The sequence below is a fragment of the Micromonospora coerulea genome, assembly GCF_016598485.1.
Taxonomy (GTDB): domain Bacteria; phylum Actinomycetota; class Actinomycetes; order Mycobacteriales; family Micromonosporaceae; genus Micromonospora; species Micromonospora coerulea.
Genome location: NZ_JAEMUW010000032.1, coordinates 1 through 52,716, shown reverse-complemented (window position 1 = coordinate 52,716; position 52,716 = coordinate 1). Strand labels below are relative to the sequence as shown.

Annotated in this window: 44 protein-coding genes, 1 tRNA gene and 2 pseudogenes; 28 read left to right on the top strand and 19 right to left on the bottom strand. The window is 70.5% G+C overall.

Annotated features, from left to right (window positions below):
• Both I8N68_RS28455 and I8N68_RS28450 read left to right on the top strand, forming a co-directional pair.
• Positions 1–285: pseudogene (locus I8N68_RS28455) on the top strand (hypothetical protein); the annotation flags it as partial.
• A gap of 4 nt (positions 286–289) precedes the next feature.
• Positions 290–760, top strand: a complete 471-nt coding sequence (locus tag I8N68_RS28450) for an NUDIX hydrolase (RefSeq protein ID WP_200215628.1) — start codon at positions 290–292, stop codon at positions 758–760.
• Here the strand turns inward: I8N68_RS28450 and I8N68_RS28445 are convergent.
• Positions 748–1,314, bottom strand: a complete 567-nt coding sequence (locus I8N68_RS28445; protein WP_200215626.1) for an HD domain-containing protein — start codon at positions 1,312–1,314, stop codon at positions 748–750. The two genes, I8N68_RS28450 and I8N68_RS28445, sit on opposite strands and share 13 nt — an antisense overlap.
• Before the next feature lie 209 nt (positions 1,315–1,523).
• On the opposite strand from I8N68_RS28445, the gene I8N68_RS28440 reads away from it, so the two are divergent.
• Complete coding sequence (locus tag I8N68_RS28440; protein ID WP_200215624.1) at positions 1,524–2,000, top strand: hypothetical protein; 477 nt, start codon at positions 1,524–1,526, stop codon at positions 1,998–2,000.
• Between the two features lie 536 nt (positions 2,001–2,536).
• Here I8N68_RS28440 and I8N68_RS28435 read toward each other — a convergent pair.
• The 3 genes from I8N68_RS28435 to I8N68_RS28425 all read right to left on the bottom strand — a co-directional run bounded on the left by I8N68_RS28435 (position 2,537) and on the right by I8N68_RS28425 (position 11,055).
• Positions 2,537–3,664, bottom strand: coding sequence for a hypothetical protein (locus I8N68_RS28435; protein ID WP_200215623.1), 1,128 nt, complete (start codon positions 3,662–3,664; stop codon positions 2,537–2,539).
• Positions 3,665–5,268: 1,604 nt separating this feature from the next.
• Positions 5,269–8,154: an HsdM family class I SAM-dependent methyltransferase gene (locus I8N68_RS28430; protein WP_200215621.1), complete on the bottom strand. Its 2,886-nt coding sequence runs from the start codon at positions 8,152–8,154 to the stop codon at positions 5,269–5,271.
• A gap of 390 nt (positions 8,155–8,544) precedes the next feature.
• A complete protein-coding gene (locus I8N68_RS28425) occupies positions 8,545–11,055 on the bottom strand; it encodes a DEAD/DEAH box helicase (RefSeq protein WP_200215620.1) in 2,511 nt (836 codons plus the stop codon).
• A 628-nt stretch (positions 11,056–11,683) separates the two neighbouring features.
• Here I8N68_RS28425 and I8N68_RS28420 point away from each other — a divergent pair.
• Together I8N68_RS28420 and I8N68_RS28415 are read left to right on the top strand one after the other, a co-directional pair.
• The gene (locus I8N68_RS28420; RefSeq protein ID WP_200215619.1) at positions 11,684–12,664 is read left to right on the top strand and encodes a pentapeptide repeat-containing protein; all 981 of its coding nucleotides are present in this window, start codon (positions 11,684–11,686) and stop codon (positions 12,662–12,664) included.
• 646 nt (positions 12,665–13,310) lie between these two features.
• On the top strand, positions 13,311–14,153 hold the full coding sequence (locus I8N68_RS28415; protein WP_200215617.1) for an alpha/beta fold hydrolase: 843 nt from the start codon (positions 13,311–13,313) through the stop codon (positions 14,151–14,153).
• Between the two features lie 165 nt (positions 14,154–14,318).
• Here the strand turns inward: I8N68_RS28415 and I8N68_RS28410 are convergent, their stop codons facing one another.
• Complete coding sequence (locus tag I8N68_RS28410; protein WP_200215616.1) at positions 14,319–14,675, bottom strand: transcriptional regulator; 357 nt, start codon at positions 14,673–14,675, stop codon at positions 14,319–14,321.
• The gene (locus I8N68_RS28405) at positions 14,672–15,370 is read right to left on the bottom strand and encodes a hypothetical protein (RefSeq protein ID WP_200215615.1); all 699 of its coding nucleotides are present in this window, start codon (positions 15,368–15,370) and stop codon (positions 14,672–14,674) included. The genes I8N68_RS28410 and I8N68_RS28405 overlap by 4 nt, the downstream gene beginning before the upstream one ends.
• Before the next feature lie 186 nt (positions 15,371–15,556).
• On the opposite strand from I8N68_RS28405, the gene I8N68_RS28400 reads away from it, so the two are divergent.
• Positions 15,557–15,901, top strand: a complete 345-nt coding sequence (locus I8N68_RS28400) for a VOC family protein (RefSeq protein WP_200215614.1) — start codon at positions 15,557–15,559, stop codon at positions 15,899–15,901.
• A 306-nt stretch (positions 15,902–16,207) separates the two neighbouring features.
• Here the strand turns inward: I8N68_RS28400 and I8N68_RS28395 are convergent, their stop codons facing one another.
• The 4 genes from I8N68_RS28395 to I8N68_RS28380 form a co-directional block, all read right to left on the bottom strand.
• Positions 16,208–17,290 (bottom strand): acyltransferase family protein, encoded by a 1,083-nt coding sequence (locus I8N68_RS28395; protein ID WP_200215613.1) that lies wholly within the window; start codon positions 17,288–17,290, stop codon positions 16,208–16,210.
• Between the two features lie 109 nt (positions 17,291–17,399).
• Positions 17,400–17,777, bottom strand: coding sequence for a VOC family protein (locus I8N68_RS28390; RefSeq protein WP_200215612.1), 378 nt, complete (start codon positions 17,775–17,777; stop codon positions 17,400–17,402).
• Between the two features lie 32 nt (positions 17,778–17,809).
• Positions 17,810–18,820, bottom strand: a complete 1,011-nt coding sequence (locus tag I8N68_RS28385) for a hypothetical protein (RefSeq protein WP_200215611.1) — start codon at positions 18,818–18,820, stop codon at positions 17,810–17,812.
• A 305-nt stretch (positions 18,821–19,125) separates the two neighbouring features.
• Positions 19,126–20,013: a S1 family peptidase gene (locus I8N68_RS28380; protein ID WP_307813010.1), complete on the bottom strand. Its 888-nt coding sequence runs from the start codon at positions 20,011–20,013 to the stop codon at positions 19,126–19,128.
• A 409-nt stretch (positions 20,014–20,422) separates the two neighbouring features.
• Between I8N68_RS28380 and ssd the strand changes: the two genes are divergently transcribed.
• The 7 genes and pseudogenes from ssd to I8N68_RS28345 all read left to right on the top strand — a co-directional run bounded on the left by ssd (position 20,423) and on the right by I8N68_RS28345 (position 26,011).
• Entirely contained in the window at positions 20,423–21,526 is a 1,104-nt protein-coding gene (gene ssd, locus I8N68_RS28375; RefSeq protein WP_200215609.1) for a septum site-determining protein Ssd, read from the top strand.
• Positions 21,523–22,734 (top strand): TadA family conjugal transfer-associated ATPase, encoded by a 1,212-nt coding sequence (locus I8N68_RS28370; RefSeq protein WP_200215607.1) that lies wholly within the window; start codon positions 21,523–21,525, stop codon positions 22,732–22,734. Before ssd ends, I8N68_RS28370 begins: the two co-directional genes overlap by 4 nt.
• 1,040 nt (positions 22,735–23,774) lie before the next feature.
• Positions 23,775–24,101 (top strand): annotated as a pseudogene (locus I8N68_RS28365) (type II secretion system F family protein); the annotation flags it as partial.
• Positions 24,101–24,844 carry a type II secretion system F family protein gene (locus I8N68_RS28360; RefSeq protein ID WP_200215599.1) on the top strand — a complete coding sequence of 248 codons (744 nt, stop codon included), beginning with the start codon at positions 24,101–24,103 and terminating at the stop codon, positions 24,842–24,844. The pseudogene I8N68_RS28365 and the gene I8N68_RS28360, both read left to right, overlap by 1 nt.
• Before the next feature lie 20 nt (positions 24,845–24,864).
• Positions 24,865–25,032, top strand: coding sequence for a DUF4244 domain-containing protein (locus I8N68_RS28355; protein ID WP_081883916.1), 168 nt, complete (start codon positions 24,865–24,867; stop codon positions 25,030–25,032).
• A complete protein-coding gene (locus I8N68_RS28350) occupies positions 25,029–25,430 on the top strand; it encodes a TadE family type IV pilus minor pilin (RefSeq protein WP_200215592.1) in 402 nt (133 codons plus the stop codon). The genes I8N68_RS28355 and I8N68_RS28350 overlap by 4 nt, the downstream gene beginning before the upstream one ends.
• Positions 25,431–25,624: 194 nt before the next feature.
• Positions 25,625–26,011: an Rv3654c family TadE-like protein gene (locus tag I8N68_RS28345; RefSeq protein ID WP_307813009.1), complete on the top strand. Its 387-nt coding sequence runs from the start codon at positions 25,625–25,627 to the stop codon at positions 26,009–26,011.
• A 204-nt stretch (positions 26,012–26,215) separates the two neighbouring features.
• On the opposite strand, the gene I8N68_RS28340 is transcribed toward I8N68_RS28345, so the two are convergent.
• From I8N68_RS28340 to sftH, 3 genes are all read right to left on the bottom strand, one after another.
• Positions 26,216–26,794 (bottom strand): LURP-one-related family protein, encoded by a 579-nt coding sequence (locus I8N68_RS28340; protein WP_200215590.1) that lies wholly within the window; start codon positions 26,792–26,794, stop codon positions 26,216–26,218.
• An 87-nt stretch (positions 26,795–26,881) separates the two neighbouring features.
• Positions 26,882–27,013, bottom strand: a complete 132-nt coding sequence (locus tag I8N68_RS33750; RefSeq protein WP_267909687.1) for a hypothetical protein — start codon at positions 27,011–27,013, stop codon at positions 26,882–26,884.
• A complete protein-coding gene (gene sftH / locus I8N68_RS28335; protein WP_307813008.1) occupies positions 27,006–29,525 on the bottom strand; it encodes a DEAD/DEAH box helicase in 2,520 nt (839 codons plus the stop codon). Before sftH ends, I8N68_RS33750 begins: the two co-directional genes overlap by 8 nt.
• 132 nt (positions 29,526–29,657) lie before the next feature.
• On the opposite strand from sftH, the gene I8N68_RS28330 reads away from it, so the two are divergent.
• The 7 genes from I8N68_RS28330 (at position 29,658) to I8N68_RS28300 (ending at position 38,642) form a co-directional block, all read left to right on the top strand.
• Complete coding sequence (locus I8N68_RS28330; RefSeq protein ID WP_200215588.1) at positions 29,658–30,014, top strand: STAS domain-containing protein; 357 nt, start codon at positions 29,658–29,660, stop codon at positions 30,012–30,014.
• Positions 30,014–30,448: an ATP-binding protein gene (locus tag I8N68_RS28325; protein WP_200215586.1), complete on the top strand. Its 435-nt coding sequence runs from the start codon at positions 30,014–30,016 to the stop codon at positions 30,446–30,448. The genes I8N68_RS28330 and I8N68_RS28325 overlap by 1 nt, the downstream gene beginning before the upstream one ends.
• A gap of 320 nt (positions 30,449–30,768) precedes the next feature.
• Entirely contained in the window at positions 30,769–33,123 is a 2,355-nt protein-coding gene (locus I8N68_RS28320) for a sodium-translocating pyrophosphatase (protein ID WP_200215584.1), read from the top strand.
• A 119-nt stretch (positions 33,124–33,242) separates the two neighbouring features.
• Positions 33,243–33,782, top strand: coding sequence for a hypothetical protein (locus I8N68_RS28315; protein WP_200215582.1), 540 nt, complete (start codon positions 33,243–33,245; stop codon positions 33,780–33,782).
• A complete protein-coding gene (locus I8N68_RS28310) occupies positions 33,773–34,390 on the top strand; it encodes a hypothetical protein (protein WP_200215580.1) in 618 nt (205 codons plus the stop codon). The genes I8N68_RS28315 and I8N68_RS28310 overlap by 10 nt, the downstream gene beginning before the upstream one ends.
• Before the next feature lie 353 nt (positions 34,391–34,743).
• A complete protein-coding gene (gene topA / locus I8N68_RS28305) occupies positions 34,744–37,557 on the top strand; it encodes a type I DNA topoisomerase (RefSeq protein ID WP_200215634.1) in 2,814 nt (937 codons plus the stop codon).
• 119 nt (positions 37,558–37,676) lie between these two features.
• Positions 37,677–38,642, top strand: a complete 966-nt coding sequence (locus I8N68_RS28300) for a PDDEXK family nuclease (RefSeq protein ID WP_234040754.1) — start codon at positions 37,677–37,679, stop codon at positions 38,640–38,642.
• A 69-nt stretch (positions 38,643–38,711) separates the two neighbouring features.
• On the opposite strand, the gene I8N68_RS28295 is transcribed toward I8N68_RS28300, so the two are convergent.
• Positions 38,712–40,019: a D-arabinono-1,4-lactone oxidase gene (locus I8N68_RS28295; protein WP_200215578.1), complete on the bottom strand. Its 1,308-nt coding sequence runs from the start codon at positions 40,017–40,019 to the stop codon at positions 38,712–38,714.
• A 222-nt stretch (positions 40,020–40,241) separates the two neighbouring features.
• Here I8N68_RS28295 and I8N68_RS28290 point away from each other — a divergent pair, with 222 nt between their 5' ends.
• Entirely contained in the window at positions 40,242–40,814 is a 573-nt protein-coding gene (locus I8N68_RS28290) for a TetR/AcrR family transcriptional regulator (RefSeq protein ID WP_200215630.1), read from the top strand.
• A 232-nt stretch (positions 40,815–41,046) separates the two neighbouring features.
• Here I8N68_RS28290 and I8N68_RS28285 read toward each other — a convergent pair whose 3' ends face one another.
• A complete protein-coding gene (locus I8N68_RS28285) occupies positions 41,047–42,255 on the bottom strand; it encodes an amino acid deaminase/aldolase (protein WP_200215569.1) in 1,209 nt (402 codons plus the stop codon).
• Between the two features lie 218 nt (positions 42,256–42,473).
• Between I8N68_RS28285 and tmk the strand changes: the two genes are divergently transcribed.
• The 6 genes from tmk to I8N68_RS28255 all read left to right on the top strand — a co-directional run bounded on the left by tmk (position 42,474) and on the right by I8N68_RS28255 (position 48,463).
• Entirely contained in the window at positions 42,474–44,627 is a 2,154-nt protein-coding gene (gene tmk, locus I8N68_RS28280) for a dTMP kinase (RefSeq protein WP_307813007.1), read from the top strand.
• Entirely contained in the window at positions 44,627–45,892 is a 1,266-nt protein-coding gene (locus I8N68_RS28275) for a DNA polymerase III subunit delta' (protein ID WP_200215565.1), read from the top strand. Before tmk ends, I8N68_RS28275 begins: the two co-directional genes overlap by 1 nt.
• A 118-nt stretch (positions 45,893–46,010) precedes the next feature.
• Positions 46,011–46,340 carry a YbaB/EbfC family nucleoid-associated protein gene (locus I8N68_RS28270; RefSeq protein ID WP_200215563.1) on the top strand — a complete coding sequence of 110 codons (330 nt, stop codon included), beginning with the start codon at positions 46,011–46,013 and terminating at the stop codon, positions 46,338–46,340.
• A 1-nt stretch (position 46,341) separates the two neighbouring features.
• Positions 46,342–46,647, top strand: a complete 306-nt coding sequence (locus I8N68_RS28265) for a type VII secretion target (protein ID WP_200215561.1) — start codon at positions 46,342–46,344, stop codon at positions 46,645–46,647.
• Positions 46,647–47,318 carry a hypothetical protein gene (locus tag I8N68_RS28260; protein ID WP_200215558.1) on the top strand — a complete coding sequence of 224 codons (672 nt, stop codon included), beginning with the start codon at positions 46,647–46,649 and terminating at the stop codon, positions 47,316–47,318. Before I8N68_RS28265 ends, I8N68_RS28260 begins: the two co-directional genes overlap by 1 nt.
• A 305-nt stretch (positions 47,319–47,623) precedes the next feature.
• The gene (locus I8N68_RS28255) at positions 47,624–48,463 is read left to right on the top strand and encodes a PSP1 domain-containing protein (RefSeq protein WP_200215556.1); all 840 of its coding nucleotides are present in this window, start codon (positions 47,624–47,626) and stop codon (positions 48,461–48,463) included.
• 29 nt (positions 48,464–48,492) lie between these two features.
• On the opposite strand, the gene I8N68_RS28250 is transcribed toward I8N68_RS28255, so the two are convergent.
• Positions 48,493–50,229 carry a metallophosphoesterase family protein gene (locus I8N68_RS28250; protein WP_200215554.1) on the bottom strand — a complete coding sequence of 579 codons (1,737 nt, stop codon included), beginning with the start codon at positions 50,227–50,229 and terminating at the stop codon, positions 48,493–48,495.
• Between the two features lie 134 nt (positions 50,230–50,363).
• On the opposite strand from I8N68_RS28250, the gene I8N68_RS28245 reads away from it, so the two are divergent.
• Positions 50,364–50,437, top strand: a tRNA-Thr gene (locus I8N68_RS28245).
• A 17-nt stretch (positions 50,438–50,454) separates the two neighbouring features.
• On the opposite strand, the gene I8N68_RS28240 is transcribed toward I8N68_RS28245, so the two are convergent.
• The 3 genes from I8N68_RS28240 to I8N68_RS28230 form a co-directional block, all read right to left on the bottom strand.
• Complete coding sequence (locus I8N68_RS28240; RefSeq protein WP_200215551.1) at positions 50,455–51,273, bottom strand: tyrosine-type recombinase/integrase; 819 nt, start codon at positions 51,271–51,273, stop codon at positions 50,455–50,457.
• A gap of 318 nt (positions 51,274–51,591) precedes the next feature.
• The gene (locus I8N68_RS28235; protein ID WP_200215548.1) at positions 51,592–51,777 is read right to left on the bottom strand and encodes a helix-turn-helix transcriptional regulator; all 186 of its coding nucleotides are present in this window, start codon (positions 51,775–51,777) and stop codon (positions 51,592–51,594) included.
• The coding region (locus tag I8N68_RS28230; RefSeq protein WP_372433877.1) for a replication initiator at positions 51,774–52,716 on the bottom strand (943 nt) is incomplete at its 5' end. The genes I8N68_RS28230 and I8N68_RS28235, both read right to left, overlap by 4 nt.

Below are 52,716 nucleotides of genomic sequence, written 5' to 3'. Positions count from 1 at the left end.
GTCATGGCAGCGAAGATCCGTCAGGTGCAGCAGTACTACAACCGGCTTGAGGGAGTGCCCGGAGTCCAGGTCCGGTACCACGAGACGACGCTCTACAACTCGATCTACCGCTTTGACGACGAGATGCTGGTCAACATGCACGTACTCGGCTTTCCGGCGCCGCACGCACCCGTGATGCATCTCCGCCGGCTCTCCGGTGGCGACCTGTTCGGCACCTACGCCGACAGCTTCGACCGGGTCCTGTCAGCCTCCTGGCCCCGTCACCGAGACGAGGTGGCAGCCTAGGCCCATGGCGAGGACTGAGCACTACCACGACCCAGACGCGCCGAAAGCCAACAGCATCGTCGTCGCTGTCTCCGTGTTCGTGAGGGACGAGAGCGGTCGGGTTCTGCTCATTGAGCGCAGCGACAACGGACTCTGGTCGCTGCCCAGCGGCGGGCAGGAGATCGGAGAGGCCGTGGCGCAGACGGCCGTCAGGGAGACACGGGAGGAAACCGGGATCACCGTCGAGGTGACTGGGATCGTGGGGATCTACTCCGATCCTCGCCACGTCATCGCGTACTCGGACGGCGAGGTGCGTCAGCAGTTCTCCCTGTGCTTCCGTGCAGTACCGGTCGACGGGGTGCCGACCCCGAGCAAGGAGTCAACCGCTGTCCGCTGGGTGGAGCGCGACGAACTGGGCGAGTACGACATCCACCCGTCGACCCTGTTGCGCATCATGCACGGGTACGAAGAGCGCAGCGAGCCCTACATCGGCTGAGGCACACTTCCCGCGAACCGGGTCTGCGTACGGCGCACCGCGGCGACCATCTCCGGCCCCGCCCGGATGATGAAGCGCGTGACGAGATGATCCGGGCCGTAGCGGGACCGGATCTCCGCCAGCCGCTCCAACACCTCGAAGTCCTGACCGTCGGGTCCGGTCGTCATGTCCGAGAAGCACAGGGCATCGGCGACCGCCGACTCTTCTCGGGGGAACTCGGCGACCAGGATGTCATGCAGCCCGCGTTCTTGCGCTTCCAGCCAGGCGCACGAGTGGTGGGCGACTAGGCCGGCAATCCGGTCGTCGAACCGTTCCCGCCGCAGCCACCTCCCTCCGTCGAGGGAGTGGAAGCCCGTATCGACGAGGTCAGGGCTGTAACCCACGTCGTGCAGCCACGCGGAGGCCACCAACACGTCTCGATCCTCCGGCTCGACCGCCTCGCTGACTGCATGGGCCTTCGCTGCTACCGCCCGGACGTGGCTCCAACGACGGGGCAGCGGAGCTTCCAGCTTGTGGCGCGCGATCTCCCGGGCGACATCGACGAGGGTGGCCATGCCTGTCAGCCTACGGAGCGCTCCGGCTCCCCACCATCCCGCCAGCAGGCGAGCAGCACTAGCAGGTGGCCCTCGGCTGCCCGCACTAGGTGAGATATCCGCCAGGGGCATATGTTGCGTCTATGGGACCAGGGGAGGTACCAGCGCTGCCGGGTCACCGGGCAACGGCAAGCAACGCATTGGTTCGCTCGCAGCGCCATTGGCCGTGGATGGCGCTCTCGCTCGTGGCCGTGCTGTGTACCGGGGTCGTGGCCGTGCCGGTGTCGTGGGCTGTCCGTCGGCAGGTCGAGGCAGATCGAGGTGAGGCGTCGCCGGACGCGGCGGTGAACGTATACGTGCTCCAGATGAGCAGCGGAGAGGAGATCGGCCTATCGCGGGTGCTGGCGGGCAGGCGTCATGACGAGCTGCTGCGGCAGTGGCGCCAGTACCGCGGCGAGATGGGACGGGGAAACGTTCCGTCGAAGCTTGAGGTAGTTGGACTGATCGACGTCGAGGACCAGGGCGACGACCGCGCGACGGTGACCGCCGAGGTCCACGCGATCTGGTGGAACGAAAAGGTCAACCTCAGCGGCGACGCCCACCCGTGGCGGTTCCAGGCACGGCGCGACGCCGGCGGCTGGCGGGTGTGGGCAGTCGACCTGCCGCTGTGGTGCGGTGTGCACGTACGGGCGGACACCTGCCGTTGACGACTCCCGGCCTGGCTAGCGGATCCGCCGGCGGCTTGCCTCCTCCCGGACAGCCTCCGTGAGATCCCGCCAGGTGCCGGCCGAGGTCTTCATCATCCGATCGACCATCGAGCGGGCGGACGCCTCATCCGGGAAGTCATACGAGACCTCCTGCCCCCCATCACCACCGAGGCGGCCACGAACCCGCCAGAGCTGGCCGTCGGAGACCAACCAGAGGTCGCGCCGGGCCATGCGACCCCAAGCGCCGTTCCACCAACGCCCTCGTACCTTCACCCAGAGCAGCCTACTCGAACACACGTACGAGCCAGGCGGCTGCTGGCGATATCCGGTCTCCGACGTGCATACCAGACGAGTCTTCGGGGCCGTGTGACACGTCCGGCTAGACCATCTTCCGGTAAGGGAAGACGCTCGGGGCATCGAGCGGCCGCTTTGCCGTAGGTGGAGGCGCTGATCCGAGAGCTGCGCAAAATGCACCGTCGCTGGGCTGCCGCTCGCCTTGCTCTTCGCGCTCGTCCCCGCGACTGCCCCGGCCGAAATCACGGATCAAGCCGCATCGGCTCCTGATCCGACACTGGCTGATTTGGAGGCGACGGAGGTTCTCGAGTCATGGCCGTCAGCCGTCTCCACACGCGGGCGGTAGCACCGAGATGGTGCAGTGTTTGGGCGGCGTACCCGACGATGCTGATACCGATGCCGACGGACGCTGCGCCGACTAGGGCACTAACGTCGGGTATGAGGGCGACACCGAGGGCGATCATCGCGATTCCGAGGCCCATGGCGGCTGTGCTGGCCAGGGTGGTGTCGTCAATTACGAGGGCAGCGCCGAGGCTGATGATCCCAATCCCCATGGCGATGAACGATGCGCCCACCGCCGTGCTCGTGTGTATGAAGACGACGCCGAGGACGGCGATCGGAACGCCACTCACCAGGAGCCCTGCACGCATCAAGGTGACCCTGCCGCGGAAAGAGGCGGTTCCGAGGCCGATGATCGCAATTCCCATCACCACGAACATCGCACCGAACAGGAAATCGCTATGGTGCAGGAGGGCGCCGGTGAGGCCGATAATCCCCGCTCCAAAGCCGGCGCCGATGAGCGCTACGCCTGCCAGCCTGGTGCGGCGCGGGCCGGCGACAACCATGACGACGAGCCCAACCCCTATAGCGACGTATGCTGCGCCGATCGGAGTTGCGCGTAGACCGGCGAGGCCGAACGCAATGCCGAAAATCCCACAGCTGATCGCCGCGATAGAGACCACGAGGCCAACCGCCCGCTCCAGCGTGGCCGCAAGTCCTGCTCCCGTCAGCAGAAGCAGGGCGGCAAGGATGGTCGCTGGGCCTGACCAACCGGGTGCCAGAGCGGCGATTGCGGCGATCAGGGCAAGACTGAGCAGGACTGGGATCGCAGCGCGGGACAAGGGAGCGCGGCGGGGGAGACGGCGAAGCCAGCCGATCATTGCGATCAGCCCAGCAGCGAGCGCGATTACCGCGACGCCTCGGAAACCGATCGAGGTGCTCAACAGGTTGAAGAACATGCTGCCGGCAGCGGTTCCCATCAAGAAGCCGGACGCTTGCCGGTACGGATCCCGGCGGCCGCCCTCGTCCTGTCGCAGCTCGTCCGCGGCTCCAGGCATTGCCGCGCCTGCCGCCGTCCCTTGCTGACTCATCTACCCATCGTGGACACTCTTGTCACGGTCGGCCATTGTCCAACCGGGTGGGCGTGACTAGCTCGCTGGCCTGATCCGTTTCACGCACGAACCCGCTTGCGTCAGATGTCGCGCCGGCTGCCGGCAAAGTCGTTCAAACTTTCTGTACGTCTTCAAGGCGGCCCGCAACGGGCCGCACGCGCCGCCGCCTGGGCGCGCGCCGGCCGCTGCCGCTGTCGCTCTGCGGCCGTCACGCCTGATGCCCGCGGCTGGCGCGGAGAGCGGAGAGCCCGGTGGGCCGCCGCAGAACGGCAGACCGTTGACCGGTGGTGTGGTGGGCCGGCAGCCGGCCGGAACGCGGCGGCCGTCGTACCGCCACGCCGTAGCGCGAGTCACTGCCGGCCGTGGTGGGGATGCGGCGCGGAGGATGCGGGGCCGCCCCTCCAGCGTCAAGGGTGCTTCGCATCGCTGCGCGACGGCCCTGCGGGCCGCCCTTGACCCCGGAGCCTCTGCGACCCCTCGGGCCGGCTAAAGCCGGCAGGCGGGGGCCTGCCCGGGTAACACGCGCCGCATCCCCACCACGGCCTCATCGCCAAACCGCGGCCAGCCGTCCGTTAAAACAGGGTGTCCTGCTCCTGTACTCGATGCTCAACACAGTGGCCGCCTCCGGTGGCTACCGTGCATTGCCGAGTGCCAGGACCGATAAGGGCTCTACATTGCAACGCAGGATCATGCACGTGGCAAAGAAGCGACTCGTTCGCCGCGCCATTGGGGCACCGAGAGCCGGACCTTGTATCTGCAGTGCATCGCCCCCACCTACTTGCCATACAAGAGGTTTACCAGGGTCACCTCACCTACACAACGCCGACGCTCCCTAAAGGTTCGCTTGACACAGGACCGCTTGGCGCCAGCTCTTCTACTCGCCGATTTGGCCTATGGCACGATGGACGGATCTCTGGAAGGGTTAAGAACCTCGCCGCAAGTCGACCATATGGTGGATCAGACGTATTGCTGGGTCGTGGTGACTGTAATGGACAAGCAGCTTAGGGTGCTGACTCTCCTGCGGTACCAACAACTCAATCGGTAGGCGGTTCAATTCAGTACCTAGAGCTGAGTTCACCCAGTCGACCACCGTCGAGGGTTCGCCCGCTAGTAAGTACCCAATCATGACACCTGGGACGCCGACTTCTCCGTACCGTCCATCGAGGAAGCGAGCCATGCCCTTCGAAACGTACAGCCGAGCAAGCTTCCTGCTTCCCCCGAGTAGTTTCGCTTCTAGGCGAATGTGGGTTGCGCCAACTCGAAGTGTTAGGTCGGGCCGAGGTGAGCGAGTGGGATCCGCAGTCCCAGCGAGCATCTCGGGTGACGGTTGAGCGGCATCGTAGGAGATTGAGACCTGAGCGTACTTGCCTTTCTCCGTCGTCAAGACCATTCGACAGCAGGCGAACAACCGAACCGTACAGGAGAGTTCGTGGTCGTTATACCTGGAAAACGACTCAGCCTCCCACAACGCTAGGGCTCCGACCATCAAATCTGAGAGAAGCGCCTCGGCGCGCCCAGCGAACCGGCGAGCCAGCCAAAGAGAAGCCCGGCCCTCAATTTTCGGAACGAGATCACTGAGCAAGTCATGCCCCAAAGGCTACGGCAGAGAAAACTCTGTCAGCATCATCGAGCGCTGCATTAAAGGACCAGCGGTCAGCATCTCTTGTCTTAATGACGTAGACCGAATCGCCGTCAACGAATAGACCTGCTGGTTGTGCGACCACGGCAGTCGTGCGGGCGGCCGGCGATAGCCTTCGCGAAAAGTTTTCCCAGTCCACCGGTGCCGCTTCTACAATCTCCCCGCCATTGGCAGAAGGTGAGAAGTTGATCGCAACCAGGAGATAGGATCCTTCGCCCGCATGGCTTGTGCTGATGCCAAGGTCAGGAAGACTTAGTGCCAGCTGGTCTTCAAGGGTGCTGCAGTAAAGGCCAATCCCATCTGCGTCGACCAGCGACCCGCCTCGCCCACTTCGCCTAAACCTCTCCACTCCACCTGCTACTCCTTGGCGAACCCTCTGCCGCTCCGACTCATCCAACTTGTATGCATCGAAGACCAAATCGTCCAACTCTGGCATCATAGATTCAAGATCGGCTCCGCTGTCCAGGAGGCGCTCCAGCCTATACGCTTCGTCTGAGCCGGGAATCGCAATCGGCATTTCTCGAAGCTCGCTTGTCTCAACCGAATCCCTCTCGACACCCCAGGAAGAGCTGGTCATGAAATGCCAGTATTGGCCGAGAGAGGAAACCATCGTAGCTGCAACTGCGCGAAGTAGAGGTGCATCTGCGGCCTTGCCGGAGATGCCGGTAATCCCGCTTGGGTATACAGCATCCCGGGCATAGAAGGCGGCGGAGAGACGTCCTCCAGGGAGCGTTCGAGGAATTAGCACCAGCGGGCCCTTATAGCGGTCTGCCGTGCGGGGGCGGTGCAGCGTTGGACGTTGGAACGTGCTGCTCGGCGCTGGGTGCAACCGTAGGGCTTGCACCGACCGAGCCTCGATTAGGTCGAACCCGTGAAGGTGAGTCGCGTCGGCCTGGGAGAGACGGGGAGCATCCTTGTACCCTTGGCCAATGACCCATTCGTGTTCTTCGGCCAAGTCTCCTAGGGAAGGAAAGGACGACCTTAGGTGATCAATGAGCTCCAAGTCTCTCACAGATCCCCATAATAGAACCTTCCAGATGTCCGGACGGCCTATTGCTTCCCTGGCGCTAACAGTTCGCACCTCCTCTGGCGTTATGACGAGAGCGTCGACGGCCGCACTGAGGGGTCGAACGTGGGGGGCAACGTGCAGAATGGATCGGCGCTGCCGATCAATCGATGCAGCGCCAGTTTGAGAAAGTGGGCGCTCGGCGATAGCGATGACGGTCGGAGCTATGGCATGCGCGAAGATGCTCCTACGAAGCGCCGAAAGGTCGATAATAGTTCGGAAGTCGAGTTCCTGAAAGATGGCTGCGCGAAACGCCACGTTGGGGCGGCTCCGATTATGAAGCATTCCCTTCGCGGGCATTACGAGACCAAGACGGCCGCCGGGCTTCAGCATGTCGGCAGCAAGCCACATAAACGCTTGGGCCGACTGGTTATCCCCGACAGGCAGCTCCCTCTCATGCAGGTAACGCCGAGCCGCCGGAGTGAGGCTGCTGCTCCACGGAGGATTGCTAACTACTACATCGAAACTTTCGTGTGATAAAGCATGGCCGGCGAACGCGTCAGAGACGAGGATATTGCGGCCAATGAGCTGCGGAAGGACCGCCGTTTCCCAGATTGTAGGCGGGTCGATCTCCTCTAAAAGACTGAGATAGAGGCCGAAGACAGTCACACGTGCTGCTGCGTCATTAATGTCGATGCCGAAAATCCGCTGTTGCAGCAGCTCTTTGAGGTCTTGATACGTGAGTTCTTGGCCAGAGCTCACCCGCCGATATACCAAGCGCCGATAGGCTTCGGTAATGAAAGCGCCGCTTCCACATGCCAAGTCGATTACGCGCGGCTCGCTGTCGCTTTCGTGTGGGATAACTTCGTCCAAGACCACATCCACGAGGAACCGTGGCGTGTAGTGAGTGGCTTCCGTCGCCCGCCTAGTCTCCAAGAGTTGTTCGTAGACACTACTAACCAGATCGGCCGGAACAATAGAGAAGTCGTAGGGCCACAGCGAGCCTTGACCAGTGAGCAGGTCGTCTCCACGTAGCAGAGACGCGACCGCCCGAAGGTCGGCGTTCTCCAAGTTGCTGATCGCGTTCGGCATCACGCCAAAAACGTCACCATTGAAACGCTGAGCAAGCCCCTCGAAGAGCTGCAGCGCCGTGGCCGTGCCCTCCTCCAGTGCGGTCTGCAAATCTCGGACGCCGACTAGCTCCAGCAAATGGCGGGCGTCAAGGACTCCGCGATCCTCAAGGTATCTAGACGTCAGGCATCCGCCAATTAGGGCGTCTATGGCTGCACTTCTGGCCGGTGAGCCTTGACCTCGCTGCTGGCGGAGATGTCGAAGATTGCGAAGCAAGCCCTGCTCGACGCGACGAGTGTCGCGATAAGATCGCAGGTTGTCACGAGCGAAGTCGCCAGCTTCGACTTGCTTCCGCGCAAAAGCGTGCAGAACGCTGCGCGCCCTTGTCCCGGAGGCTGCTTCGGCAAGCGGTGCCGAGAAGGGGTTCCCGGGATCCTGCGGATTGGATACGGCGTTGTACACCTCGACTGAGTTGCCGGATGAGGAGGCAATCAGGAGTGGGACCCTGCCGTAGTTCCAAAGGCGTTTGCGCAGATCCCTGAGGTCGTTAGAGGAGTCAGCAGCGGCGAACCCTACCAGCGGAACGCCGTCATAGAAGAAGGCCGCGTCGAGTTTGACCTTCTCATGCAAGTCTCGCCAGATGTAGCCGCGCGCACCTGGCGTGACGTTGTCAGCGCTAACGAGCCCTTCGGACTGAGCGTAGCCGAGTTCCTCCAGGACGTAGCTGACCCCTTCCGGAAGAACGGTGCTCACCCCGCTAGGCTAGTAGGTTTTGGCCGGGAGATCACGGACGATCTTAGGGCGTGTCGGCTTGACATGACAGCCTAGGGCCGGCGTGTGCATCCAGGCAAAATATCGGCGGTGTGCAACAGCCCGGAGCCTGCAAGCGAGGTGGCAGGCAGCGAGGCAGCGAGAGAAGGCAGCGTGAGCCTTGATGCGGGTTGGATGCGAACGTCAGCGCACGGTTCCGGGCACCTGCTCGTCGACACGGTCCGACACCGGCCGGCAGTAGCCAATAGCTTGAGACCGCATCCCCCCGGCGGAGGTCGTGACGGGTGGATGAGGTTGCCGTGCTGCGCAGGCATCGGACGGGCGTTATTGCCCAGGCCGGCCGACCAAAGCTCCCGACCTCCGTACGTCAGTTCAGGTCCGCGCGGGCTCGGCGTAGGTCTGGAACAGGTTGCCGGCGTCGAGCCTATGATGGGCGAGCTGCTTCCCGACCGCTTGCTCGTCGCCCCAGCGGCCCTGGCCGTCGGCGAGGGCGACTGCATACGCCACGACCGCGAGCTTGAGGGTCTCCAGCTTTGCCGGGGTGACGACCCTCATGGTCGGTACCGGCGTGCCACGCTCGTCGCAGTCGCGGCTGGGGTGGAGCATGACCGGCAACGGGGTGACCTGGGGGTGCTGCTCCTTGTCCCAGCGGACGCTGCCGCCGAGTTGGTCGAGGTCCTTTTTGGCGATGGTTGTGGTGGTGCACCCTGTCTTCAGCTCGATCACTGCGTGTCGGTCGGTGCTTAGGGCCCATAGGTTGTCCGGTCCGTTGCCGTACAACTTCTCCGGCCGAGAACTCGTGAACCCGAGGTGGCGGCCTAGCTGTTCCCATGCGGCTTCGGCATCGTCGGTGCGCTCCTCGTCCCACTGGATTTCGTCGAGTAGGGCCCGCACGCCTAGCACGAGCGAGATTCCGTCGGTGTATTCCTCGGCCAGGAACCCCGCCGCCGCGCGTGCCTGGACGGCGGCAGCCTTGAGCTGGGCCGGCGGGACACCCGCAGCGGGGTGCAGCACGAAGGGGTTCTCCAACACTGCCGCAGCAAGGAGCTGCTGTGCGGCAACCGGGTCGGTGAGGTGCAGGTAGGCGGCCTTCTGCTCCTTGAGCCAACCGCGCGTTGCCGGGTCCTCCAGGCTGTTGATCGCCTGCTGGAGCCGATCGGCTGCCGCGCTGGTCTGCCCAGCGGAGGCTAGATCGAATGCCTCCCGCACGGCAACGGCTTCTGGGCGCACCACCCCAGCGTCGGCGTAGCGGATCTCTGCCAGCGCCCGCCGGCTGCGCTCTACCCATTGAGGGTCACGGGTAAGGCAGGCCGACAGCGCCATCCGGACCGCGTTCAGGCCCTCGCCCTTGATCTGATCGGCGATATCGCGGCTTAGGTTGAGCTGCGCACGGGTTGCTGGCGAGAACAGGCTTAGGTGGAAGGGGTCGTGGGTAGCAACCCCCAGGTTGGCTCCCAGCAGCAGGACGACGCAGTGGTCGTCGGTGTCGCGCACGCCACGTCCCATGCCCTGCTCGATGCGCTGCACCTCGCGGGCCAACCGGGCCGGGCTCTTCTGCAGCAGGAGCGCCTCGCGTTGCTCCACTCCGTCGAGCGGTCGGGGAATGCCGTCTAGGACCAGCAGCTCGCAAGCGCGACCCGGCAGATCGAGCCCGTCGTACTTGTTGACCATCACTACTAGACCGACGTGGCCGGCTTTCAGCTCGTCAACGCCCACCTTGAGGTCGCCGACGTGGTAGGTACGGTCGGCAAACGGCTTCCAGGCCGCCGCGGCCTTGTCACTGGGTACGAGTACGACAACGTTGATCGGCTCCGAGTCGGGCACGTCATCACCGTCACGGTCGCCGTTGGCAAACTGGCGGGCCATGATTCGCACGGCGTGCTCGTCGAGATTCTTGTTCAGCGCGATCGGAGCGAGGATCATGCGGTCGCCGAGGTCCGCCGCGCTGCCCGGCGTGATGGGGCGGGCCACCATGCCAGGGTCGGCGTCGAGGTCCGTCACCAAGATGCTGTCGTCGGCGAGGGTGGCGGTCAGGTACACCCGGCGCCGGGCTTGGTTAAACGACGGGATCATATTGATCGGTGGGCAGGGCGGCCGGACCTCCACGCCCCGGCTGGTCACCGTGGCGGCGCACAACGGCAAGACGTTCGCGATCAGAGGCCAGGTGAACACGAAGCCCTTCTCGCTCCGATGAGGATGCAACAGCCCCATGACCTCATCTCGCCGGTCCGACCAAGACCAGAACGGGATACGCGCCGCGGCGGTGTAGTCGCCGGTTTTGATGTCTGCCCATACCTTCGAGGACTGAGCCCGGAGGTCGGCTTCGAACATGTTGACCAGTTTGAGGTAGGACTTGTGCACGGCCGGGACCGTGAGACGGAACTGGCTCTCTGTGGTGGCCAGCGCCGCGTGCGCGTCGTCGACCACAACCAAACCGAGATCGATCGCGGCTCGCCAGCTGCCGACTACGCCGAACACCGACTGGCCATTGATCAGCTTCTGGAACGTGGTGACCAGGATGGCCTGCTGGGCGCGGAACGCCGGGTCATCCGGATCGTCGGCGGTTGCCAGGCCGAGTCGACTCGCCTCCTCACGTACGCGCTCGGCGAGGTAGGTGTCCGGCGCGAGGTAGACGACCTTGCCGAGACCCTCATTGAGGGTGCTCTGCGCGATCAACAGGCCCACGACAGTCTTGCCGCCGCCTGTGTTTTGCTTGATGACGAGGTCACGCTCGTCCTTCCGTGCGAACCACTTCTCCAGGACTTCGCCCTGTTCTTGCCGCAGGTATGGCCACGGCCGGTTCGGCAGCGCCGCGAAGATGTCCCGGGGCCGCAGCAATGGCTCCCGGCTGCCCTTTCCGATCCGGCTCCAGTCCAGCGGCATCGCGCATGTCCCCTCGGGCGACCTACCCGCGGGCATCCTCGCCCGCGCTCACCCCATCATCCTCCCGCGGGGCTCTAACCCACCACGCTGCAGGCAGCGGGGTCGCCGGCGGAATGGCTGTCGACAGCAACGCTGACAGCAACCGCGCCGAACGGCGGCACACTGACGAGGGCTGACATGGACGAGACTTCGAGCCAGCGGCCGCTCCCGGACGTGTGCGGACGCTCTGCACAGAGCTTGTAAGCGAGATGTCGCGGCATCCCAGATGGCCCCAACTCTCTAACCGGCGTCTCAGGCTATCGAGAGACTTCCGCAGCCTGCCCTCGAAGATCGAGTGCATCCCGAGCCCAGCGAGGACCCGGACGGTCAGCCCATCAAACACTCACGGTGGCTGGGGGGTGTTGCGCCGATACGGTGAAATCAGACCGTGGTGAGACGAACCGTGGCGGACCGGATCCGCACAGCAGCTTCTGGCAGGCGCCGCGTCCGCACCCCCACCCTCCGATCGCGGGCTAGTTCAGCTGCGGGTAGTCGCGGCTCCGCCAGTAGGGGCTTGAGGACCGCCGCGTCACAGCAGAGGCAATCCTGGAGCCAGCGAGCTGGTCTCCCGATTTCGATCGCGGCCGTCATGATCGCTGGCTGGACAGCGTACGACACGAACCGTTCTGCCGACATTGCGCAGGATTCGGTCGCACTGACCCGCGAGCAACTCCGCATCGCTGAGGCAACGCATCTAACCGAGCGATTTACGGCCGCCGTTGACCAACTGGGCTCGGAAAAGAAGGAAGTCCGGATCACGGGAATTTTGCAGTTGGAGCGCATCCTGCGTGACAACCCTGCGGAACAACCGACGATCACGGGTGTTCTAGTCAACTTCATCCGTGAGCATGCCGCGAAGCCGAACCTTGGCTCTGCATCGTCTCCCGTGCGGGACTGGAGTCGGCCTGTCCCGATGCCGGCGTCCGATCTCCAGGCTGCCCTAACGGTGCTTGCTCGGAGAGAACCCCTAGACGTCGCGCGCCAGCAGACGTCCCGAGATGGGGCACCGCCAGAGGCACCGCTCGATCTGTCCGGCCTCGACCTCGCGGGTGCGGACCTAAAGCACGCGAGGCTCCGCCATGTGGACCTCTCGAGAACTGATCTTGCGTTCGCAGACCTGAGTCAGGCCGATCTCACGGGAGCATCTCTCACGAGTACGTCGTTCAACTGGGCGATGCTGCATGACACAACGATTGAAGAGTCCGACGGAGTAGGTACTCAGTTCATCGAAACCCGGATTGTCGGAGGCAGCTTCGCAGGGACCCTCCTCCACACAGCGGATTTCCGCGGCGCCATGCTCCACCGCGTAGACGTATCCGGCGCGCGGTGGCCCAGAACCAGCCTGGCGTGGGCTGCGATAAGCGATGTCGACCTGCGCACAGTCGACCTTGAAGACGCCTCGCTCCGAGGCGTGAACGCACGCCACGTCACGTTCCCGGGGTCGCTCACCGCAGCGGAGATGCCATGCGGCAAGCTCACCGACACCAGCCCCCAGCACCTCGGCATCAAGCAGTGTCCAGAGAAGCCACCCGGGAGCCCGCAGGAGCTGTGGCGGCCGGGGCCCCTCTAGCGCCACGGAGACCACCAGACCTATCACCCCGAGCTGCGCTGCTGAAGTGCCTGGATTTCCGCAGTCCAGAGCCCGCATCCCGCCAAGGTGATAGCCATGATCATTCCTTCAAGCCGAACAGGTCACCCTCTAGGTTCCCGTTCCAACTGCGGGCGAGCGTCCCGCCGCTACGGCACCCTGGGGGACGAGGACTATGCCGGGCCGGACAGCGGGTGGACACAGCGCAGAAGTACAGCAGCGCACGGCACGGTCGTAGTCCCTGGCCGAGGCAGCGATGAGGCAGCAAGCCCTTTGATCCAGGTGGGTACGAGGCGGCAGAGGACGCCTAGCGTCAGCTGCTCAATTGCACTGGTCGGCAACGATCGGCACGAGCCGACGAGCTGTGTCCGGCTCCCCCCGACGGGGGTCGTCCCCATCTGCGGTGTGGAACCGCTTCCCGCCCGGTGGTGAACTCGGCCGACCACTCGACGCCCTCACGATCCGGCCAGATCGCGGAGGCCGCGACCGATGAGGCCGCGCGGCCTGGCTCGTCTACCTTGTGTCTGCAGCGAGACGAGGAGAAGGCCGGAGTGGTGGGCGTCGAATACTCACCAGCGGCGAACTCGCCATCGGGAGAGATCAGCTGATGATGCGAAAGGAGCTCCCAATGCGGATCAACGTCAACGACGTTGAGCTTTGCGTCGAGACCTTCGGTGACCCAGGGGACCCGCCGGTGCTGCTCATCGGCGTCACCATGTTGAGCTGGCCGGACGAACTGTGTGCGGCGCTGACCGGGCGCTATGTGGTGCGTTATGACCTGCGAGATACGGGCCAGTCGACGTTCGTCGATCCTGACGCGCCCGCGTACGACCTGCGTGATCTGGTGACCGATGCGGCCGAGCTGCTGGTGGCACTGGAGTTGAGGGGTACGCACGTGGTCGGGCTCGGCGTCGGCGGCTTCGTCGCGCAACTGCTTGCGCTGGACCATCCTGACCAGGTCGCGTCGCTGACGCTGATCTCCACCCGGCCCGTCGCTCCTGGTCCGGTGGATCCCGACCTGCCCGACCACGCGCCGGAGATGATGGCGGAGCTGTTCGGCCGTCCGGAGCCGGACTGGACCGATCGTGACAGCGTCATCGATCACATGGCCGGGGGCGCAAGGCTGATGTCAGGCACGCGAGGATTCGACGAGGCGGACGCACGCATCCGTGCCGGGCTTGTCTTCGACCGGGCGGGACGGACGGCAAAGGCGCAGCGTGCCAGTCACTTGGGTAGCATGTTCGCCGCCGTCGACTGCCGGCCGCGGTGGCGTGAGCGGTTGGGCAAAATTGCCGTGCCGACGCTGGTGGTGCATGGCGACGAGGATCCGTTCTTCCCGTACGGGAACGGCGTGGCGCTGGCTGAGGAGATCCCAGGCGCCGCACTGCTCACGTTGCGCGGCATCGGTCAGGGCCTGCCACGGACGGCCTGGCCGGTGGCGGTGGACGCACTCCTGCGCCACACATGCTGAGCGGGCTTGCCGCGCCATGGCGGCGCTCCAGCAACCGGCCGAGTGGCAGCAGGGCTGACGGCCCAGCCGGCTGGCTGCCGCGCTCGCCGACCCGTGTTTGGGTAGCTGAGCTAGCTGGTCGCCATTCGCCAGGGTTCCAGGACTCCCGCCGGTCGGTTGGTGTCGCTACTGGCCGCTGGCCGTCTCGACCCGGGTGATCAGTAGCTTCAGCCGTGCGATCTCTTCGGCGAGGGCGGCGTTGCCCGCTGCGGTGAGGGTGATCCAGGTCCGGCCTCGTTTGCCGGCGTAGCCCTTCTCGACCTGCACCAGGCCGGCCGCCTCTAGTACGCCGATGTGCTGGGAGAGGTTGCCGGCGGTCAGCTCCAGTTGGGTACGCAGGTAGCCGAACTCCACCCGGCGGGCCTCGTGCGCGATGGTGAGGATGCCGAGCCGGACCCGCTGGTGCACCACGTCGTCGAGCCCGGTGACCGGATGCGGGGATTCGGTCTCGTCCGGCGGCGGGGTGTCGGCGGGGCCGGTCACCGGGACCGCCGCAGCCGTTGCGCCAGCGCGAAGCCGGCGCTGCCCAGCAACAGCAGACCGCCGCTGATGACCAGCGGGGGCGCGTCCCCCCACCGGCCGCCCCAGCCGGCCCCCCAGCCGAAGTTGATCGGCACCAGCACCGCCGCCAGGTATCCGAGCGTGTACAGCAGCAGCGCGACGTGCCGCTCCAGCCAGGCCAGCACCAGCAGGGCCAACCCGATCAAGCCGGCCGGATTGAGCAGCCGGGTCAGGAAGAGGGAAAAGGCGGACGGGTGGTTGGTGTACACCGTCGGGTCGCGGAAGATCCAAGCCGGCGGGACGGCGGAGAACAGCACGACGAGCGCGACACCGGTGAGCACGTACGGCCAGACCCGGGCGCCCACTCCCCGGGTCCGGGCCACCCGCAGGTACCCGCCGGCGATCACCACATACGCCACCACCATTGCCACCAGCCAGTAGAACCCCACGGCCTGAAACTCGACCTTGCATACCTGACCGTCCGCCACCACGTGGCAGTCGCTGACGACTCGGTGGCCAAACCGGTAAACGGGAATCGCGCCGAAGGTGACCAGGGCCAGCACCAGCAGCGGCAACCACGTCACCCGCTGAGCAAGACGGACCCGGCGCGCGAGGTCACGCGCCTCAGCGAGCAGCCGGCGAGGATCGCCGCTGGCGGGTACCGAATCAGTAGTCATGCAGACAGATTTGCACAACAAACCGATTGGCGCTAGTGGGGCTGCCGATGACGAGCATGTCATCGATTGCCGAATCGTTGATCTTGGCGTTCATGTTCGTCAGCTTCGTCCGCGCTGCCCGCTCACCTGCCGCGATTCTGGTGAGATTGGGGTTACCACGCCGGAGCTCCGCATTATGGTCGGTGAATGATCAATGGTGCTCATGTGATCATCTATAGCCGCGACCCAGAGGCGGACCGCACCTTCTTCCGGGACACGCTCGGCTACCACCACGTCGACGCCGGCCATGGCTGGCTCATCTTCAAGCTCCCGCCGGCCGAGCTCGCCATGCACCCGACCGAGGGCGAGCAGGCCCACGAGCTCTTCCTGATGTGCGACGACGTCGCGGCGACCATGGCCGACCTGGCCGCGAAGGGCGTCGAGTTCACGATCCCGGTCACCGAGGAGCGCTGGGGGCTGCGCACCGCGCTGCGGCTGCCCGGTGGCGGCGAACTCGGTCTCTACCAACCGCGCCACCCGGTCGCAATCTGACGCGCCGCTCGGCGGCTCGCGAGGCCGACGGAAGGGCAGCCCAAGCAGCAAGAAGGAAGCGAAACCCATAGCAACAACGGTGGCCAGGTATCACCAGATGGCCGCAACCCTGCGCGTGTCGGCAGTCCTTGCCACCCAGCCGGAGCCGTTGGTGCGACCTACCCGGCTCCCCCCGACGGGGGTCGTCCCTTCTCCGGGTCAACGCTCCGCCGCAGGTCGCAGGTCGCAGGTCGTCTCCGTCCTCGTCACAGACGCTGGTGCTCGACCACCTGCCCGCCGGATCGGGGGTGAGGAACCGGGCTAACCTCAGCTCTGGCTGGTCGCCGCCGTGGACTGATGTTTCTTCGCTGGGACGACGTCCCTGAGCAGCCAGCCGACCGGAGGGCTGACCAGCGGACGCAACGCCCACACCACGGGCCGGCTGGCGGTGATCCAGACCAGCGCAACGACCGCGGCGATGAGCACCAGCAAGGCTGGGATGTTGCCGACCTGGTTGTCGAGCGCTGACCAGGCGAAGGCCAGGACGACGAACCCGTGCAGCAGATACGGGTACATGGAGTTGGCTCCCCAACCCGTGAGGAACGTCGGGCGACGCGGAGCGAGCATCATGATCGCCCATGTCATCGCCAACCCGATGGCCATCAGTCCAAGCCGGATCAGGACGCCCTCGGTCATCTCCACCCCGTGCCGCTGGTAGGCGCGGTTCCAGTACACCCAGAGGCTCGACAGGCGCGAGGCGACCAGATAGGCCATCGGCGCGGCAGCGATGAGCACGGCGATCGCGGTCAACCGCACAAGCGGAGATGGGCGGTACGCGAGCCTGCCGCGACCGAGCCGGACGCCGAGGACGAAGAAGGGCAGCATTCCTGCCACCCGGTCCAACGACAGGGCGTGGCCGAGCAACGTGGCGGCTCCGGCGGAGAGGGACACCACGATCGCGATGACGACCGCTCCGCGAAGTTGGGCGAAGAGCGGAGTGAGCATCCGCCAGATGAACAGAGCGGGCAGGAACCACAGGTGATAAATCGGGGAGAGGAACTCGTTGACCGTCCAGGGCATCGGCCTGTCCATCACCGTGTAGAAGGTCATGTAAAGCAGCTGAAACACCACGTACGGCGCGAGCAGATCCCGGATCAGCGACGCCGCACGACGGCCGGTGAGTTCGGTTGCCGAGAGCATCCCCGAAAGCATGACGAAGGCCGGCATGTGGCACAGGTAGATGAACGTGTAGATCGTCCTGCCACCTGGCGAGGAGCCGATCGTCTGGCCCACCATGTGGCCGAGCGCGACCAGGACGATCAACAGTCCTTTGACGTTGTCGATGTACGGGTCGCGCCTGGTGGGCCCGACAGCGACGCCAGGGCTCTCAGGCATCACCGTGGTGGTCACCCGGCCAGGCTGCCGGTCGGCCGATACCCGATCTAGCTGGAGTGAGCAGGATCACCAAAGGCCGCCCGCGAAGCGCTGTACGCGCAGGCAGGCCGGCTTGACGGTCAGGTCATGGTTTCATGTCTTCCCAGGTGGTCAGGCAGAAGGGGTGACCGGCCGGATCGGCGTAGACGTAACACTGGCCGCTGTTGGGCTGGAACTCGTACTTGGTTGCTCCTGCCGCCAGCACGCGCGCTTCGGCGGCCGTCCGATCCTCGACATAGAAATCGAGGTGCATCATGATCGACGAGGCCGGGTCGGGCCAGGTGGGTGGTGTGTAGCCAGGTACGGTCTGGAAATCCATTCGGCCGCCCGGGCACTGGACCGTGGCCCATTGCTCGCCAAGATTCGTCACTGTCCCGCCGGTGATGTCGGCGTAGAAAGCCGCCAGGCGGCCGGCGTCGGAGCAGTCGAGCGTGACCGAACGGAGCTGGATCGAGTCGGACATGTCGTCTCCTCCAAAGTCATGGGCGGCTGCCATCACGTTAGCCATCTCGAAGATGACGAATGATGTGCGACGAACCGGACAGGTCCTAACGCCTGCTTGTCATCTGCGATGCGCGCCGCTGTCGAAGGACAGATCATGATTTGCCGTGCCTGTCCGGGTGACCCGGGTGGCGGGAGAGTGGGACCGGCGGCCCCCGAAAATTGCGTCAGATAGATGCGCGCACGCTGCGCGTCCACGCCGTAGCGCACCGCGGCCCACCCGATGACGAGCCCCATGAAAAGGTTGGGCAGCGCGACTATCGACAGCAGCGTGTCGGGTACTCGCGCCATCAACACCACACCTCCGAGAGAAACCAGCGCCAGCAGGACGCTCGGGAGCACGATGGACAGCAGACCCTCCGCCCGGGCGCGCCCCGCGGCCAGAACGGCGTCGCGTTCGCCCGGCCATGGTGCCCGGAGCCCACAGATCAAGTTGTCCCATCGGCGCAGGTCGACGTCTTGCACACCGCGCAGCGGAGGCCGTGTCCACGCCGGAGGCACGCCCAACGCGGCGAAATACTGGGCCCTGCCCACCATTGCTCCGAACATGGCGAGCGCCAGGCCGACCTCGGCGAGTATGTACACCAGCGGTCCGAGGATCCGACCGATGACGTCCGCTCGGCGAAGGAGGAACGCTCCGACCGCCGCGACGGCCACCGCGGATACGGCAATGGCTATCGGAGCGACGGGCGCCCAGCGGGAACCGGTGCCATGCCCGGCCGGAACAGAAGCTCCCTTGGGCTCGCGTCGACCGGCATCCATATTTCTTTCCCAAGCGCCTGCTCGACGAAGTACAGCGCCGCCGAGGCCGCCGCCAGGACGTGTCAACCAGTTGTCGCCCTTGCCCCGCTCGAACCGGCGGCGTCGCCATGCTCGTACCAGCGGATCAAGGTTCGTCGGGCCGTCCGGATCGCCGCCACGGCGCCGATTACGCACACCAACGACTCCACCGATGAGCAAGTAGACGAAGTAGGCAACGGGGATGAGCCAGATGATGGTCTTCATGCTGACCTCCATTCGCTGGTTCCTGGGACGTACCCAGAGGCCCAGCTGTTCATCCGACTCCCGCTGACATAGAAGGGCTTGTCCGCTGTCGAACGCTAGTAGCGGGTAGGTCTCGCGGGCGATGTAGCGCTTGAGCCATCGCAGTCTTGCTCTTGCCCTCGGCGGTGCGGCGGAGCACGTAGTCCTTGGTGGGTTGGTGGCATCGCATGCGGACCAGGTGATGCGCTAGAGCGCGCTGGATCCGCCCGGCGGCAAAGGGCTCCCGGCCGGGGCCGGGAGCCCTTTGCGTCTGCTTGGTTGGTGGATCAGTAGACGGTCACGCCGTAGGCGCTGGCCGCTTCGCGTACGGGCTGGTAGAAGGTTGTGCCACCGGACTTGCAGTCGCCACTGCCGCCGGAGGTGATGCCGAGCGCCCTGGTGCCGTCGTAGAGCGGGCCGCCGGAGTCGCCGGGCTCAGCACAGACGGTCGTCTGGATCATGCCACTCACGGTGCCGCCGCCCTTGCCGACATAGCGGACCGAGACGTTGAGCGCGGTGACCGTTCCGCTGTGGGTGCCGGTGGTCGACCCGGTGCGCTTGACCGACTCCCCGACAAACGCGTCCGCGACTGCATACCCGCCGGGGTGGGTGAGCGAGGTGTTGTCGTAGCGGACCAGTGCGTAGTCGTTGCCCGGGAAGCTGGAGCCCATGGTCGGGCCGATGAGAGTGGTGTGGCCGGAGTTGGTGTACCAGGTGCTGGCCACGTTCCCGCAATGCCCGGCCGTGAGGAAGTAGTAGGTGCTGCCGCTCACGACGTTGAAGCCGAGCGAGCAACGGTACTGGCCGCCGTAGATGGCATCACCGGCGGACAGCAGCGGGGCGAAAACACCGGATGCGCGCTCGACCCGGATGGCACCGGCCTTGGCGCCGGCAGTCTGCTTGATCTTCGCGATCTCGGCGCGGGAGACGGTGCTGTCTGCGGTCACCACGACACGGTTGGATGCGGCGTCCACGTGCCATGCGATGCCCTCGACGCCCGACCGTTGCACGGAGTCGTTCACTTCAGACAGCTGACTGGCGGAGTAGTCCTGAGGGGATGCCGACACGGCGGTCGGCAGGGAAAAGGCGCTGGTGGCCACCATGCCGACGGTTACGGCGAGCAGTCGGGCGGATCGGCCGATGTGGCTGCGGGATGGGCTGCGCTTGATCCTCACTGTCTCCTCCTCAGGGAGTGATAGGACCAGATGAGTGGTGGCCCCGTGAGTCGCCGTCGGGAGACGCACCGCTGGGTCGGGCGATGTCGTCCTCCTGACACACGCTTTCGACAGTATCGGCGTGCATCAATCCATCCGCAAGATGCACCTTCATGGGCAAAGGTGCAGGTCATGAAACCCGCCGAGCCCGACCGGTGCGGAGTGCTCTACGCAGAGCTGGTCCGGGTCGACGCCCCAACCGAGGGCAGTTGTTGACGACTGGCCGGTCCATAGCAGATCGGCGCTGTTCGCGGGGTGCCGTCCACAGCTGCAGGCGTTGTCCACAGAAGAGCGGCGCCGGGCGGCCGGCCGGTGCGGTGGGCAGCAGGCTCACCGGCAGCCCTTCCGAGCCCGACCGCTGGAGGCCGTCATGCCGCCCCGTACGCCGCTCCCGCCGCACCGCCGGCTTCCCCTGCTGGTCACCGCCGACGGGGACCTGCTTGACGAGCTGCTCCGGCTCGCCGCCGCCGGTGGCACCGAGGTCGAACTCGCCGCCGACCCCGCCGCCGCCCGGGCCCGCTGGCTGCCGGCGCCACTGGTCCTCGTCGGTAGCGACCAGGCGCCGGCCTGCCTGCGGGCCCGGCTGCCACGCCGGCCACGGACGGTGCTGGTCGGTCGCTCCGGCCACCTCGACCCGGGCGCGGAGATCGCCGAGCTGATCGGTGCCGAGCACGTGGCCACACTGCCCGCCGCCGAGCCGTGGCTGGTCGACCGGTTCGCCGAGTGCGCGCTGGACTCCGCCCCCTGCGGTGCGGCGCGGATCGTCGCGGTGCTGGCAGGCCGGGGCGGCGCGGGCGCCAGCGTGCTCGCCGGCGGTCTCGCCGTCACCGCCGCCCGGGCCCGGCTGCGCACCCTCCTGGTCGACGCCGATCCGCTCGGCGGTGGGCTGGACCTGGTGCTGGGCTGGGAACAGCTGGAAGGTCTGCGCTGGCCCGGGCTCACCGGCACCGACGGCCGGGTCGACCCACCGTCGCTCGTCCGGGCCCTGCCCAGCCGGGGCGACCTGGTCGTGCTCTCCTGGGACCGCGGGGATCCGCTGCAGCTGCCCGCCGAGGCGATGGCCGCCACCGTCGACGCCGCCCGCCGGGGCCGGGACGTCGTGGTCGTCGACCTGCCCCGGCAACTCGACGACGCGTCGGTCGTGGCGTTGCAGGCGGCGGATCGGGCCCTGCTGGTCGTACCGGCCGAGCTGCGAGCCACCGCCGCTGCGGCCCGGGTGGTCGCGGCGGCCGCCCCGCACTGCGCCGACCTGTCGGTGATCGTCCGTGGGCCGGCCCCCGGCCGGCTGCGAGCCACCGAGGTCGCCCGCGCGCTCGGCCTGCCGCTCGCCGGCACCCTCCGTCCCGAGCCCGGACTCTGCCGCGGGCTCGAGCGGGGCGAGGCGCCCGCGGCGGGCGGCAAGGGACCGCTGGCCGCGCTCTGCCAGCGGATCATCGGCGAGCTGACCGGCCGGCCGGCCACCGGTGCGGCGTGACCGGCCCCGCCGACTCCGCCGAGCTGGCGGCCCGGGTTCGCCGCCGGTTCGCCGCCGGGGCAACCCCGGTCACCCCCGCCGCCATCGTCTCCGCCGTACGCGCCGAGCCGAGTGCCGCCGTGCTCGGCGACACCGCCCTGCTCCGGCTCGCCGACCGGGTGCACGACGACCTGGTCGGCGCCGGCCCGCTCGCCCCACTGCTGGTCGACCCGGAGGTCACCGATGTGCTGGTGAACGGCACCCGGGTCTGGGTCGACCGGGGCGAGGGGCTGCGTCAGGTGGCGGTGCCGCTGGGCTCGCTCGAAGACGTACGCCGGCTCGCACAGCGGCTCACCGCGGCCGCCGGGCGCCGCCTCGACGACGCCACCCCGTACGCGGACGCCCGACTGCCCGACGGCACCCGGCTGCACGCCGTGCTGCCACCGGTGGCGACGGACGGGCCGTACCTGTCCCTGCGCACCTTCCGGCAACGGCCGTTCACCCTGGAGGACCTGGTACGTCACGGCACCGTGCCCCGGCCGGTCGCCCCGGTGCTCGCCGCCATCGTGGCGGCCCGGCTGGCGTACCTGGTGACCGGTGGCACCGGTTCAGGCAAGACCACCCTGCTCAACACCCTGCTTGGGCTGGTGCCGGCGACCGAACGGATCGTGCTGGTCGAGGACGCCGCCGAGCTGCGTCCGGTGCACCCGCACGTGCTCGGCTTCCAGGCCCGCACCGCCAACGTGGAGGGCGCGGGCACGGTCGGGCTGAGCGACCTGGTCCGCCAGGCGTTGCGGATGCGCCCCGACCGGCTGGTGGTGGGCGAGTGCCGGGGCGGTGAGGTGGTGGACCTGCTCGCCGCCCTGAACACCGGGCACGACGGCGGGGCGGGGACGCTGCACGCGAACGCCCCGGGAGACGTACCGGCCCGGCTGGAGGCGCTCGGGCTGCTGGGTGGCCTGCCCCGGGCGGCGCTGCACGCACAGGTGGTGGCGGCGCTGCAGGTGTTGCTCCAGGTGCGCCGCGCTGCTGAAGGTCGCGTGCTGGAGTCGATCAGCCTGCTGGTGCCCGACGGGCCGGAGCGCCTGGTGACCGTGGTCCCGGCCTGGGTACGCGGGCGCGGGCTCGGTCTCGCGGCCCGGGCGCTCGGGGCGCTGCTGCGAGAACGCGGGGTGGACGTGCCGCCCCTGCTGTGCGCGGTCTGGCCCGGCTCGGCGGGTCCGTCGTGACCGGTCCGGCCTGGCTGGTGACCGCGTTGGTGGTCATGGCCGCCGCGGTGGTGGCCTGGCCGCGGGGCGGTGGCCGGACTCGGCGACGTGTCGTGCTCGCCCCGTTGGGCGGGCCCGACGCCGAACCGTCCGTCGCCGATGGGCACCGGCACCACGGGCGGCTGCCGGCGGCCGCCCCGGCGGTTCGTCACCGTGGTCCGTCCCCGGTGGTGGGGCGATCGTCGTCGAGCAGGCCGCCGGGTCGCCGTGATCCGCGCCGCCCGGCGGGCGTCGCGCTGCCCGACCACCTCCGCCACGCCGCGGCTTCCCTGTGGCGCGTTGCCGCCCCGACATCCGGGCCGACCGTTGGACGCCGTGCGCGGCGGGGCGCGCAGGCGTCCCGGCGGGCCGCTCTGCTGGTCGGCGCGTTGAGTGGTGGCATCGGTGGTGGCCTGGCCGGCCCGGTGGCCGCCGTGGTCCTCGCCGCATACGGCGCGTTGGGGACGCGTGCGGTCCTGCGCCGCCGGGCCGGACGGCACGCCGACCAGGCCCGGCGCCAGAGCCTGGACCAGCTGTGCGCCCTCGCCGCCGACCTCCGGGCCGGGTTGCCGATCATGGCGGCGCTCGGTGCCGCCAGATCCGGACCCGTCTCGCCCGGCGGGTTCGCGCGTGGGCCGCTCGGCGGGGTGCGGTCCGGTCGGCGGACGTCGGATTGGTCGTCGGCCGACCCGGTCACGCGGGGTGGGCCCCTGGCGTTCGACGCGCTCGCGGACGGGTTGCTGCCGGGTTCCGGCGCGCCGTCGGCTGCCGCACCGAAGCTCAATGGTGTGCCGCCAGGGCCGCTGGGGCTCGGTAGATCGGCACCGACGTCCGGCCGGCGGCGCGCGGGGCGGGACGCGGTCACGGGTTCGGCTCCTGCGGTGCAGCGCCTGATGCCCGTCGCTCGGGATGGCGGGCCCGGCGGCGCTGGTCGACGGAGCGCGTCCGACGACCGTGGTCGCGGTCGATCGGCGGCGGACCCGGAGAACGACCGGTCGGACGGGCCGGATCGGGTGGCCGAGTTGGTCAGGGCCGCCGTGCGGCTGGCGGACCGCACCGGGGCGCCGCTCGCCGAGCTGCTGGAACGGATCGAGGCCGACGCCCGGGCGGCGGACCGGGGGCTGGCCGCAGCCGCCGCGCAGGCCGCCGGTGCGCGGGCCACCGCGTGGCTGCTCGCCGCCCTGCCGATCGGCGGCATCGGGCTCGGCTACGCCATCGGGGTCGATCCCGTCGCGGTGCTGCTGCACACCCCCGTCGGTGGTGCCAGCGCGGTCGGCGCCGTCGCGTTGCAGATCGGTGGCCTGCTCTGGGCGGAACGGCTCGGCGCAGGCCCGGGGCGGGTCGGCTGATGACCCGGCAGGCATTCGCGGCGGGCTGTCTGGCCGTGGCGGCGCTGCTCGTGCTCAGGCTCGGCCCGCTCGCCGTTCGGCCGGGCCGCCGCCTCTGCCGGCTGGGCGGATCGCCGGCCGGCGCGCTCGGGCGGACCCGACCGTCCTGGTGGCCGGACCGGATCCGGCTCGGCGCGGGGCTGGCCGGAGTTGCCAGCGCCGTCATCGTCGGCGGTCGGGCGGGCCTGCTCATCGGTGCGCTGGTCGCGCTCGCCGCGGATCGCCTGCTCCGCCGGATCGAGCCGCGCGCCGCCCGGGACCGGAGACGGCGCGAGGCCGCCGACCTGCCGCTGGCTGCGGACCTGCTCGCGGCGGCCCTCCGTGCCGGAGCGCCGCTTGACCGCTCCGTGCTGGCGGTCGCCGACGCGCTCGGCGGGCCGATGGCTGACCGACTTGGCCGGGTGGGCCGGACACTGCTGCTCGGTGGGGGGCCGGCGGAAGCCTGGTCGGAGCTGCTTCCGGTGCCCGGCGCGGAGCGCCTGGTGGCCGCCGCACTCCGCGCCGCCAACAGCGGCGCCGCGCTGGCCGGGGCGTTCACCCGACTCGCCGACGACCTGCGGGCAGACAGATCCACCGCGGCAGAGGCGCAGGCCCGGCGGGCGGGCGTGCCCATCGTGCTGCCGCTCGGGCTCTGCTTCCTGCCCGCCTTCATTCTCGCCGGTCTGGTGCCGGTGATCGTCGCCGTCCTGGGCGACGTGCTCTGACCGACAAGGAAGGGAACGACATGCGGAAACTCATCGCCCGTCTGCGCGGCGACGCCGGCATGAACACCGCCGAGTACGCCGTGGGCACCCTCGCCGCGGTGGCCTTCGCCGGCATCCTGCTCAAGGTGCTCACCTCCGGCAACGTCCAGTCCGCGCTGACCGCCGTCATCGACCGGGCACTGAAGTGACCGGGCGCCGGCCGGCCGGCCACCGATCGTCGGCCGGACAGCGGGCGGTCACGTCGGACCGGAGCTCGTTCACCGCCGAACTGGCGGTCGGCCTGCCGGCGCTGGTCCTGCTGCTCCTCGCCGGTGTCACCGCGGTCAACGCGGTGACCACCCGCGGTGCCTGCCTGGACGCGGCCCGGGAGGCGGCGCTCGCCGCCTCCCGGGGCGAGAACGGAACGGCCACCGGCACGCGATACGCGCCGCCCGGCGCGGACATCGCGGTCAGCGTCGACGGCGACCGGGTCACCGCCATGGTCCGCGTGCCGGTCCGCACGCTGGGAACGCGGCTGCCCCGGCTGACGGTCTCCGCCACCGCGGCCGCGGCCGTCGAACCCGGCAACCCCGCGCCCCGGCCGTGACCGGGCGTGACAGCCTCGGTGCCCACCACGTCGGCACGACCACCGATCCCGGTGGCGTTCCGGACCGGTTGGCCGGCAGCGGCCGCGTGTGGGTTCGGCACCGGTTGGGCGGCCGTGGCCGCGTGTGGGTCCGGGACCGGTTGGGCGGCCGTGATCGCGTGCGGCCCTCGGACCGGTTGGGCGGCAGGGGTCGCGTGTGGGTCCCGGTCCGGCGGGGCGGCAGGGGTCGCGGTGGTGCTGCGGAGCGCGGTGGCGCCACGATCTGCGTGCTCGCCGTGGGACTGGTGATCGTCCTGGTCGGTCTCTTCGGCGCGGCGCTCGGGGCCGCCCGGACGGCCCGGCAGCAGGCCCGGGTCGCGGCGGACTTCGGAGCGCTCGCCGGCGCGGCCCGGGCGCTGGGCGGTGAGGCGACGGCCTGCGCGGTGGCCGGGGAGCTGACCGGCGCCAACGGCGCGCGGCTCGCCGCCTGTCGCCTCGACGGCCTGGACGTGCTGGTCACCACGGAGGTCGAGGTCACTCCGCTGCCGTGGCTGACCCGTACCGTCACCGCGACCTCCCGGGCCGGCCCGGTCCGGGGTTGACCGCTGCGGCGGTTCCGGTGGACGCCAACCCGCGGCTCGACTGATGGCGCCACCTGGGCTGTCTGGCGTCGGCATCGCTTCCCAGCCGAACGACCCGGACTGCGGGTCGGTCGTCGTGGGTGCCGGGCGACCGGTCGGGGTCGGCCAGCCCGCCCGCGACCGGTCGGGGCCGGGCCAGCCCGGCACGCCCCGACCGGTGACGGCTCAGCGGGACTGAAGGGCGTCCAGGCCGACGGCCATGGCGATGACGAGTCGCCGATCGATCTGCGGGTTCTGGATCTCCACCACGTACCGGTCGCGGAGGCCCCACTTCTTGACGACCGAGAACACCGGCTGGCCCTCGGCAACGAAGTCGAAGTGGTACGGCAGCCACGACAGCGAGTCGACGAACCGGCGCAGCAGCGCCACCGGCAGGCTGCGCTCCTGACCCGTGACCTGCGGCAGGCCACCCTGCTCGACGTGCCACGTCGAGCGCAGCAGCGAGTGGGCGAAGTCCTTGCGGAACAGGCCGATCGGGTTGCCGGCGTGGTCCGTCACGTCGTACGTGGCGCCGAGGTCGAGGCGCTGGCGGGCCTTGAAGCCGAGCAGCGGCTGCTGCTTGGTGTCGTCGGTGTAGATGGTCACCTGCTCCTTGAAGGCGAGCCGCTTCTGCTGCGCGAACGCGAGCAGCTCACCCTCCGAACCGTCCGGCGCCACCGCGCGGACCTCGTACTGGTTGACCATCATCCGGATCCGCTGGCGGATGAAGAACTGGTGCTGCGTCTGCAAGGTGTCGAGCTGCATGCGATCTCCTTCGAGGAATGAACGCCGGAGTCTCGCACAGTCGGGCCCTCAGCGTCCGCCCTCAATAGTTGCCTTCATCGCCCAGGTTTAGCACCTGGTGGATGCCGCGCAGTCGTTCTGGGCCAGGCTCGCCAGCGCGGTGCCCAGGGCGATCTGCAGGTCGGGGGTCAGTTTGTCCTGTTCGATCGGGTAGCGCAGGACGACCCGCCGGTCATGCACTCTGGTGCGGAACTCCGGGCAGCGGGCCGCTGGTGGCCTTCGCCGGCCGGGTGGAGCGGTCGTCCTGGCCGTCGGGCCGCGATCCCGGGGCGGCCGTGGGGACGGCGGTGGCATCGGTGGGTGGCAGGTTCGCCAGCACCACGTCGAGGACCTTCACCGCGTCCGGCTTGGAGAGCGGGTTGTTGCCGTTGCCGCACTTCGGGGACTGGACGCAGGACGGGCAGCCCGACTCGCAGCCGCACTCGGCGATCGCGTCGCGGGTGGCCCGCAGCCAGGCGGCCGCCGTCCCGTACGCCCGCTCGGCGAAGCCGGCCCCACCCGGGTGCCCGTCGTAGACGAAGACGGTCGGCGCCTCGGTGTCCGGATGCACGGCGGTGGAGAGCCCGCCGATGTCCCAGCGATCGCAGGTGGCCATCAGCGGCAGCAGGCCGATCCCGGCGTGTTCGGCGGCGTGCAGCGCGCCGGGGATGTCCGCAGCCTCCACGCCGGCAAGCGCCAGCGACTCCGGCGAGACGGTGAACCAGACCGCGACGGTACGCAGCTCGCGGGCCGGCAGGTCCAGCGGCCGGGTGTCGATCACCTCGCCGGAGGCGATCCGCCGCCGCTGGTACGACACGACCTGGCTGGTCACGTCCACCTCGCCGAGGAAGAGCCCGACCGGCCCGGCGTCCACGTACGACCGGACCGACACCACGGACAGCGAGGTGACGTCGCGGGCGTGGGTGGACCAGTCCGGCTCCTCGGCGTGCACCAGCGCACACCCGTCGGCCAGGTCGAGCGAGTCGACCACGTAAGAGACGCCCTGGTGCAGGTAGACCGCGCCGGGGTGGATGAGGAAATGCGACGAGCCGCCGTCGACGGTGCCGAGCAGCCGCCCGGTGGACGCCTCCACCACGCAGACCGGTGCGCCGCCCTCGCCGCGCAGGTCCACCTCGGGGCGCTCCCGGTGCCGCCAGTACCAGCCGGTGGGCCGCTGCCGCAGCGCACCGGCCTCGACCAGCGAGTCGACGGCCTCCTTCGCGCCGTCGCCGAAGAGTTCCAGGTCGGCGGGGGTGAGCGGGGCTTCGGCGGCGGCGCAGGCGAGCTGCGGGGCGAGCACGTACGGGTTGGCCGGGTCGAGCACGGTCGCCTCGACCGGCCGACCGAACAGCGCCTCCGGGTGGTGCACCAGGTAGGTGTCGAGCGGGTCGTCCCGGGCCACCAGCACGGCCAGGGCCTCGTCGCCGGAGCGGCCGGCCCGGCCGGCCTGCTGCCACAGCGACGCCCGGGTGCCCGGCCAGCCGCAGATCAGCACGGCGTCCAGGCCGACCAGGTCGACGCCGAGTTCCAGAGCGTTGGTGGAGGCGAGGCCGAGCAGGTCGCCGGTGAGCAGCGCGCGTTCCAGCTCGCGCCGCTCCTCGCGCAGGTAGCCGGCCCGGTAGGCGGCCACCTGGTCACCCAGCCCGGGCACCGCCTCGTCGAGGGCGCGCCGGGCGTTCGCGGCGACCACCTCGGCGCCCTTGCGGGAGCGGATGAAGGCGAGCGTGCGTACTCCCTCGGCGACGCTGTCGGCGAGCAGGTCGGCGGTCTCCCGCAGCGCCGAGCGGCGGACCTGGGTGAGGTCCGCGACCGCCGGGTCGGCGCCGGGGTCGGCGGGCAGCAGCGGCGGCTCCCAGAGCGCGAAGGTCACCCCGCCGCGCGGCGAGGTGTCTTCGGTGACGGCGGCCACCGGCAGGCCGGTGAGCCGCCCGGCCGTCGCCGCGGGGTCGCCCGACGTGGCGGACGCCAGCACGAAGACGGGGGTACGCCCGTACTTCGCGCACTGTCGCCGCAGCCGGCGCAGCACGTGCGCGACGTGCGAGCCGAACACGCCCCGGTAGGTGTGGCACTCGTCGATCACCACGTACGCCAGTCGGCGCAGGAACCCGGACCAGTGCGCGTGTCCGGGCAGGATGCCGTGGTGCAGCATGTCCGGGTTGGTCAGCACGAACCGGGAGTGCTTCCTGATCCACTCCCGCTCGGCGCGCGGGGTGTCCCCGTCGTAGCAGGCGGGGCGTACCCCGTCGAGTTCCAGGCCGGCGACGGCGCGCAACTGGTCGGCGGCGAGTGCCTTGGTCGGCGCGAGATAGAGCACGGTGGCCCGGGGGTCGGCGAGCAGGGTGCTCAGCGCCGGGAGCTGGTACGCCAGCGACTTGCCGGACGCCGTCCCGGTGGCCACCACCACGTTGGTCCCGGCGTACGCCAGCTCGGCCGCCCCGGCCTGGTGCCGCCACGGGGCGACCACGCCGCGTCGGGCGAACGCCGCCCGCAGCTCCGCGGGGGCCCACCGGGGCCACGGCGCCGGCTCCCCGGCGCGGGCCGGGACCCGCTCGACGTGGGTGACCGGGTCGGCGCTGTGCCGGGCGCGCAGCCGACGCAGCAGCTCGGCCGGCGGTCGCCCGGGGCCGGTGCCGGCGGATACGGTGGCGGCGGACGACGGCTTCAGGTCGTGGCGCGGCGGCAGACGCGCCGAGCTGAAGATGTCGGAGGTCACGTCCTGCACTCTCGCACTGGTGTTCGGAATTGGGAACCCGGAGCCCTGGGTATGGGGGAGCGTCCGCGGTGACCCGGCAGGGGCCAGGAGGCGGGATGGTTAGATGCCCAGGAGAGTCTACGAGGAGGACCGATGGAGCTGTCGCTGGCGACCCGCACCGTGGGGGAGCACACGGTGCTCGAGGTCGGCGGTGAGGTGGACGTCTACACCGCGCCGCGGCTGCGGGAACGGCTCCTGGAGTTGATCGATGGCGGGGCCCGCCGGGTGGTGGTCGACCTCGGCCGGGTGGACTTCCTCGACTCGACCGGTCTCGGCGTGCTCGTCGGGGCCCTCAAGCGGCTCCGTTCGGCCGGTGGCTCGTTCGCCCTGGTCTGCGACAAGGAGCCGCTGCTCAAGATTTTCCGGATCACCGCGCTGGACCAGGTCTTCCCGTTGCACCCCACGGTCGACGCGGCGATCAGCGCCGACTCGACCGGCGCCGGCGCGTGATGGCGACCGTCAAGCTCTCGTTCTCGCCCGCGCCGGTGCACGTGCGCACCGCCCGCCTGGTCGGTGTCGCGGTGGCCCGCCGGGCCGGGGTGCGCGAGGACCTGCTCGACGAGGTGCGCCTGGCCATCGGTGAGGCGTGCACCCGCGCGGTGGCCCTGCACCGGCAGTACGGCCTGTCCGACCCGGTGCTGGTGGAGATGTCGGACTCCGGGGCGTACGCCGTCCGGGTGGTGGACCGGGCCCCGATCGAGGCCGGCATCGGTCTGGCCGCACTGCCCCCGGACGAGCTGGCCAAGGAGTCGCTCAGCGAGGACGCGCTGACCACCGGCGTCGGCTTCGCCCTGCTGGCCGGCTTTGTCGAGGACCTCCAGGTGCGCCCGGTCGAGGAGGGCATCGGCACCGAGGTGCGGATGGTCTGGCCGGTCGGCCGCTGAGCTGACAGTTCGTCAACCGAGGCCGCGCTCCCCCCACGGGAGCGCGGCCTCGTCGTGTTGACCGGGCCATATATCAGATTTTTCCTCATAACACAGTTACGAAGATCATCGAGAGATGGTGCCCCCTCGGTGTGACCTCCAACACTGTGGAGGGCTACAGTACCCGGGTTGTCAGCAAGTGACCCATCTCGCCGCCAGCGGGAATCGGTGTTCATCGCTGGTCCGCGAGGGTGGGTTGGCGCGCGCTGACGAGTTCGCATCCAGGCGCCGGCCCGTGCGTCTCCACGGCCGGCGCGAGTGTTCGGTACAGGAGGACATAGATGTCCGGGACCTTGGCCGCCGACGGCGGCGCACTGTCCCTTACCGGAGCCAACACGACGTACGTCGTCATAGCCGCGGTCATCGCGCTGGTGGCGCTCGTCTTCGCCGCCGCCTTGACCAAGGCCGTGCTGGCAGCCGGTAAGGGCACCACCAACATGCAGGAGATCTCCGGGGCGGTGCAGGAGGGCGCGTCGGCGTACCTGCTGCGGCAGTTCCGGACCCTGGCGATCTTCGTGGTGATCGCCGTCGTGCTGCTCTTCCTGCTGCCGGTGCACGACACCGACGGCAACGAGACCCTGGTGAAGTTCGGCCGCTCGGCCTTCTTCGTGGTGGGTGCCCTGTTCAGCGCGTTCATCGGTGGCGCCGGCATGTGGCTGGCCACCCGCGCCAACCTGCGGGTGGCGGCGGCGGCCCGGGAGCGCGAAGGCGGTCGCGAGGGCGCCATGAAGATCGCCTTCCGGACCGGCGGCGTGGTCGGCTTCCTCACCGTCGGCCTCGGCCTCTTCGGTGCGGCGCTGGTCGTCATCCTCTTCCGGGGCGACGCGCCGACCGTGCTGGAGGGCTTCGGCTTCGGCGCCGCGCTGCTCGCCATGTTCATGCGGGTCGGCGGCGGCATCTTCACCAAGGCCGCCGACGTCGGTGCCGACCTGGTCGGCAAGGTCGAGCAGGGCATCCCTGAGGACGACCCGCGCAACGCCGCTACCATCGCCGACAACGTCGGCGACAACGTGGGCGACTGCGCCGGCATGGCCGCCGACCTCTTCGAGTCGTACGCGGTCACCCTGGTCGCCGCGCTGATCCTGGGCCGGGCCGCGTTCGGCGAGGACGGCCTGGTCTTCCCGCTGATCATCTCCACCATCGGCGTGCTGGTCGCGATCGTCGGCGTCTTCATCACCCGGCTGCGCGCCAGCGACCGCAACGGCCTGACCGCGATCAACCGGGCCTTCTACATCTCGGCGGTGCTCTCCGCGGTGCTGGTGGCGATCGCCGCCTACGCCTACCTGCCGGCGACCTTCGCCGAGCTGGAGGGTGGCCTGACCGACGTCGACCGCAACCCGCGGCTGGTGGCCATCGGCGCGGTGATCATCGGTATCGTGCTGGCCGCCGCGATCCAGGCGCTGACCGGCTACTTCACCGAGACCAACCGGCGCCCCGTGCAGGACATCGGCAAGAGCTCGCAGACCGGTGCGGCCACCGTCATCCTCGCCGGCATCAGCATCGGCCTGGAGTCGGCGGTCTACTCCGCGCTGCTGATCGGCGCGGGTGTGTTCGGCGCGTTCCTGCTCGGCGGCAGCTCCATCACGCTCTCGCTGTTCGCGGTGGCGCTGGCCGGTACCGGCCTGCTCACCACCGTCGGCGTGATCGTCGCGATGGACACCTTCGGCCCGATCTCCGACAACGCCCAGGGCATCGCGGAGATGTCCGGCGACATCGACGAGCACGGCGCGCGCACGCTGACCGAGCTGGACGCGGTCGGCAACACCACCAAGGCGATCACCAAGGGCATCGCGATCGCCACCGCGGTCCTCGCGGCGACCGCGCTGTTCGGCTCGTACACCGACACGCTGCGCAGCTCGTACGAGGACGCCGGGGTCGGCGACGCCGGGGCGGAGATCCTGAACGCGCTGAACGTGGCCAACCCGCGCAACCTGGTCGGCCTGATCATCGGCGCGGCGGTGGTCTTCCTCTTCTCCGGCCTGGCCATCAACGCGGTCTCGCGGTCGGCCGGCGCGGTCGTCATGGAGGTCCGCCGGCAGTTCCGCGAGCTGCCCGGGATCATGGACCGCACCCAGCGTCCCGAGTACGGCAAGGTGGTCGACATCTGCACCCGGGACGCGCAGCGCGAGCTGATGACCCCCGGTCTGCTGGCCATCCTGGCGCCGATCGCGGTCGGCTTCGGCCTCGGCCCGGGCGCGCTGGCGTCGTACCTGGCCGGTGCGATCGGGGCGGGCACCCTGATGGCGGTGTTCCTGGCCAACTCCGGTGGCGCCTGGGACAACGCGAAGAAGCTCGTCGAGGACGGCGCGTACGGCGGCAAGGGCTCCGACTCGCACGCCGCGACCGTCATCGGTGACACCGTCGGCGACCCGTTCAAGGACACCGCCGGCCCGGCGATCAACCCCCTGATCAAGGTGATGAACCTGGTCTCGCTGCTGATCGCGCCGGCCGTGGTGGCCTGGAGCGTGGGCGACGACCGGAACACCCCGCTGCGGGTGACGCTCGCCGTGGTCGCCGCGCTGATCATCGTGGCGGCCGTGGTGTTCAGCAAGCGCAAGGGCATCGCGATGGGCGAGTCCGACGCCGGCACCGGCGCGGGCAGCCCGGAGGAGCGGCCGGAGACGGTCAACGTCTGAGGCGGTTGCAGGCGACGGTTCCCGGTCGGCACGCCGACCGGGAACCGTGCCGTCCCGCCGGTCCCGCCAGCGAAACCTGAGCGGTGGCAGTTCCACCGGAAGGCCGTACGCTGCTTCGCATGCGCACGCGCCGGGCGGCAACCGCCGGAAAGCTCACGGTGGTCCTGGCCACGCTCGTCCTCGTCGTCGCCGGCTGCGGCGGTCCCAGCCCTCGGGTCTGGGCGGCCTCGGTCTGCGAGGCGCTCGCCCCCTGGCGGGCGGAGATCAACAAGCTGACCAGCAGCACGCAGCAGCAGATGACCGCGCAGACCACCCCGGCGCAGGCCAAGGAGAACCTGGTCCGGCTCTTCGCCGGCGCCGAGCAGGCCAGCGAGACCGCCCGCCGCAAGGTCGAGCAGGCCGGGGTGCCGGAGACCGACCACGGCGCGGAGATCTCGGCCGGCTTCCGGGCCTCGCTGAGCAAGGTGCGAGACGCGTACGGTCGGGCCCGGGACACCATCGACGGGTTGGACACCGCGCGGGCCACCGCCTTCTACGACGGGGTCCGGACGGCGGTGGAGACCCTCAACAAGGAATACGACGCGAGCGCGCTGGACACCGGCCGGCTCAACTCGGAAGAACTCAAACAGGCCTTCGACGAGGTCCCGGAGTGTCGCTGACGCCACCTGACTCGCCCTCGGACCCGGTCCGTCAGCTCTCGCTGTTCGGCACCGAGGCGGCCGACCCCGCGCTGGCGGATCTGGCCGGCCTGCTCGCGGGGCCGGCGGAGGTTGTCCGGATGGGTGGCACGGCCCGGTTGTCAGTGGTGGTCGACGCCGCCTGGCGGGTGCACGTGCTGGTGGCCGAGTTGGCCGCGCGCGGGGTGCCGGCGAGCTGGGAGCCGACCGAGGACGGCCGGCACCTGGTCCGCACCGCGTACGCCACCACCCTGGCCCCGCTCGCGGTGGCCTGGCTGCGCGGGGCGGTGAAGCGGCCGCCGGCCGGGTTCCACCTCAACGGGCGCCGGCTGCGACTCTGGCTGGCCGCCGCCGGGTCCGCCGATCCGACCGGCTTTCTGCTCCGGCTCGGCGCCGGGGACGAGTCCTGGTGGCCGCAGGTGCGGGCGGCGCTGGCCGCGGTCGGCCTGCCCGGGGCGGTGCTCGACCCGGCGGTGGGCGGGCCGGCGTACCGGATCACCGGGCGCCGGCGGCTGGCCCGGCTGGCCGAGCTGGTGGGTGACCGCCCACCCGCCGCGCCGGTGACCGACTGGCCCGGCGTTCCCCGCTGAGCGACGGCGCGCAACCCCTTCCGCTGTCTGATCCCGGACAGCCGCCGGGTGGCGGTTTGCCCAGGAAAACGGACGGGTGGCTGCTCGGTCGGAGGTCCGTGATCGGCGCAGTGTCGCGCCCGGCGCCCGGCCCGCGGTGTACGGTGGCGCCGTCCGGCGGAGTCTCCGCACGGGCGGGCCGGTGGCCGCCAGGTCCGGACCGGTTTGCCGCCCGCGAAACCCGAAACGCGGCGGGCGCGTTACGTTGGACATCCGGACCGCCCTCGGTCCGGCCGGTGCAACACGCCCGAAACGGGCATGAGTGACACGGCCGGACGCCGGGCATTGGAGCAGGAGTGAGGTCGAAGAGAGACGTGCCGAGCAACGCTGGAACCACCCGTCTGGTCATCGTCGAGTCACCGGCGAAGGCCAAGACGATCTCGGGCTACCTCGGCCCGGGGTACGTCGTGGAGGCCAGCTTCGGCCACGTCCGGGACCTTCCCCGCAACGCCGCCGACGTGCCGGCCAAGTACAAGGGCGAGGCCTGGGCCCGACTCGGGGTGGACGTCGACAACGGCTTCCACGCTCTCTACGTGGTCTCCGCCGACCGCAAGCAGCAGATCAACAAGCTGGTGAAGCTGGCCAAGGAGGTCGACGAGATCTTCCTGGCGACGGACGAGGACCGCGAGGGCGAGGCGATCGCCTGGCACCTGGTGGAGACGCTCAAGCCCAAGGTGCCGGTCAGGCGGATGGTCTTCCACGAGATCACCAAGCCGGCGATCCAGGCCGCGGTGGCCAACCCGCGCGAGATCGACCGGGACCTGGTCGACGCGCAGGAGGCCCGGCGCATCCTCGACCGGCTGTACGGCTACGAGGTCTCCCCGGTGCTGTGGAAGAAGGTCATGCCGAAGCTCTCGGCGGGCCGGGTGCAGTCCGTGGCGACCCGGATCGTGGTCGAGCGGGAGCGCCAGCGGATGGCCTTCCGCACCGCCGAGTACTGGGACATCCTCGCCACCCTCGCGGTGGCGAACCCCGGCGAGGGGCCGCGCAACTTCAACGCCACGCTGATCGCCCTCAACGGGGACCGGATCGCCACCGGCAAGGACTTCGAGCCGACCACCGGTCGCGTCCGGGCCGGCGCCGGCGTCGTGCACCTCGACGAGAGCGGGGCCCGTGGGCTGGCCGCCCGGCTCCAGGGCCGGCAGTTCACCGTCACCCGGGTCGAGGAGAAGCCCTACCGGCGCCGCCCGTACGCGCCGTTCATCACCTCCACGCTCCAGCAGGAGGCGGCCCGCAAGCTCCGCCTCTCCTCGCAGCAGACGATGCGCACCGCGCAGCGGCTCTACGAAAACGGCTACATCACCTACATGCGTACCGACTCGGTGAACCTGTCGGAGACCGCCATCACGGCGGCCCGCCGGCAGATCGTCGAGCTGTACGGCGAGCGCAGCGTGCCGCCGGAGCCGCGCCGCTACACCGGCAAGGTGAAGAACGCGCAGGAGGCGCACGAGGCGATCCGCCCGGCGGGGGACAACTTCCGTACCCCGGGCGAGGTGGCCAAGGAGCTCTCCGCCGAGGAGTTCAAGCTCTACGAGCTGATCTGGCGGCGCACCATCGCCTCGCAGATGACCGACGCGGTCGGCTCCAGCGTCTCGGTGCGCATCCGCGCGGTCTCCGCCGCACAGGAGGAAGCCGACTTCGGCGCGACCGGCAAGACCATCACCGACCCGGGCTTCCTGCGCGCGTACGTCGAGTCCAGCGACGACGAGAACGCCGAGGCCGAGGACGCCGAGCGCCGGCTGCCCACGCTGGCCAAGGACCAGCCGCTGACCGCTGACGAGCTCGCCGCGCAGGGCCACCACACCCAGCCGCCGTCGCGCTACACGGAGGCCTCGCTGGTCAAGGCGCTGGAGGAGCTGGGCATCGGCCGCCCGTCGACGTACGCGTCGATCATGCAGACCATCCAGGACCGCGGCTACGTGACCAAGCGTGGCCAGGCGATGATCCCGACCTTCCTGGCGTTCGCGGTCATCGGACTGATGGAGCAGCACTACCCGCGCCTGATCGACTACGACTTCACCGCCAGCATGGAGAACGAGCTGGACGAGATCGCCGGCGGCGACCACGCCGCTGTCGACTTCCTCACCTCCTTCTACTTCGGCAGCACCAACGGCACCGGCGACCAGGCCATCGCCCACGCGGGCGGGCTGAAGAAGCTGGTCACCGAGAATCTCAGCGACATCGACGCGCGCAGCGTCAACTCGATCCCGCTCTTCACCGACGACGAGGGGCGCGAGGTCGTCGCGCGGGTCGGCCGGTTCGGGCCGTACCTGCAGCGGGCGCTGCCCGGCGAGCAGCCGGCCCCGAAGGTCGAGGGCGAGGAGGGCGGCGCTCAGGGTGACCGGGCGCCGATCCCGGAGGGACTGGCGCCGGACGAGCTGACCCCGGAGAAGGTGCACGAGCTGTTCCTCGGCGGCGCGGGCGAGCGCAAGCTCGGCGACGACCCGGCGACCGGCGAGCCGATCGTGCTCAAGTCCGGCCGGTTCGGCCCGTACGTGTCCAGCGGCGAGCGCAAGTCGTCGCTGCTGCGCTCCCAGACGCCCGACACCCTCACCTTCGACGAGGCGCTGAAGCTGCTCAGCCTGCCCCGGCTGATCGGGGTCGCCCCCGACGGGGTCGAGGTCTTCGCCAACAACGGCCGCTACGGCCCGTACGTCAAGCGCGGTGACGAGTTCCGCTCGCTGGACTCGGAAGAGAAGATGTTCACCGTCACGCTGGACGAGGCCCTCGCCCTGCTGGCCACCCCGAAGACCCGGCAGCGCCGGGCCGCCGCGCCCCCGCTGCGGGAGATGGGCAACGACCCGCTCACCGAGAAGCCGTTGGTGATCAAGGACGGCCGGTTCGGCCCGTACGTCACGGACGGGGAGACCAACGCGTCGCTGCGCCGCGCGCAGACCCCGGAGGCGCTGACCCTCGAGGAGGCCTCCGAGATGCTCGCCGAGAAGCGGGCGAAGGGGCCGGCCCCGAAGAAGAAGGCGGCCGCGAAGAAGGCGGCCCCGGCCAAGAAGTCGGCGGCGAAGAAGACCGCCGCCGCCACCAAGTCGACGGCCGCCAAGAAGACGACCACCGCCAAGGCCACCCCGGCCAAGAAGGCGGCCCCCAGGAAGGCCACCTCCACCACGGAGTGACGTTCTCCCGCTTGGAGATCTTGGAAGGAAACGGCCCGCTGAGGGGCCGAAGCCTTCCAAGATCTCTCCGTTTTCCACAGGGGCGGCGGCGGAGGGAGGCGGGTGGGCAGGGTGGGGGCATGGGTCTTCGTCGCGGGGCGTCGCTGCCGGCGCTGGGGCGGGCACTGCCGAATGAGGATGCCGACGAGCTGAGCTGGTTACTGTTCCGACAGGACGACGTGATCTCCCTCGGGCAGGCGTTGGACCATCTGTCCCGTAAGGCGATTCGGCACCGGGTGGCAACCGGTCGGTGGCGGCAGGTTCATCGCGCCGTTTTCGTGACCCACACCGGCCCGGTCAGTACGGTGCAGCGTCGCTGGGTCGCCGTGCTGGCAGCCGGGCCAATCGCGGTACTCGGTGGGCTCACCGCTCCGCAGGTGGCTGGTCTGCGGGGCTTCGGGAGCGGGGCCGTCCATCTGCTGGTGCCGGCCGCCTGCCGTCGCGGTCCACTGCCGCAGGGCGTTCGACTCCACCGCACCACGCACCTGCCCGACGAGGACGTGCTGGTGGTGGGACAACCGCGCCGAACGATGCCTGCCCGCTCGATCGTCGACGCCGCCCAGTGGGCAGCCAGCGATGGGGAGGCTCGCGCCGTCATCGCGGCGGCCTTTCAGCAGCGGCTCGTCGGCGGCGACGAGCTGCACCGTGTCCTGGACCGGATGCCGCGGCTCAGACGCCGGAGGTTGATCGCCTCCACCGTGACGGACGCCGCCGGTGGCGCCCACTCGCTCGGCGAACTCGAATTCCTCGACCTGGTCCGCCGCGCCGGCCTACCCGAGCCCACCCGGCAGAAGGTTCGGTACGACTCCGCCGGACGACGCCGGTACCTCGATGCCTACTTCGAGCCGTGGCAGGTGCACGTCGAGATCGACGGCGGCCAGCACCTCGACCCGGCGCATGCCTGGGCCGACATGCGTCGGCAGAACGCGCTCTGGATCGAGGGCGATCGGGTGCTCCGTTTTCCCAGCTGGGCGCTCCGCGCCCGGCCGACCGAGGTGATTGCCCAGCTCGGCGCCGCACTCCGCGCCGCTGGCTGGCCGGGCTGACCGCATCGGTCCGGATCTTGGAAGGGTTCGGCCCCGGTGAGGGCCGTTTCCTTCCAAGATCGGCGGGGGTCAGGAGCCGAGGACCTGGTCCAGGTAGGGGTTGGTGAAGAGGCGGGCGGGGTCCAGGCGGTCGCGGACCGTCAGGAAGTCGGCGAACCTCGGGTAGGCGGGCGCCAGCGAGGCCGCGTCGCGCCAGTGCAGTTTGCCCCAGTGGGGGCGGCCGCCCAGCTCGGTCGCCACCTGCTCGAACGCCCGGAAGTAGGGCTCGTACGGCATGCCGACGTACTGGTGGATGGCGAGGTACGTGGAGTCCCGCCCGTACCCGTGCGACAGCCAGATGTCGTCGGCGGCGGTGAACCGCACCTCGACGGGGAAGAGCACCTTGAACGGCAACCCGTCGACGATCCGCCGGAGCGCGTCGAGCGCGGTGGGCAGGACGGCGCGCGGCAGGGCGTACTCCATCTCCACGAAGCGGACCCGGCGCGGGGTGCAGAAGACCTGGTCGGAGCGGCCGGTGTAGGTGCGTTCGGTGAGCGCCCGCGCGGAGACCGCGCTGAGGCCCGGGGCCAGCGCGGGAACGGCGCGGCCGAGCCGGCAGGCCCCGGCGAAGACCGTGTTGGCCAGGAACTCGTCGTCCAGCCAACCGCGCCAGCGGGGCAGCGGCCGGTCGTCGGCGGGCGCCCGGTCGTTGGTCTTGACCTGCACCCGGGAGGTGTACGGGAACCAGTAGAACTCGACGTGGTCGTGCCCGTCGACGAGGGCCGGCAGCTCGGCGAGCACCGCGTCCAGCGGGGCCGGGCGCTCGTGCGCGCGGAGCACGAAGGCGTCGACGCAGCGCAGGGTGACCTCGGCCAGCACGCCGACCGCGCCGAGACCGACCCGGGCGGCGGCGAAGACGTCCCGGTGCTCGTCGGCGGAGCAGCGCAGCACCTCGCCGGTGCCGGTGACCAGGGTCAGCGCGGTGACGAAGGTGGAGAGGCAGCCGAGTCGCGCGCCGGTGCCGTGGGTGCCGGTGGAGAGCGCCCCGGCGACGGTCTGGGCGTCGATGTCGCCCAGGTTGGGTAGGGCCAGGCCGTGGCGGGCGAGCAGGTCGTTGAGGGCGTGCAGGGTCATCCCGGCCGGCACGGTGACCAGCCGTCGGGCGGTGTCGACGGTGACCTCGGTGTCCAGGTCGGCCAGGTCGAGGCGGACGGAGTCGGTGCGGGCGGCGCCGGTGAACGAGTGCCCGCTGCCCACCGGCCGGATCGTCCGGCCCGCCTCGGCGGCGGCATGGACCGCGGCCACCAGGTCTGGAATGGTGCGGGGGCGCACCACGAGCGCTGCCGTGCTGTGCTGATTGCCGGCCCAGTTGGTCCAGGCGGCTGGCGTACCGGGCATGGGCGCTCCTAGACATGAATATGAACTGACTTCATATCAGGAACGTTGTGCCTGGTAAATACCGCAATCGGGGCCCGTTCGTTGTACCGGTAGTCACGGTCTCGTGACTTGCAGATATGTTCATCCGTCGAAGGGGGGTGGCGAGTGTCCACACCAGCCGCCACGACCGGGCCGCTGCGCCGCGTACCGGTGCAGGGTCGAAGTGTCGCGCGGGTCCAGCGAATGCTGGATGCCTGTGCCGAGCTCGTCGACGAGGTGGGGTACGAGGGACTGACCACGACCCTGCTCGCCGAGCGCGCCGAGGTGGCGATCGGATCGGTCTATCAGTTCTTTCCGGACAAGCGGGCGATCGTGCAGGCGCTGACCCTGCGCACGATGGAGTCCTACCTCCAGCGGCTCGACGAGCGATTCGCCTCCGACGACCTGACCCACTGGTGGGACGGCGTCGACGCGGGCATCGACGAGTACATCACGATGCACCGTACGGTCCCGGGCTTTCGTACCCTGCACTTCGGCGACGTGGTCGACCTGCACCTGCTCGATGAGCAGCGGGACAACAACGGCGTGATCGCCGACCAGTTGGCCCGGGTGCTGAGCGAGCGCTTCGGCCTCGAGGCGCCCGATCTCCGGTTCCACCTGGAGATCGCGGTGGAGGCGGCCGACGCCCTGATCAAGCTGGCGTTCCGCCGCCAGCCGGAGGGCGACGAGCGGGTGCTGGCCGAGGCGAAGGCGCTGATCCGGGAGTACCTGCACCGCCAGGTCGACGACCGGACCGAGGCCGCGCAACCGAGCTGAACAGGCCCGCCGCCGGTCCGCGGTGCGTCGGGCGGCGGGGCGGGGGCATCCGGGGCGCGACCGGGATGCCGAACGACACGAGCGGGAACCCGGGTGCGACCGGGCGGCACGACAGCAGGAAAACCCGGGTGCGACCGGGCGGCACGACCAAGACGTGACCGGGGTGCGACCGGTGGCAGGGCAGGAACCGTCCGGGTGCGAACGGGCGGCAGGATCGGCGCAGAGGGTCGGGTCAGAGGAACGCCCGGCCCTCACCCCGGTACGTGGGCACGGTCGCGACCACGGCGTCGCCGTCCACCAGATGCAGCTCATTGACGTGCTCGCAAAGCTCGCCGGCCTTCGCGTGCCGGAACCAGACCCGGTCGCCCACCCGCAGGGTGGCCGCCGCCGCGCCGGTCAGCGGGGTCTGCACCTCGCCGGCCCCCTCCGGGCCGAGCAGCTTCAGCCCCGCCGGCAGCCACGGGCGGGGAAGCCGGCTGCCGGCGGCGGGGCCGGAGGCGATCCAGCCGCCGCCGAGCACGGTGGCCAGGCCGGGCGCCGGTCGGCGGACCACCGCGCAGGCGAAGAAGGCCGCCGGGGTGGGGCGCCAGGCCCGGTACGCGTCGAAGAGGGTGGGCCCGTACAGCCCTGATCCCGCGGTGACCTCGGTGACCGCGGGGTCGGCACTGGTCGCGGCCACGCTGCCGGTGCCGCCGCCGTTGACGAACTCCAGGTCGGCGTGCTCGCGGACCGCGGCGACCGCCGCCGCGCGGCGGGCCAGCAGCTCGCGGTACGAACCGCGCTGGGCGACCCGGATCGCCGTACCCAGCACGGCCTGCCCGGGCGGGGCGTCGCCCAGGCCGGCGATCTGCGCCTCGTACGACATCAGGCCGACCAGCCGGAAGCCCTGCCGGCCGGCGACGGCGGCGGCCAGGGCGCCGGCGGCCCGGGCGCTGTGCACCGGGGAGCGGCGGACGCCGACGTGCACCCGCCCGCCCAGTGGTCGCCAGGAGGCGTCCAGTTCGAGGCAGACCCGCAGGGCCGGCCGGCGCGCGGGCGGGCACACCTCGTCGACCAGGTCGAGCTGCTCGGTCCCGTCGACCATCAGCGTCACGGCGTCGGCGAGCGCCGGGTCGTTCGCCAGCTCGGCGAGACCACCCCGGTCGGCCGTGGGGTACGCCACCAGCACGTCGGTCGAGATCCCGGTCCGGACCAGCCAGCTCGCTTCGGGGAGAGTGAAGGCCATCACCCCCCGCCAGCCGGGCCGACCCAGCGCCCGGGTCAGCAGGTCCCGGGACCGGACCGACTTGCTGGCGACCCGGACGGGCTTGCCGCCGGCCCGCTCGGCCAGCGCGGTCGCGTTGGCGTCGAACGCGGCGAGGTCGACCACCGCGTACGGCGGGTCGAGGTGCGCGGTCGCGCGATCCAGGCGGTCGCGAAGTTTGTCGCTTTCAGTGGCCACGTCTGCACGCTAACTGTCTGGGCGTCAATGCGAAATACCCTCGCGTCTGTCCGGGCTGCGCGCGACGGCGAAAGCGGCCTAGGCTCGGCGAGCAGGAGAATGTCGCGGGCGGGGGCACTCCCCGCCGGGACTAGAGTGTTCCACCGGGGATGCCCAGCTCTGGGCCGGCACGTGGAGGTACGGCCATCAAAAGCCAGCAGAACGGCGAGTCGTCCGGCGTGTCGTCGCCCGGTGACCAGACCGACCGGTCCGGCGCCGCCGCGATCCGCTCGGTGCTGCGCATCCGGCCGTTCCGCCGGCTGTGGATCGTGCTCGGGGTCGCCTCCTTCGGCGACTGGCTCGGACTGCTCGCCACCTCCGTCTTCGCCGCCGCCCAGGTGTCCGGCAGCACCGCGCAGGGTGCCGCGTTCGGTGGCGTCATCGCGGTCCGGCTGCTGCCGGCGCTGGTGCTCGGGCCGGTGGCGGGCGTCTTCGCCGACCGGTTCGACCGGCGCTGGACGATGGTCATCTGCGACGTGCTGCGGTTCGTGCTCTTCGCCTCGATCCCGCTCTACGCCCTCACCGGGGCCAGTGGCGGGCTGGTGGTCACCTGGGCGGCGATCGCCACCTTCCTGATCGAGACGATCACCCTGCTGTGGATCCCGGCCAAGGAGGCCGCGGTCCCGAACCTGATCCCGCGCGCCCGGCTGGAGACCGCGAACCAGCTCACCCTGATCACCACGTACGGCCTGACCCCGGTGGCCGCCGCGATCGGCCTGGCGGTGCTCGACCGCAGCGTGCGCGGGCTGGCCGGGGGTGAGATGCCCGGCTGGGCCGAACCGGCTCAGCTCGCCCTCTGGTTCAACGCGTTCTCCCGGCTGGCCACCGCGCTGGTGGTGGCGTTCGGCATCAAGGAGATCAGCCAGCGCCAGGCCGACGAGCGGGTGCACGCCGAGCAGAGCATGTTCCGCCAGTTCACCGAGGGCTGGCGGTACATCGGGCAGACCCGGCTGGTGCGCGGCCTGGTGCTCGGCATCTTCGGCGCGTTCGCCGGCGGCGGCATCGTGGTCGGCACGGCCAAGTTCTTCTCCGCCTCGCTCGGCGCCGGCGACGCCGCCTTCTTCCTGCTCTTCGGCGCCATCTTCGTCGGCCTGGCGGTCGGTATCGGGCTCGGCCCGATGATCGTCCGGGACATGTCCCGGCGCCGCTGGTTCGGCATGAGCATCGTGCTGGCGAGCGCCTCCGTGCTGGTGCTCGCCTTCGCCATCCACCTGTCGATGGCGATCCTCGGCGCGATCCTGGTCGGCGCGGGCGCCGGGATGGCCTTTCTCGCCGGCACCACGCTGCTCGGCGGCGAGGTCGCCGACGAGGTGCGCGGCCGGGTCTTCGCGGTGGTGCAGATCGGCACCCGGCTGGTGCTGATCCTGGCGATCGCGCTGAGCAGCCTGCTGGTGGGCGTCGGCGGCTCGCGCAAGCTGACCATCGCCGACCTGGGCGTCTCCGTCTCCTCGACCCGGCTGCTGCTGCTCGTCGCCGGCGTCGCCGGCATCTTCGCCGGGATCAGCGCCTTCGGTCAGATGGACGACAAGAAGGGCGTGCCGGTCCTGGCCGACCTCTGGGGTTCGATCCGGGGCCGCCCGCTGATGCCGGCCGAGCCCTTCGTCTCCACCGGTCTCTTCGTGGTCTTCGAGGGCGGCGAGGGCGCCGGCAAGTCCACCCAGCTCGCCGCGCTCGCCGAGCGGCTGCGCGGGCAGGGCCGGGACGTGGTGGTGACCCGGGAGCCGGGCGCCACCGGCGTCGGCGAGCGGATCCGCTCGCTGGTGCTGGACACCGTCGGCGCGGACGCGCCGTCGCCGCGCGCCGAGGCGCTGCTCTACGCCGCGGACCGGGCCCACCACGTGGCCACCGTGGTCCGGCCGGCGCTGGTCCGGGGCGCGGTGGTGATCAGCGACCGGTACGTCGACTCGTCCCTGGCCTACCAGGGTGCCGGCCGGACGCTGCCGGTGGAGGAGGTCTCCTGGCTCTCCTCGTGGGCCACCGGCGGGCTCAAGCCCGACCTGGTGGTCCTCCTCGACGTCGACCCGCGCACCGGTCTGTCCCGGGTCGAGTCCCGCCGGCAGGGCGCCGACCGGCTGGAGGCCGAGTCGGTCGCCTTCCACGAGCGGGTCCGGTACGCCTTCCTCGACCTGGCCGCCGCCGACCCCAAGCGCTACCTGGTGCTCGACGCGTCCCGCCCGGCTGAGGAGATCGCCGCAGCGGTGGGCCGGCGGGTGGACGAGTTCCTGGTCAATCCGGCCGCCATCGTGCACCCGCGCCCGGCGCACGGCCCCGACACCACGGTCCAGCCGGAGTTATCCGACGCGGAGCTGGTGACGATGGAGCATCCCACCTGATGTCGGACGTCTTCGCCGACCTGGTCGGCCAGGACGAGGCCGTCGACACGCTGCGCCGCGCCGCCGCCTCGGCCGCCGCGCAGCTGCGGGCCGCCGCGGCCGGTCCCGCCGCCGCGGCCGAGCCCGACGAGCGGGACGCCGACGCCGGCGGGGAACCGGCCGGGCCGGGGCGGGACCCGGGGGCGGGGATGACCCACGCGTGGATCTTCACCGGACCGCCCGGCTCAGGTCGCTCGGTGGCCGCGCGGGCCTTCGCCGCCGCGCTGCAGTGCGTCCACGGCACGGGGTGCGGCGCGTGCCCGGGCTGCCACACCACGATGACCGGCACCCACGCCGACGTGCGCCTGGTGGTGCCGGACGGGCTCTCCATCGGGGTCAACGACATGCGCGCGCTGGTGCTCCGGGCGGCCAGCACCCCGTCCGGCGGGCGGTGGCAGGTGGTCATCATCGAAGACGCCGACCGGCTCACCGAGGCGGCCGGCAACGCCCTGCTCAAGGCCATCGAGGAACCGCCGCCCCGGACGGTCTTCCTGCTCTGCGCCCCGTCCACCCACCCGGACGACATCTCGGTGACCATCCGGTCGCGGTGTCGGGTCGTACCGCTGCGGCAGCCGGCGGCCGCCGCGGTGGCCGAGGTGCTGGTCCGCCGGGACGGCATCGCCCCCGACGTCGCGGGCTGGGCGGCGGCGGCCGCGCAGGGGCACGTGGGCCGGGCCCGGCGGCTGGCCCGTGACCCGGAGGCCCGGCAGCGCCGCGACGCGGTGCTCGCGGTGCCGCGCCGGCTGACCGGGGTCGGCGCGGCCTTCGACGCCGCCTCCGCGCTGATCGAGGCGGCCGAGGCGGAGGCCGCCGCCTCGGTCACCGAGGTCGACGAGACGGAACGGGCGGCGTTGCAGACCGCGCTCGGCGGGGGCGGCACCGGACGGGGCGCGGCCGGTGCGCTGCGCGGCGCCGCCGGCCAGCTCAAGGACCTGGAGAAGCGGCAGAAGTCGCGGGCCACCCGGGGCCAGCGCGATGCCCTGGACCGGGCCCTGGTCGATCTGGCGGGGTTCTACCGGGATGCGCTGACCATGGCGCTGCGCGCGCCGGTCGCGCCGGTGCACACCGACACCGCCGCGCTGGCCGCGGCGGGTGCACAGAAATGGAACGCCGAGGGTGCGCTGCGCCGGCTGGAGGCCGTGCTGGAGTGCCGGGCGGCGATCGAGGCGAACGTCAAGCCGCGGATCGCGGTCGAGGCGATGATGCTCGCCCTCTGGAAGGGTTGACACCCCTTCCGTTCATCCACAGGCAATCGACAGGCGCGATTGCCGTGCGGTACGGTCCGGTGTGCCGTGGTGACGGTGACGGCACGCTCAGTGAGGGTCCGCCGGGAGGAGTCCGCCGATGCCACGGGGCGAGATCGACGAGGCCTGGATCGAGGAGGCGGTGCGGCGGTACCGCCGCATCGAGTCCCTGCAGGCCGAGTTCGACCAGGCGGTGGCCACGGTCGAGGTGACCGTCCGGTCGCCGGACGGGCTGGTCGAGGTGGTGGTGACCGCCGGCGGACGGATCACCGACGTGCGCTTCCTCGGCCCGCTGCACACCCGCCACCCGCGGGACGTCGCCGGCTCGGTGCAGGCCGCGGTGACCGCCGCCGCCGACGCGGCCCAGTGGGCCCGGGAAAAGCTGCACAACGAGACCTTCGCGGCGTACCGGCCGCTCGCGGGGGCCTGACATGGACACCCTGCACGCCCTCGCCGCCCGGCTGGACGAGGCGAGCGCCACCCTGGCCAGCCTCGCCCACGCCGTCACCGCCAGCGACCCGGCCCACCCGGCCTTCGGGACCCACGCGTCCGGCCGCCCGGGCGAGATCGGCCGTGCCCTGCACCGGCAGTGGACCGCCGCCACCGAGGACCGGGCCCGGGAGGCCGGGGCCGCCGCCGCCCGGCTGGCCGCCGCGGCGGCCGCGCTGCGCAGCGCCGCCGACCGGTACGCCGCCGTCGACGAGGCCGCCCGGCGGCGGCTCACCCGGGAGGCGTGATGGACGCCCTGGACCGCCTCGCCCAGCCCGGCCTCGACCTGCTCGCCCGGGTGGACACGCTGCTCGCCGCCGGCGTGCCGGACGGGCACCGGCTCTGGCCACTGCTGCGCCGGATGCGGGTGCTTCCCGGCGACGGGGTGCGCGAGTTCCTCGACCTGCATCCCGCGCCGCTGGCGGCCGCCGGGCACGCGGTGCGCCGGCTCGTCCGGGCGTACGACGACGCCTGCGCCACGCTGACCGACCCGGTCGCCTGGTCCGGGCCGGCCGCCTCGGCGTACGACGAGGCGCGCGGCACCCTGCTCCGGCACCTCGACGAGGGACCGGAGAGCCTGGTGGGGCGGCTCGAGTCGACCGGCGGCTACGCCGACGCCCTCGCCGACTGGGTGGAGGGAAGCCGGCTCGCCCTGGCCCGGGCCCTGGCCGACGTGCTGCGCTCCGCCGAGGCCGTCACGGTGGTCGCCGCCATCCCGACCGGTGGCGAGGCCGGCCGTGCCGGGGCGGCGTACGCGGCGGCGGAGATCGGGACTCGGGTGCTGGCGGTCCTCGGCGTGGCGTACGACGGCGCGGAGACGCTGCTGCGGCAGTGGTCGCCGAGCCTGGCCGAGACGACCTGGCGGGAGAACACGGTCACCGCGCCCCGGCCCGGCGGGACGACCCGGATCGGCCGCTGAGCCGGTCCGGTGGGGCGGAAGCCGCGTGCCGGGCCACGACGTCGCGCACCGGGCCGGCGTGCCCGGGCTCCGGCGGCGACGCCGTGGCCTTCCCCTGCACCCCCCGCAGGTCTGCCTTCACTCAACGCTGTCGGCCGGCGTTTGTCCCCGGTGTCGGCCGGGATTCAACCGTCCGGGCGAGGATCATCGGCACGTCGGGAGGGGAGCGGATCGGTCGAGTCGACGATCGTGGATCGCTGCGCGGCGTGACCGCCCGGCGACGCCCGGCCGGGCCCGGAGGGTCGCCGCGTCGTAGGGTGAGACGTATGGGCATGCTCTGCGCGGTCAGCTTCAACCGGTACGGGCGCCTCTACTACCTGGATCCGGGCGAGCTGCGCCCGCAGGTGGGCGACCGGGTGCTGGTGCCCACCGACGACGGGCCCGAGGTAGCGGAGTGCGTCTGGGCCGCGCAGTGGGTCAGCGAGGACACCGACGGCTTCCCCAAGCTGGTCGGGCTGGCCGAGGACGCAGACCTGCGCCGCGACGAGCTGCTGCGGCGGCGCAAGGCCGAGGCGAAGGTCGCCGCCAAGCGGCTCATCCGCGAGCACGGCCTGCCGATGAAGGTGGTGGCGGTCGACCACGTGCTGGGCGCGCCGGATACCGGCAGCGACCGGACCACCATCTACTTCACCGCACCGCACCGGGTGGACTTCCGCTCGCTGGTCCGCGACCTCGGGGCGACCCTGCGCTGCCGGGTGGAGCTGCGGCAGCTCTCGGCCCGGGACTCCGCTCGGGTGCAGGGCGGGATCGGCTCCTGCGGCCGCGACCTGTGCTGCGCGACCTTTCTCAACGACTTCGAGCCGGTCACCATCAGGATGGCCAAGGACCAGGACCTGCCGCTCAACCCGCTGCGGATCTCCGGCGCGTGCGGCCGGCTGATGTGCTGCCTCAAGTACGAGCACCCGCTCTACCAGCGGTTCCAGGAGTCCGCACCGGCGATCGGCAGCCGAGTCAGCACGCCGGAGGGGGACGGCAAGGTCGTCGGTCACAGCGTCCCGAAAGACTCGGTCACCGTCCGCCTGGACGCCGACGGCTCCCGCTGCTCATGCAGCCGAGCCTCCGTCTGCGCCCCCCGCCAGGCCCACGACCAGCACTACACCGCCTGACCCCCACCCTCCCTCCCCCGGGCCCGGCGTCAGGTGAGGGTGATGGGGGGTTCGGCCAGGCGGGGAGTGATCGGCGCCTTGGGGGTCAGCCAGGAGGCGGTGGGGGACTGGTCGGGGTTGAGTTCCCAGGCATGGGAGACCTCGTCCAGGGCGATGGGGTAGACGGTGAGGGTGCCGTCGGGGTCGATGCGCATCCGCAGGAAGCACTTCGAGTCCTCGATGCCCTGGCCGGCGAAGAGTTCGTTGACGTTCACCCCGAACGCCCCCGCCACCAGCAGATACAGCGCCACCACCTGGCTGGACACCAGACCGATCACCGGACCGTAGACGACCGCCGCGGCGACCACCGGCAGCGGCCACGGCCAGTCGTACAGGGGCAGTTGCAGCCAGGCCCAGGTGCCCGCGGCGGCCAGCGCGACGTGCGCCAGACCGTGGCCGACGCCGAGCATCCAGTGCCGGGCGTGCCGCTTCCCGCCCGCAGCCGGCGGCTTGGCGAAGAACGCCGCGCTGAGCACCGTGACCAGCAGCATGATCACCAGCGGCACGCTGAACAGCCGCTGCTCGGTCGTGCCCGACCGGTTCGTCGCCACCCCGGCCATGGCCAGCATCAGCAGCGTGTGCATGGTGCCGAGCAGGGTGGTGAAGCCCGGGTTGCGGAACGGCAGCCGGGCGAAGATGCCCCAGCCGTACCGCCGGGAGCGGGCCCGGTCGGGATAGCGCGCCGCCAGGTCGTACGGGCGGGTGCGGCTGGACCGCCGGGCCAGCGTGTCCCGCGGGGGCACCTCCAGCCGCTCCGGCAGCTGGTGCGTCGGGTACAGGTAGGCGCCGCCGCCACCACAGGTGATCAGCTGCCGCTCCGGGCCGGCGTAGCGGGCGTAGTGGTGCAGGTCCCCGGAGACGAGCAGCCGCACCTGGGCCCCGGTGGGCGCGATGATCGTCCGGATGAAGTAGTCGATCGAGTCGTACGCGGTCGGATGGTCCACGGCCTTGACCCAGGTCGGCGCCGGCACCGCCAAAATCACCCGCGACCGGGGGGTGAGCTTGCGGGCCACCTCGTCGAAGTAGGTGAGCTGCGGGTCGTCCAGGTACGACCCGGACTGGTCGTCGAGGCCGAGCAGCCACCAGTCCGCGGGCAACTCCACCGCGAAGTACGACCGGGACTGGCCGGTGCCCCAGCCACCGAAATGCCGGTCCCGGGACCGGACGAACAGCCGCAAAAAGGCGGTGAGGCCGTCGTACCAGTCATGGTTGCCTGGCACCGCGAAGAGCGTCGGCCGCTCGGGCGGGGCCAGCGGTAGCGCGGCCTGGTACGGCCCCTTGCACCGGTCCTCGTACGCCTCGTACGACGCCGACGGGTAGACCTGGTCGCCGCCCATCACCAGGGTCTGCGCCCGGGGCAGCCGGTGCCCGTCCACCACCAGCTCCGGCTGGGCCAGCAGGTAGGCCACCGAGTACGTCGCGTCGAAGCCGTCGCCCAGGTCGGCCACGTAGTCCAACCAGAGCCCGCCGTCCGGACCGACCTGGCGGAAGATCCCGTCGCCGAACGCGTTCTGCAGCTCCCGCTTGTCCAGGTACGCCCCGAACAGCATCGCCAGCAGCGTCCGGATGCCCGTGCTGATCAACAGGAACGGCGCCAGCCACGGCACCGGCTTGCGCGGGGTGAAGCCCAGCTCCAGCGGATCGGCGCTGCGCGGCCGGCGGGCCGCCCGCTCGCCCGGGTGCGCCTCGGGGATCGGCTGCTGCTCCGGTACGTGATCGTCGCTCACCCGCCGCAGGGTAGTCCCGAGCCGGGGCGAGCGCTGTCCGGCGAACGACCGAACCTCCCTCGATGTCCGGATCCCGGTCCCGGGGGATGCCGTTCGGCCTGGCCCGAGGATGTGCCGTACACTTGACGATCGTTGCCGCCTTAGCTCAGTCGGCTAGAGCGACGCACTCGTAATGCGTAGGTCGACGGTTCGATTCCGTCAGGCGGCTCGGTACAGAAGCCCAGGTCAACGGCCTGGGCTTCGCCGTTTTCCGAGGTCGACAACCTCGCCTACGGCCGTGCCAGTCCGCAAATAGTCCGCATCCCGCGCCGCGACCGCTTCGTCCAGCCGGTTGGCAACGGCGTCCAGGTCGTCACCGAACAGCCCCGCGTACACGTCGAGCGTCATCGACGCCGAGGCGTGCCCGAGCATCCGCTGCACCGCCTTGACGTTGGCGCCCGCCGCCACGGCCAGACTTGCCGCCGTGTGCCGGAGGTCGTGCGGAGTCAGCCCGGCCAGCCCGGTCGACGCCGCCGCCGGCGCGAAGACCCGCGACCGGAAGTTGGTATTACGCAGTGGCCCGCCGTTCGGCGCGGTGAACACCAGCGCGTCCCGACGCTTCCCGGCGACGTGCGCGGCTAGCTCGTCGACGAGGAAGCGCGGAATCGGCACCGACCGGCGCTGGTGGTTCTTCGGCGTCCCCTCGACCAGCTCCCCGCCAACCTCCGCGAACGCCACGGCCACCGTCACCCGACGCCGCAGCAGATCCAGCCGCGACACCCGCAGCGCGGATGCCTCACCCCACCGCAGCCCGGTGTAGGCCAGGAACCGCACGAGCAGCCCGTACCGCCCGCACGCCTCCGCGAGCCTCGCCACCTGGTCGTGGTCGAGGAACACCGGCTCTTCCCGCACCACCCGAGGCAGCCGCACACCCTCTGCCGGATTCCGAGACATACGACCGTCCCGCACGGCGTGGGCCAGGGCCAGCGACAGCACCCGATGCGCGTACCGGACCGTTGCCGGCGCGAGTCCGGACGCGGTGAGCCGCTGAACCCAGGCCGCCACCTCCGCGTACGAGACTGCCGAAAGCGGGATGCCCTCCCATGTCGGAAGGATCTGCCGACGTAGTGCCAGCTCATACCGGGCGCGAGTCGACGGCTTGAGCTGCACTTGAGCGGCCATCCATTGCCCGGCCCAGGCGCCCACCGTCACTCGTGCCCGAGCCGGGTCGATCCAGTCACCACGAGAGACGGCCGCCTTGGCAGACGCCTCCCACCGCTCCGCGTCTGACTTGCGGTCGAAGTGCCGAGCTATCTCCTTGCCGGAGGCGTCCCGGACCCGCGCCCGCCACTTCCGATTCGGTCGCTTCTTTACGCTCACGGGCTACCCCGCCTGCTTCGCGAGCCAGGCCCGCACGTCGGCCGGGTCATAGCGCAGGTGCCGGCCGATCCGAGAGGCCCGCGGCCCGATTCGGCGGTACCGCCACTGATAGAGGGTGCTCACTGGCACGCCGAGGAAGGTCGACACGTCCAGAGCCGTCCACAGCGGTTCGATGGTCCGGGCCTTCATGCTGCTCCCTCCTGGGTCGTGGCGGTTGCCGAAACATCGGGTGGTGGCTGGTTGCGTCTCGCGGCGTCGAGCTGGGCGCGCCATTGGATGCGCTCGGATATCGCCCGGAGGACCCGGTGGCCGAGGGGCGCAACGTCGGGGTCGGTGGGCTTGGCGAGTTCCCAGGCGTGCCGCTGCTCCCCGCCGGCCGGGGCGGTGTCGGCGGCGGTGGTGACGCCCAGGAGCGCCTTGACCCACTCGCGGCGGTCGGCCCGGTGGTCGGTGAGGGTTTTGCCGGACCACTGCCGGGAGATGAGGACGCGTCGGCCGCCGATGCCGAGGGTTTCCCGCTTGTGGACCTTGTTCTTGCAGTTGCCCGGCCGCAAGCCTGGTCGGGCCTTCTTGGGTTGCACGCCGTAGAGCAGCCAGTTGGCGCACCGCTCAGAGCAGGGCGTGTGCCGCAGTTCCTGCCAGAGCCGTTCCAGGTGCGCGCGCTGCCGGCTGGTGGTCACGTCGTGGCAGTCGGCGGCCTGCTTGGTCAGGTACTTGGTGATGTAGCCGACGCACCGGTCGGCGTCCTTGGTGCCGGCGAGCACGCCCTTGGCGTCGACCTGGACGCCGAAGCGGACGACGTGCACGGGATCAGCGTCGGGGTCGGCGTCGACCAGGTCCAGGGCGTCATCCCAGGACGGCAGGAGCCGGCCGGTGGTGGGGTCGGTGTAGCAGGCGGCGTCGGCGTCCCACTGCGGCGCGGTGGCCGGTTCGTAGACCCGCTGCTCGACGGACGGCCACCACACCTGGTGATATGTCGCGGCGGCGACCTGCCGCACCAGCGCCCGGGGGATGGTGCCCCGGATGGCGAAGTGCGCGTGCGGAGCCAGCCGGCGCTGCGGCTCGACGGCCCCGGCGTATTGGACGTTCCAGCCGACCGCCCGGCGCAGGTTCTGCCAGAACCGGTCA

Coding starts and splice junctions, on each gene's coding strand:
- I8N68_RS28255 (WP_200215556.1), top strand. CDS start 47,624: ATGGGCATGCTCTGCGCGGTCAGCTTCAACCGGTACGGGCGCCTCTAC.
- I8N68_RS28330 (WP_200215588.1), top strand. CDS start 29,658: ATGGAGCTGTCGCTGGCGACCCGCACCGTGGGGGAGCACACGGTGCTC.
- I8N68_RS28315 (WP_200215582.1), top strand. CDS start 33,243: ATGCGCACGCGCCGGGCGGCAACCGCCGGAAAGCTCACGGTGGTCCTG.
- I8N68_RS28270 (WP_200215563.1), top strand. CDS start 46,011: ATGCCACGGGGCGAGATCGACGAGGCCTGGATCGAGGAGGCGGTGCGG.
- I8N68_RS28235 (WP_200215548.1), bottom strand. CDS start 51,777: ATGAAGGCCCGGACCATCGAACCGCTGTGGACGGCTCTGGACGTGTCG.
- I8N68_RS28300 (WP_234040754.1), top strand. CDS start 37,677: ATGGGTCTTCGTCGCGGGGCGTCGCTGCCGGCGCTGGGGCGGGCACTG.
- I8N68_RS28295 (WP_200215578.1), bottom strand. CDS start 40,019: ATGCCCGGTACGCCAGCCGCCTGGACCAACTGGGCCGGCAATCAGCAC.
- I8N68_RS28290 (WP_200215630.1), top strand. CDS start 40,242: ATGCTGGATGCCTGTGCCGAGCTCGTCGACGAGGTGGGGTACGAGGGA.
- I8N68_RS28355 (WP_081883916.1), top strand. CDS start 24,865: ATGCGGAAACTCATCGCCCGTCTGCGCGGCGACGCCGGCATGAACACC.
- I8N68_RS28265 (WP_200215561.1), top strand. CDS start 46,342: ATGGACACCCTGCACGCCCTCGCCGCCCGGCTGGACGAGGCGAGCGCC.
- I8N68_RS28340 (WP_200215590.1), bottom strand. CDS start 26,794: ATGCAGCTCGACACCTTGCAGACGCAGCACCAGTTCTTCATCCGCCAG.
- I8N68_RS28275 (WP_200215565.1), top strand. CDS start 44,627: ATGTCGGACGTCTTCGCCGACCTGGTCGGCCAGGACGAGGCCGTCGAC.
- I8N68_RS28450 (WP_200215628.1), top strand. CDS start 290: ATGGCGAGGACTGAGCACTACCACGACCCAGACGCGCCGAAAGCCAAC.
- I8N68_RS28415 (WP_200215617.1), top strand. CDS start 13,311: ATGCGGATCAACGTCAACGACGTTGAGCTTTGCGTCGAGACCTTCGGT.
- I8N68_RS28320 (WP_200215584.1), top strand. CDS start 30,769: ATGTCCGGGACCTTGGCCGCCGACGGCGGCGCACTGTCCCTTACCGGA.
- I8N68_RS28325 (WP_200215586.1), top strand. CDS start 30,014: ATGGCGACCGTCAAGCTCTCGTTCTCGCCCGCGCCGGTGCACGTGCGC.
- I8N68_RS28360 (WP_200215599.1), top strand. CDS start 24,101: ATGACCCGGCAGGCATTCGCGGCGGGCTGTCTGGCCGTGGCGGCGCTG.
- I8N68_RS28385 (WP_200215611.1), bottom strand. CDS start 18,820: ATGAAGACCATCATCTGGCTCATCCCCGTTGCCTACTTCGTCTACTTG.
- I8N68_RS28390 (WP_200215612.1), bottom strand. CDS start 17,777: ATGTCCGACTCGATCCAGCTCCGTTCGGTCACGCTCGACTGCTCCGAC.
- ssd (WP_200215609.1), top strand. CDS start 20,423: ATGCCGCCCCGTACGCCGCTCCCGCCGCACCGCCGGCTTCCCCTGCTG.
- I8N68_RS28405 (WP_200215615.1), bottom strand. CDS start 15,370: ATGACTACTGATTCGGTACCCGCCAGCGGCGATCCTCGCCGGCTGCTC.
- I8N68_RS28260 (WP_200215558.1), top strand. CDS start 46,647: ATGGACGCCCTGGACCGCCTCGCCCAGCCCGGCCTCGACCTGCTCGCC.
- I8N68_RS28400 (WP_200215614.1), top strand. CDS start 15,557: ATGATCAATGGTGCTCATGTGATCATCTATAGCCGCGACCCAGAGGCG.
- I8N68_RS28420 (WP_200215619.1), top strand. CDS start 11,684: ATGATCGCTGGCTGGACAGCGTACGACACGAACCGTTCTGCCGACATT.
- I8N68_RS28425 (WP_200215620.1), bottom strand. CDS start 11,055: ATGCCGCTGGACTGGAGCCGGATCGGAAAGGGCAGCCGGGAGCCATTG.
- I8N68_RS28440 (WP_200215624.1), top strand. CDS start 1,524: ATGGCGCTCTCGCTCGTGGCCGTGCTGTGTACCGGGGTCGTGGCCGTG.
- I8N68_RS28445 (WP_200215626.1), bottom strand. CDS start 1,314: ATGGCCACCCTCGTCGATGTCGCCCGGGAGATCGCGCGCCACAAGCTG.
- I8N68_RS28435 (WP_200215623.1), bottom strand. CDS start 3,664: ATGAGTCAGCAAGGGACGGCGGCAGGCGCGGCAATGCCTGGAGCCGCG.